General features: G+C 72.5%; 38 protein-coding genes. 27 read left to right on the top strand and 11 right to left on the bottom strand.

Features of this window, described 5'->3' with window-relative positions; translation table 11 throughout:
• The coding region (locus tag ADY01_RS04405) for a hypothetical protein (RefSeq protein ID WP_234320055.1) at positions 1-963 on the top strand (963 nt) is incomplete at its 5' end.
• 78 nt (positions 964-1,041) lie between these two features.
• Here the strand turns inward: ADY01_RS04405 and ADY01_RS04400 are convergent.
• On the bottom strand, positions 1,042-1,887 hold the full coding sequence (locus ADY01_RS04400; protein ID WP_049565668.1) for a spermidine synthase: 846 nt from the start codon (positions 1,885-1,887) through the stop codon (positions 1,042-1,044).
• Positions 1,888-1,953: 66 nt separating this feature from the next.
• Complete coding sequence (tuf, locus tag ADY01_RS04395; RefSeq protein ID WP_049565666.1) at positions 1,954-3,129, bottom strand: elongation factor Tu; 1,176 nt, start codon at positions 3,127-3,129, stop codon at positions 1,954-1,956.
• Between the two features lie 368 nt (positions 3,130-3,497).
• Here tuf and ADY01_RS04390 point away from each other — a divergent pair, with 368 nt between their 5' ends.
• Positions 3,498-4,403: an undecaprenyl-diphosphate phosphatase gene (locus ADY01_RS04390; RefSeq protein ID WP_049565663.1), complete on the top strand. Its 906-nt coding sequence runs from the start codon at positions 3,498-3,500 to the stop codon at positions 4,401-4,403.
• Here the strand turns inward: ADY01_RS04390 and ADY01_RS04385 are convergent.
• Positions 4,387-5,334, bottom strand: a complete 948-nt coding sequence (locus tag ADY01_RS04385; protein ID WP_049565659.1) for a Gfo/Idh/MocA family protein — start codon at positions 5,332-5,334, stop codon at positions 4,387-4,389. The genes ADY01_RS04390 and ADY01_RS04385 overlap by 17 nt on opposite strands.
• 493 nt (positions 5,335-5,827) lie before the next feature.
• On the opposite strand from ADY01_RS04385, the gene ADY01_RS04380 reads away from it, so the two are divergent.
• Entirely contained in the window at positions 5,828-7,159 is a 1,332-nt protein-coding gene (locus ADY01_RS04380) for an APC family permease (protein WP_049565656.1), read from the top strand.
• A gap of 45 nt (positions 7,160-7,204) precedes the next feature.
• Here ADY01_RS04380 and ADY01_RS04375 read toward each other — a convergent pair whose 3' ends face one another.
• The 3 genes from ADY01_RS04375 to abc-f all read right to left on the bottom strand — a co-directional run bounded on the left by ADY01_RS04375 (position 7,205) and on the right by abc-f (position 10,385).
• The gene (locus tag ADY01_RS04375; protein ID WP_049565653.1) at positions 7,205-7,642 is read right to left on the bottom strand and encodes a VOC family protein; all 438 of its coding nucleotides are present in this window, start codon (positions 7,640-7,642) and stop codon (positions 7,205-7,207) included.
• 70 nt (positions 7,643-7,712) lie between these two features.
• On the bottom strand, positions 7,713-8,666 hold the full coding sequence (locus ADY01_RS04370; protein WP_049565651.1) for a phosphotransferase: 954 nt from the start codon (positions 8,664-8,666) through the stop codon (positions 7,713-7,715).
• A 66-nt stretch (positions 8,667-8,732) separates the two neighbouring features.
• Positions 8,733-10,385: a ribosomal protection-like ABC-F family protein gene (gene abc-f, locus ADY01_RS04365; RefSeq protein WP_049565648.1), complete on the bottom strand. Its 1,653-nt coding sequence runs from the start codon at positions 10,383-10,385 to the stop codon at positions 8,733-8,735.
• A 292-nt stretch (positions 10,386-10,677) separates the two neighbouring features.
• Between abc-f and ADY01_RS04360 the strand changes: the two genes are divergently transcribed.
• The 14 genes from ADY01_RS04360 to ADY01_RS04295 all read left to right on the top strand — a co-directional run bounded on the left by ADY01_RS04360 (position 10,678) and on the right by ADY01_RS04295 (position 28,302).
• Complete coding sequence (locus tag ADY01_RS04360) at positions 10,678-11,319, top strand: hypothetical protein (RefSeq protein ID WP_049565644.1); 642 nt, start codon at positions 10,678-10,680, stop codon at positions 11,317-11,319.
• 73 nt (positions 11,320-11,392) lie between these two features.
• Positions 11,393-11,899 (top strand): MarR family winged helix-turn-helix transcriptional regulator, encoded by a 507-nt coding sequence (locus tag ADY01_RS04355; protein WP_049565641.1) that lies wholly within the window; start codon positions 11,393-11,395, stop codon positions 11,897-11,899.
• Positions 11,896-13,239 (top strand): MFS transporter, encoded by a 1,344-nt coding sequence (locus tag ADY01_RS04350; RefSeq protein ID WP_049565638.1) that lies wholly within the window; start codon positions 11,896-11,898, stop codon positions 13,237-13,239. Before ADY01_RS04355 ends, ADY01_RS04350 begins: the two co-directional genes overlap by 4 nt.
• Positions 13,240-13,272: 33 nt before the next feature.
• Positions 13,273-13,875 (top strand): TetR/AcrR family transcriptional regulator, encoded by a 603-nt coding sequence (locus ADY01_RS04345; protein WP_063784110.1) that lies wholly within the window; start codon positions 13,273-13,275, stop codon positions 13,873-13,875.
• Positions 13,876-13,901: 26 nt separating this feature from the next.
• Positions 13,902-17,441 carry a DNA polymerase III subunit alpha gene (gene dnaE / locus ADY01_RS04340; RefSeq protein ID WP_049565631.1) on the top strand — a complete coding sequence of 1,180 codons (3,540 nt, stop codon included), beginning with the start codon at positions 13,902-13,904 and terminating at the stop codon, positions 17,439-17,441.
• 264 nt (positions 17,442-17,705) lie between these two features.
• Entirely contained in the window at positions 17,706-18,866 is a 1,161-nt protein-coding gene (locus tag ADY01_RS04335) for a hypothetical protein (protein ID WP_049565629.1), read from the top strand.
• A 267-nt stretch (positions 18,867-19,133) separates the two neighbouring features.
• Entirely contained in the window at positions 19,134-19,874 is a 741-nt protein-coding gene (locus ADY01_RS04330; RefSeq protein WP_234320054.1) for a GntR family transcriptional regulator, read from the top strand.
• A complete protein-coding gene (locus ADY01_RS04325) occupies positions 19,871-20,779 on the top strand; it encodes a dihydrodipicolinate synthase family protein (protein WP_049565626.1) in 909 nt (302 codons plus the stop codon). Before ADY01_RS04330 ends, ADY01_RS04325 begins: the two co-directional genes overlap by 4 nt.
• Positions 20,776-22,584 carry an L-arabinonate dehydratase gene (gene araD / locus ADY01_RS04320; RefSeq protein ID WP_078899982.1) on the top strand — a complete coding sequence of 603 codons (1,809 nt, stop codon included), beginning with the start codon at positions 20,776-20,778 and terminating at the stop codon, positions 22,582-22,584. Before ADY01_RS04325 ends, araD begins: the two co-directional genes overlap by 4 nt.
• 18 nt (positions 22,585-22,602) lie before the next feature.
• Positions 22,603-23,532 carry a carbohydrate ABC transporter permease gene (locus ADY01_RS04315; protein WP_049565623.1) on the top strand — a complete coding sequence of 310 codons (930 nt, stop codon included), beginning with the start codon at positions 22,603-22,605 and terminating at the stop codon, positions 23,530-23,532.
• On the top strand, positions 23,529-24,386 hold the full coding sequence (locus ADY01_RS04310) for a carbohydrate ABC transporter permease (protein ID WP_049565619.1): 858 nt from the start codon (positions 23,529-23,531) through the stop codon (positions 24,384-24,386). Before ADY01_RS04315 ends, ADY01_RS04310 begins: the two co-directional genes overlap by 4 nt.
• Entirely contained in the window at positions 24,383-25,549 is a 1,167-nt protein-coding gene (locus tag ADY01_RS04305; RefSeq protein ID WP_049565616.1) for a Gfo/Idh/MocA family protein, read from the top strand. The genes ADY01_RS04310 and ADY01_RS04305 overlap by 4 nt, the downstream gene beginning before the upstream one ends.
• Positions 25,550-25,612: 63 nt before the next feature.
• Positions 25,613-26,941, top strand: coding sequence for an ABC transporter substrate-binding protein (locus ADY01_RS04300; protein ID WP_049565613.1), 1,329 nt, complete (start codon positions 25,613-25,615; stop codon positions 26,939-26,941).
• On the top strand, positions 26,938-28,302 hold the full coding sequence (locus ADY01_RS04295; RefSeq protein WP_199826156.1) for a pectate lyase family protein: 1,365 nt from the start codon (positions 26,938-26,940) through the stop codon (positions 28,300-28,302). The genes ADY01_RS04300 and ADY01_RS04295 overlap by 4 nt, the downstream gene beginning before the upstream one ends.
• Before the next feature lie 29 nt (positions 28,303-28,331).
• Here ADY01_RS04295 and ADY01_RS04290 read toward each other — a convergent pair whose 3' ends face one another.
• Complete coding sequence (locus ADY01_RS04290) at positions 28,332-29,165, bottom strand: NAD-dependent epimerase/dehydratase family protein (RefSeq protein WP_049565607.1); 834 nt, start codon at positions 29,163-29,165, stop codon at positions 28,332-28,334.
• A 114-nt stretch (positions 29,166-29,279) separates the two neighbouring features.
• On the opposite strand from ADY01_RS04290, the gene ADY01_RS04285 reads away from it, so the two are divergent.
• Positions 29,280-30,218 (top strand): 5-dehydro-4-deoxyglucarate dehydratase, encoded by a 939-nt coding sequence (locus ADY01_RS04285; protein ID WP_049565604.1) that lies wholly within the window; start codon positions 29,280-29,282, stop codon positions 30,216-30,218.
• Positions 30,218-31,435 carry a hypothetical protein gene (locus ADY01_RS04280; RefSeq protein WP_049565602.1) on the top strand — a complete coding sequence of 406 codons (1,218 nt, stop codon included), beginning with the start codon at positions 30,218-30,220 and terminating at the stop codon, positions 31,433-31,435. The genes ADY01_RS04285 and ADY01_RS04280 overlap by 1 nt, the downstream gene beginning before the upstream one ends.
• Here the strand turns inward: ADY01_RS04280 and ADY01_RS04275 are convergent.
• Entirely contained in the window at positions 31,422-32,102 is a 681-nt protein-coding gene (locus ADY01_RS04275; RefSeq protein ID WP_049565599.1) for a response regulator transcription factor, read from the bottom strand. The two genes, ADY01_RS04280 and ADY01_RS04275, sit on opposite strands and share 14 nt — an antisense overlap.
• 181 nt (positions 32,103-32,283) lie before the next feature.
• Here ADY01_RS04275 and hemC point away from each other — a divergent pair, with 181 nt between their 5' ends.
• The gene (gene hemC / locus ADY01_RS04270) at positions 32,284-33,219 is read left to right on the top strand and encodes a hydroxymethylbilane synthase (RefSeq protein WP_049565596.1); all 936 of its coding nucleotides are present in this window, start codon (positions 32,284-32,286) and stop codon (positions 33,217-33,219) included.
• Here hemC and ADY01_RS04260 read toward each other — a convergent pair.
• Together ADY01_RS04260 and ADY01_RS04255 are read right to left on the bottom strand one after the other, a co-directional pair.
• A complete protein-coding gene (locus ADY01_RS04260) occupies positions 33,216-34,196 on the bottom strand; it encodes a hypothetical protein (protein WP_107081628.1) in 981 nt (326 codons plus the stop codon). The genes hemC and ADY01_RS04260 overlap by 4 nt on opposite strands.
• 569 nt (positions 34,197-34,765) lie before the next feature.
• Positions 34,766-35,536, bottom strand: a complete 771-nt coding sequence (locus tag ADY01_RS04255; protein ID WP_049565577.1) for an IclR family transcriptional regulator — start codon at positions 35,534-35,536, stop codon at positions 34,766-34,768.
• A 157-nt stretch (positions 35,537-35,693) separates the two neighbouring features.
• Between ADY01_RS04255 and ADY01_RS04250 the strand changes: the two genes are divergently transcribed.
• A complete protein-coding gene (locus ADY01_RS04250; protein WP_049565574.1) occupies positions 35,694-37,211 on the top strand; it encodes an aldehyde dehydrogenase (NADP(+)) in 1,518 nt (505 codons plus the stop codon).
• A gap of 154 nt (positions 37,212-37,365) precedes the next feature.
• Positions 37,366-39,327, top strand: coding sequence for a PhoX family protein (locus ADY01_RS04245; protein WP_049565570.1), 1,962 nt, complete (start codon positions 37,366-37,368; stop codon positions 39,325-39,327).
• 90 nt (positions 39,328-39,417) lie between these two features.
• On the opposite strand, the gene ADY01_RS04240 is transcribed toward ADY01_RS04245, so the two are convergent.
• The gene (locus tag ADY01_RS04240) at positions 39,418-40,575 is read right to left on the bottom strand and encodes a PP2C family protein-serine/threonine phosphatase (RefSeq protein WP_049565568.1); all 1,158 of its coding nucleotides are present in this window, start codon (positions 40,573-40,575) and stop codon (positions 39,418-39,420) included.
• A gap of 78 nt (positions 40,576-40,653) precedes the next feature.
• On the opposite strand from ADY01_RS04240, the gene ADY01_RS04235 reads away from it, so the two are divergent.
• The 5 genes from ADY01_RS04235 to ADY01_RS04215 all read left to right on the top strand — a co-directional run.
• Positions 40,654-41,190 carry a MarR family transcriptional regulator gene (locus ADY01_RS04235; protein WP_049565564.1) on the top strand — a complete coding sequence of 179 codons (537 nt, stop codon included), beginning with the start codon at positions 40,654-40,656 and terminating at the stop codon, positions 41,188-41,190.
• A gap of 150 nt (positions 41,191-41,340) precedes the next feature.
• Complete coding sequence (locus tag ADY01_RS04230) at positions 41,341-42,237, top strand: STAS domain-containing protein (protein WP_049565561.1); 897 nt, start codon at positions 41,341-41,343, stop codon at positions 42,235-42,237.
• A gap of 20 nt (positions 42,238-42,257) precedes the next feature.
• The gene (locus ADY01_RS04225) at positions 42,258-42,644 is read left to right on the top strand and encodes an STAS domain-containing protein (protein WP_420715575.1); all 387 of its coding nucleotides are present in this window, start codon (positions 42,258-42,260) and stop codon (positions 42,642-42,644) included.
• Positions 42,631-43,104: an ATP-binding protein gene (locus tag ADY01_RS04220; RefSeq protein WP_078899979.1), complete on the top strand. Its 474-nt coding sequence runs from the start codon at positions 42,631-42,633 to the stop codon at positions 43,102-43,104. The genes ADY01_RS04225 and ADY01_RS04220 overlap by 14 nt, the downstream gene beginning before the upstream one ends.
• Before the next feature lie 5 nt (positions 43,105-43,109).
• Positions 43,110-43,889: ATP-binding protein (locus tag ADY01_RS04215; protein WP_049565556.1), on the top strand; the 780-nt coding region annotated here is incomplete at its 3' end.

Genomic DNA, 43,889 nt, shown 5'->3' with positions numbered 1-43,889 from the left:
CCTCCCGGGCAGTGGCAGCAGCCGGGTCCCGTGGGACCCGCGACGGCCGGCGGCGGCGTCCCGGGCCCCGGCGCCCCCGTGCCGGGCGGCGCCCCCTCCCCCGGCGGCGGCAGGGGCAGGAAGATGGCGATCGCCATCGTCTCCGCCACCGCGGTGCTGGCCGCGGCCGTCATCGTGGGCGTCGTCGTGCTGAGCGGTGACGACGAGAAGGGCGGGCCGAGCGCGGGGGGCGACCCCTCGGCCAGCCCCTCCGAGGAGCCCACCGAGGAGCCCTCGGGCGGCGACCTCGGCCCCGACGACCCGCGCCAGGGCGTCCTCCAGGTCCCCGACCCGGTCGTGGCCGACGACTGGCAGGTCCAGACGATCGAGAACCGGCACAACGCCTTCGACGTTCCCCCCGAGGACTGGACCGTGGGCGACGAGGGCACCTTCGTCGGCTACGAGGACCCCGAGGCCGAGGAGCCCGCGGAGGGCGAGGAGGAGCCCCTCTTCCCCGAGCCGTGGGTGACCATGGCGGGCGCCGCGACGTACATGGAAGGCTGGTGCCCCGACTCCGAGACCGGCGTGAGCTGGCGGGCGACGGCCGGGACCAAGGGCGCCCAGGGCGCGAGCACCACCGAGGAGGCCGCGCACAACGAGGCGGGCGCCTGGGCCTGGGCCGCCTACGACCCGGACCGCGAGGGCACCATCGAGGTCACCGACTCCGAGCCGTTCGAGAGCGAGCACGGCATCGTCGGGCACACCGCGACCGCGACCGTCACCGGTGTCCCGCACGACCCGGAGAACGAGTGCGGCACGCCCGAGGGCAAGGTGGTCACCGTCTCGTACCTCGACCTCAACAACGACATGGCGACCTGGGTGCTCGTCGCGGACATCAACTTCGAGGGCGAGCTGACCGACGAAACGATCCAGCAGATGATGAACAGCCTGCGCCCCTACCCCGAGGGCGGCTCCGCCGAGTGACCCGAGGGGGCCACGGCCCGTGGCCCCCTCACCGTCCCCGTTCCAGCCGATGTTCCAGCCGAAGTTCCAGCGGAAGTTCTAGCCGATGGTGAACGCGCCCGCGGGCGGGCGGGGCGAGGGGACGGCCGCGGCGTCGGGAACGGCGGCGGCGTCGCCCACCAGACGCGTCAGCGCCTCGCCGCTCATCAGCCGTGCCGGGAACGGGTCGGCCGCGGCGCGGCGGGCGAGTTCGGCGGTGTCGAGCGGCGCGCCCGAGGCCGCCACCACCACGTTCCCGAAGCGGCGACCCCGGAGCACGGCGGGCTCGGCGACCAGGCACAGATGGTCGAAGACCGAGGCGAGCGTGGCGAGTTGCGAGCGGAGGAAGCCGAAGGGCGCGGCGTCGGCGAGGTTGGCCGCGTAGACGCCGCCCGGCCGCAGGACGCGGGCGACGGCCTCCACGTACCCCAGGGTCGTCACGTGCGCGGGGATCCGGGTGCCGCCGAAGACGTCCGCCACCACGACGTCCACCGAGTCCGGCCGGGTCGCCGCCACGGCGGCCAGGGCGTCCCCCGTCTCCACGACGACGCCGGAGGCCGCGGCCAGCGGGAGCCGCTCCGCGACGAGCGCGGTCAGGGCGGCATCGGCCTCGACGACGCGCTGCCGGGACCCGGGCCGCACGGCCGCGGCCCAGCGCGGCAGGGTGAGCGCGCCGCCGCCCAGGTGCAGCAGGTCCAGCGGGGCACCGGGCGGCGCGGCCGTCTCCAGCACGTGCGCGAGCCGGCGCGCGTACTCGAACTCCAGGTGCGTGGGGTCGGCCAGATCCAGATAGGACTGGGGGGCGTCGTCGACCGTGAGCAGCCAGGCGCTCTCCCGGTCCAGGTCGGGCAGGAGCCGCGCCACCCCCAGGTCGGTGGTCCTGGTCACCGGAAGCCGCTCGTTCACCGTTCCATTGTGTCCCCGGGCGCCGGCCCGGCCCGCGCGGGGTGCGCGGGCCGGGCGGCGGGGGGCTCAGTCCTCGGCGACCGCGGTGACGGTGCCGGCGCCGACGGTGCGCCCGCCCTCGCGGATGGCGAAGCCGAGCCCCGGCTCCAGCGGCACCGCGTGCCCGAGCTCGACCGTCATGGTCACGGTCTCGCCCGGCAGCGCGATCCCGGCCTCGCCCAGCGCGATGTCGCCGACCACGTCCGCGGTCCTGATGTAGAACTGCGGCCGGTAGCCGGTCGCCACGGCGGTGCGCCGGCCGCCCTCCGCCGTGCCCAGGAGGTAGACCTCCGCGGTGAAGACGCGGCGCGGCACCACGCTGCCCGGCCTGGCCACGACATGGCCCCGCCGGACCGCGTCGCGCGCCACGCCCCGCAGCAGCAGGGCCACGTTGTCGCCCGCCTGCGCCTCCTCCATCGGCTTGCCGAACGTCTCCAGGCCGGTGACCACGGTCTCCGTGTCCGCGCCCAGCACCTCGACGCGGTCGCCGAGCCGCACCGTGCCGCGCTCGACGGCTCCCGTGACGACCGTGCCGCGACCGGTGATGGTCAGCACGTTCTCCACCGGGAGCAGGAACGGCGCGTCCAGGTAGCGCTCGGGCACCGGGACATAGGCGTCCACGGCGTCGAGCAGCGCCTCGACGGCCGCCGTCCAGCGCGGCTCGCCCGCGAGGGCGCCGAGTCCCGAGACCCGGACCACGGGCAGGATCTCGCCCGGGTAGCCGTGCGCGGTGAGCAGTTCGCGGACCTCCAGCTCGACCAGGTCGGTCAGCTCGGGGTCGCCCGCGTCCGCCTTGTTGAGCGCCACCACGATGTGGGCCACGCCCACCTGACGGGCCAGCAGGACGTGTTCGGCGGTCTGCGGCATCACGCCGTCGACGGCCGAGACGACGAGGATCGCGCCGTCCAGCTGGGCCGCGCCGGTCACCATGTTCTTGATGTAGTCGGCGTGGCCGGGCATGTCGACGTGGGCGTAGTGCCGGGTCTCCGTCTCGTACTCGACGTGCGAGATGGTGATGGTGATGCCGCGCGCCGCCTCCTCGGGAGCCTTGTCGATGCGGTCGAACGGGACGAACGCGCCGCTGCCGCGGTCGGCGAGGACCTTGGTGATGGCGGCGGTCAGCGTGGTCTTGCCGTGGTCGACGTGACCCATGGTGCCGATGTTGAGATGGGGCTTGGTGCGCGCGTATGCCTGCTTGGGCATGACTGCCTCTTTCGCGTCTTCCTCGAAGCTGCGACAGCATCCCGGCACGTGGCCGGGACACGGACCCCGGGTCTGTCGCCGACCCTCCCCCTGCGGGGTCCGCGGAGCGTTCCGGGAAGGGTCAGCGTCGGGCGCCGTCGGCTGCGCCGCTGAGGAAGGGGGCAGCCTTCGGCGCGTCCGCTGCTGCGGACGGCGCTGCGAGGAAGAGCTGCCGGTTCACAGGGACGATGATGGCGCCGGGAACCGGAAGCTGTCGAACGATTTTCGGGTGCCCTCGGTACGAGGCACTCGCTCGCCTGGCTTAGAGTGATCCCGATCAACCCCCCTCACTTCTCACGACGACTCCTCCCTGGGATGCCGCAGAGTCCATGTCTTGGTTCGAATCGCTGATTCTCGGTCTTGTCCAGGGTCTGACGGAGTTCCTGCCGATCTCCTCCAGCGCGCATCTGCGGCTCACCGCCGTGGCGTTCGACTGGGAGGACCCGGGCCCCGCGTTCACCGCGGTCACCCAGATCGGCACCGAGACCGCCATCATCATCTACTTCCGCAAGGACATCGCCCGGATCGTCGGCGCGTGGTTCCGCTCGCTGCGGGACAAGGCGGCCCGCTCGCATCCGGACGCGCGGATGGGCTGGCTGGTCATCGTGGGCTCGATCCCCATCGGGGTGCTGGGGCTCACGCTCCAGGACGCCATCGACGGGCCGTTCCGCGACCTGCGGCTGATCGCGGTGAACCTCATCGTCCTGGGCATCATCCTCGGCGTCGCCGACCGGCTGGCGCTGCGGGACGCGACCGGCGGGAAACACCGGGCGGTGAAGCCGCGCAAGACGCTGGAGCAGCTCTCCGTCAAAGACGGCCTGATCTTCGGGTTCTGCCAGGCGATGGCGCTGGTCCCCGGCGTCTCGCGGTCGGGTGCCACGATCACCGGCGGCCTGTTCCTCGGCTACACGCGGGAGGCGGCGGCGCGGTACTCGTTCCTGCTCGCCATCCCCGCGGTGCTGGCCTCGGGCGGGTACGAGCTGACCTCCATCGGCGAGGAGGGCTCGCACGTCTCGTGGGGTCCGACGATCCTGGCGACGGTGGTCTCCTTCCTCGTCGGCTTCGCGGTCATCGCCTGGTTCATGAAGTGGGTCTCCACCCGGACGTTCATGCCGTTCGTCTGGTACCGGATCGTCGTCGGCGTGGCGCTGCTGGTGCTGATCTGGTTCGGCGCGGTGGAGCCCCACGCGGGCGAGGACGTCGGCACCGGGGACGAGATCACCTCCGAGGAGTGACCGGCGCCCCGCCCGTCCCCTGCTGCCCTCCGTGGTCCTCGATCGCGACCATGACGATCCGTTCGCACAGCTCATGGGTGCTCAACGCGTCCAGCGCGCTCGGCGTGCGCCCCGCGCGGACGGCGTCGAGGAAGGCCACGGCCGCCTGCTCGATGCCGCGCTGACGGGCCACCGGTACCCAGTCGCCGCGGCGGCGGACGCTGGGCTGGCCGCGGTGGTCGACGATCTCCGCGAGGTTGCGGACCTCGCGCTTGGCGTCCTGCCCCGAGACCTCCACGCTCTCCTCGGCCGATCCGGAGCGGTGGTTCATCGCGCCGACCGCGGTGAACCCGTCGCCCGCGAGCTGGAGCACCACGTGGTGCAGCAGGCCGGCGCTGACGCGGGCGGAGACCGTGACGCGGTCGACGGCGCCGGGGACGAGGAACCGCAGCGTGTCCACGACGTGGATGAAGTCGTCGAACACCATCCGCCGGGGGGCCTCCGGGAGGCCCTTGCGGTGCTTCTGCATGACGATCAGGTCGCGCGGGTGCTCGACCAGGTGCGCGTAGGCGGGCGCGAACCTGCGGTTGAAGCCGACGGTGAGACCCACCCCGCGGGACTCGGCGAGCTCGACGACCCGCCGGGCCTCGTCGAGGCCGTAGGCGAGCGGCTTGTCGACATAGGTGGGTATCCCCGCTGTCAGCAGGCGGGTCACGATGTCCGGGTGGTCCCGGGTGGGGGCGTGCACGAAGGCCGCGTCGGGGCGGGCCGCGATCAGGGAGTCCAGGTCGTCGTGGCGCCGGTCGGCGGGGATCCGGTGGGCGTCCCCGGTCCTGTCCAGGGTGGCGCGGGTGCGGGTGTGCAGGTGGGGCTCGACACCGGGCTGGGTGGTGAGCACGGGCAGATACGCCTTGTGGGCGATGTCCCCGAGCCCGATCACGCCGACCTTCACGTGGCTGCTCCTTCGTGATCGCGGATGCGTGGACCGGCAGCATACGCGGGGGCGCGGAGCGCGCTCGGGCCGCCCGGTCAGCCGTAGCGGCGGGGCCGGTCGGCGACGGGGGGGGCGCCGGGGGCGTGACCGGGCCCTCCCACTGGCCGTCGCTCTCCTTGCGCGACTGCTGCTGGTCGCCTTCCTCGCCGCCCTTGCCGTCACCGTGCTTGCCACTCATGAACGCCTCCCCGGCCGCGCCGACCTCCGACACCAGGGACCGTACTGGCGCACCTCGGCGCGCCGGTAGGGCGTCAGGCCGCCCGCCCCGGCGGTGTCGTGGGTGTGAATCAGCGACCGCCGGGGCGGGCCTGGGGGAGCGCACGCCCCCCAGGGGTAGTTGTAGCGCTCGTCGCGCGCCGTGCCCAGCCACCGCACAACCCCAACGCACTGCGTGCATCGAGTGGTTGGTGGCGGGCCGTCTACTCCGTGCCCGCCGGGGCAGAAGCGTGCCGTGACCACTGCCGAGACACCCACCAGCGCCCCGGGTGCGGGCGAGAGCGCGAGCCCGCTGCGGAAGGCGCTGACCACCCGGCTGCTGTTCCTCTTCATCCTCGGCGACGTCCTGGGGGCGGGCGTCTACGTCCTGGTGGGGCAGGTGGGGGGCGAGGCGGGGGGTGCGGTGTGGGTGCCCATGCTGGTCGCGCTCGTGCTCGCGCTGCTCACGGCGGGCTCCTACGCCGAGCTGGCGACCAAGTACCCGCGCGCCGGGGGCGCCGCGCACTACACGAAGCGCGCCTTCGGGCCGTTCCCCGGCTTCGTGGTCGGCTTCTGCATGCTCGCGGCCGGGGTGGTGTCGGTCGCCGCGCTGACCCGCGCGTTCGGCGGCGAGTACCTGACGGCGTTCGTGGAGCTGCCGGTGCTCGCCGTGACCGTGCTCTTCCTGGGCGCGCTGGCCCTGCTGAACGCCCGGGGCATCCGCGAGTCGATGGGCGCCAACGCCGTGGCCACGCTGATCGAGGTCGGCGGCCTGGGCCTGATCGTGGGACTCGGCGCGTGGGTGGTGCTGCGCGGGGACGGGGAGTTCACCGCGCTGACGGAGCTGGGCACCGGCGAGAAGGGCCCGGCGGCAGCCGTGCTGAGCGGGGCGGTGCTCGCCTACTACGCGTTCCTCGGCTTCGAGGCCTCGGCGAACCTGGCGGAGGAGACCCGCGATCCGCGCCGCTCCTATCCGCGGGCGCTGTTCGCGGCGCTGGGCGCGGCCGGGCTGGTGTACCTGCTGGTCGGCGTCGCCGCCACCGTGTCCGTGCCGACCGAGCGGCTCGTGGAGTCGAGCGGCCCGCTGCTGGAGGTCGTCAGGGCGGCGGGCGGCGTCCCCGAGCGGCTGTTCAGCGCGATCGCCCTGGTCGCCGTGGCCAATGGCGCGCTGCTCACCGGCATCATGTCCTCGCGCCTGGCCTTCGGCATGGCGCGCGACGGACTCCTGCCCTCGTTCCTGGCGCGGGTCCTTCCGGTCCGCCGCACGCCCTGGGCGGCGATCGCCGTCACCACGGGTCTGTCGACGGGGCTGGCCCTCACCGGCGACCTCTCCACCCTGGCCGCGACGCAGGTCCTGCTGCTCCTCATCGTCTTCGCGGCGGTCAACGCGGCCGTGCTGGTGCTGCGCCGGGACCGGGTCGCCGTCCACCACTTCAGGGTCCCCGGCGCGGTGCCGGTCCTCGGCGTCGCGTCCTGCGCGGTGCTGGCCACCCAGATCGAGGGCGGGGTCTGGCTGCGCGGCCTGCTGCTGATGGCCGTCGGGGTCGTATGCGGGCTGGTGGCCCGCCTCCGCCGCCGACGCGACTGACCCGAGGGGACCCGGCGTTACCGGCGTGGGCCGCCCGGTCCGGGATCAGACGAGGCAGAACTCGTTCCCCTCGGGGTCGGCCATCACCACATGGTCCGGCCTGCCCTGCATCGTGTGCTCCTCGACCACGGTCGCGCCCGCGGCGGTCAGGCGGGTGACCGCCTCCCGCACGCGCGGCCACCGCACCTCCCAGGGCGTCCGGCGACCGCCGCCGACCTGGAGGTCCAGGTGCACGCGGTTCTTGGCGACCTTCGGCTCCGGCACTTTCAGGAGCGATAGGGCGGGGCCCGCCCCCTCGGGGTCGGAGAGGTAGGCGCCGTCGTCCCACTCCTCCTCCGGCAGCTCGACGTGGCGGAACCAGTCCTCCCAGCTCGCGAACCCCTCCGGTGGCGGCTTCTCGACATAGCCCAGGGCCAGCGCCCAGAACCGGGCGAGCCGCCCCGGCTCCGCGCAGTCGATCGTCAGGTTCCACCGTGTCGTCATGGCGGCAGCCTAGAACCCGGGTCCGACAACGGGCCGCCGACCGCCGTGCTCAGCTGTCCGCCGGTCCCTGTCAGCCGTGCATGCCGCCGGCGAAGGGCGTCGTCTGCCACTGGTCCACGGCGGGCTTGAGGTACTCCATCAGCGCGGGCAGCCGCGGGACCAGCGCGAGGGCGGCGATGGCCCGCAGCATGCCCAGGGCGTTGACGAAGACGAGGACCTCCTCGTCGAGCGGCCTCGTGCCGTTGCGCCGTGCGCCGCGGTCGTAGGCGGCCGTGAGCTCGGGTCCGAGAGCGGCCAGGTCCCACTCGACGGGCCCCAGCGTGATCAGTTCGAAGTCGGCGTAGAGGTCGCCGTCCACCCCGGAGAAGATGTTCGCGGGCGGGGAGTCGCCGTGGATGGGCTGGAGGTCGATGCCGGGGAACCGGGCCTCGAAGGCCCCGCGTGAGCGCACGAGGGGTTCCAGGATCCGCCATTCGCGGCGGGCGCGGTCCAGCTCGGCGGCTCCGATCAGGGCGGGGTGCCGGTCGAGCCGGGCGAGGCTGTCCGCGATGAACCGCGGATCGGCCGCGGACAGGAACTCCAGGCGGCCCGGGTAGGCGCGCAGTGCCGCGTGCAGGTCGGCGACGCTCTCGGCGTTCGCCACGTAGTCGGGTTCCCTGTCCCGGTCCTCCTCGACGAACGGCCAGAACGTCATCGAGAACCCGTCGCGTTGCACGGGTTCCCGCGGCACGAGCGGGCTGGGCGCGATCACGGGGATTCCCCGGTCGTCGAGCCAACGTGTCACGTCCAGCTCATCCCGCTGGCGGCGCGCGAGGGCGGCCAGGTCCTCGGACTGGGGCAGGACGGTGGGAATCCGGGCCACGACCGGCGAGGGCGCGAGATGGACGACGACGGAGAAGACGTCGTGGAGCACCGTGGGGTCGGTGACGGTCAGGCCGAGCTCGCGCCCGGCCGCGACGGCCGCCTCGACGGCGGCGGAGGTGCGGTCGGCGAGCTGTCGTGGTGTCAGGAAGGTGGTGGTCATGGCTCCATCGCTCTCAGCGGATCGTGCCGGTCGTGCGGATCGTGCGGATGTGGGGCAGGTCCGGGGTCAGCGCCTGCGGCCGGCACTCAGCTCCAGCCGCTCCCCGGCGAAGCGTGCGCGGAAGCCGCGGTCGTGCGAGACCGCGACCACCGCCCCCGGGTACGCCGCGAGCGCGGCCTGAAGGTCCTCGACCAGGTCGAGTGCGATGTGGTTGGTCGGCTCGTCCAGGACGAGGAGGTCCGCGGGCCGGGTCACCAGGTTCGCGATCTGGAGCCGCCGCTGCTGCCCCGCGGACAGGGCGGCGACCGGGACGTGCAGATCCTCCTCGCGGAACAGGCCCAGGGCCAGGAGCTGTTCGGCGTACTCGTCCGGCAGCCCTGGCCGCCCGGCGGCGAACGCGGCGAGCAGCGGGAGCCGCGTGGAGTGCGCGGGCAGTTCCTGCGCGAGGTAGCCGATCCGGGCGGGGCGGCGTGCCGTGCCCGCGTCCGGCTCCAGGTCCCCCGCGAGGACGCGCAGCAGCGTCGTCTTGCCCGCGCCGTTCTCGCCCGTGACCAGCAGCCGCTGTCCGGGCGCGATCGCGAGGAGTCCGTCCAGACGCAGCCGCTCGCCGACCCGTACCTCGTCGAGCGCGGCGAGGGGGCCCCGGGCCGGGCCGTCCGCCGCCGACAGGACCGTCGTGAAGCGGAGCGGTGCCGGCGGCTTCGCCACCGGGGCGCGCCGCAGCTGGGCCAGGCGCTCCCGGGCGGAGCGCACCTGCCCGCCGAGCTTCGCCTCGCTGGACCGGCGGTGCTTTCCGAACCCCTGCCTCGGGTCGCGGCCGGTGGTGGCGAGCCGCCTCCCCGCGGCCTCGATCAGCTCCTCCATGCGGGCCACCTCGTCGAGCCAGTCCGCGTACCGCTGCTCCGCGCCGCGCCGGGCGGCGGCCTTCGCGGCGCGGTAGCCGGTCCAGCCGTCGCCGTACCGGCGCACGGCGCGCTCATCCCGGTCGACCTCCAGGATCGTGGTGGCGATGCGCTCCAGGAAGCCGCGGTCGTGGGTGATCGCGACGACGGTGCCGCGGTGCGCGCGCAGGTGCTCCTCCAGCCAGTGCACGGCCGCCGCGTCGAGGTGGTTCGTCGGTTCGTCCAGGAGCAGCAGCTCGGGGGCGGCGGCCAGGACGCAGGCGAGCGCGAGCCGCGACTGCTCGCCGCCGGAGAGCGAGCCGAGCGGGCGGTCACGGCTGATCCCGGCGAGCCCGAGACCGTGCATCGCGGCGTCCACGCGGGCGTCCGCCTCGTATCCGCCGCGTTCCTCGTAGGCGATCAGCAGATCGCCGTACGCGGCGAGCTGCTCGTCCGACGCGTCCGCGAGGGACCCCTCCGCCGCGCGGAGCCTTCGCTCCATGTCCCGCAGTTCGGTCAGGGCGAGGTCGACGGCGTCCTGCACGGTGCGGGCCGCGTCGAGGTCGAGGGTCTGGGCGAGGTGGCCGATGCCGCCGGGGAAGCGGACGGTGATCTCCCCGGTGTCCGGCGTCTCGGCCGCGGCGAGCAGCCGCAACAGGGTGGACTTGCCGGAACCGTTCTCACCGACGACGGCGGCCTTCTCGCCCGGCCGGACGGTGAAGGAGACCTGGTCGAGGACGGTCCGGGTGCCGTAGGACATGGTGACGTCCTTGACGGACAGCTGTGCCACGGCAGTGGGGGCGAGGCTGGGCAGGGTGGTAGGGGCGCGGTCGCGCATATGACGTTCCCTGGGCAAACGAAGGGTCCACGGGCAGCAGAAACGGCGGCATCGGCCGTGCCCGGACTCAGACGAAGAAGAGGAAAGCCATGCCCCCACCCTAACAAGACGGGTCGTGTCGCCTCAACGCGTCGGTGACGCCCGGCAGTTCCCGCCCCGCGCCCCCCGGGTGGTGGGATGGAGCCGGGGACCATGCGCATGACCGGCCGCGAGTGGGTAGGGACCCGCCAGGGCACGATCGGACATACGCCGGGCCGGGAGCGGTCCCGGGCAGGGGCGGTAGCACGCGGGCATGCGGTTCTTCAGGCGGGCAACGGATCAGGGGGCGCGGCGCGTCGATCTCGCGCCCCGTACATGCGACTACTGCGGGCAGGCCGGGGAACCGGCGGGGTTCACCGAGTTCCGCACCGCGTGGGACGGCTCGACCGGTGTCGCGTGCGAGGCGTGCGAGAAGCGTTACGCCGCCTTCGCGTCGCGCCTCACGCACGCGAGCAGGCCGGGTCTCTCGCCCTGGCTGGAGCCCGACCCCGGCACGGCGCACCTGGTCATGGCGGGACCCGACCCCTTCAACGGGGTGCACGCCGTGGTCGAGGGCTTCAGGCACCGGGTCCAGGACGTGTCCCGGGCGACCGCCAGGGTCGTGACCGCGCGGCTGCGCGTGCGCCGGGGCGGGAGCCCGGTGCCCCGCGACTCCCGCGAGGAGGCGCTCACCACGGTCAGCGGCATGATCGCGGCGGAGCTCGGGCGGCACCACGCGTCCGTCGAGGAGTTCATGGACGGGCGGGAGTGGGTGGTGTACAGCGTCTCGCTGTTCGGCGAGGGGCACGGAGTGCTGCTCTCCCGGACCAGTTCCGACGGTGAATGGCTGGCCCAGTACTGCTTTCTGATCGAGTTCGACCACTCCGTCCACCCCTACATCGCCTGGCACGCCTGACGGCGCGCGTCACCGCGGGCCGACCGCTCCCTCGCGGTCCCGGGCATTGTATGAGGGCTGTTATATTAGGGCGGTGACATCACGCGATCCCACGGCCGAACCCGGCCGGTGGGTGCCCCTGCACGACCTCCTCGCGGCGGTCGACGCCGACATCGAGGCGGTCTACGAGTCCCGCGGCATCCAGGGCCTCCGTCCGCGATTCGCCTATCCCCTCATCCGCCTCGCGCACACCGGCCCACTGTCCATCGGCGAGCTGGCCGCCTCGCTCAACCGCTCCCACTCGGCGACGAGCCAGACGCTCTCCGCCCTGCGCCGCCAGGGGCTGGGCGAGCTGGAGCCGGGGGCCGACGCCCGCACCCGCCGCATCACGCTCACCGAACGCGGCCGGGCGCTGGTCCCGTTCCTCGAAGCGGAGTGGCGGGCCACCGAAGAGGCGGTGGCCGAGCTGGACGACGAGGTTCCCTACGCGATGAGCGCCGTCGTCGAGCACCTGAGGCGCGCGCTCGCGCGCAAGCCGATGCGCGAACGGATCCTTGAGCGCCTCGCCGACGAGGACGCTCCCGCCGAGTCCCCGCGATGAGCTGGAGCGCACGGCTCCTCGACACCCGCCCGCTCCGTTCCAGCCACGCGTTCCGCGACCTGTGGATGGCCTCCACGCTCGGCTCGCTGGGCCAGCAGATCGCGGGCGTCGCCGTCCTGGCGCAGGTGTGGGACCTCACCGGCAGCCCCGGCTGGACCGGGGCGATCGGGATCGCCACGGCCGTTCCGATCCTGCTGTTCGGGCTCCTCGGCGGAACGCTCGCCGACGCGGCCGACCGCCGCTCCGTCCTCCGCGTGACGACGGCCGGGCACCTGCTCGCCGGGGCCGCCCTCTTCGCGCAGGCGTGGGCGGGCAACGAGCACGTCGTGGCGCTGCTGTCGCTGCTCGCCGTGCAGGCGGCGTTCGGCGCGCTCGGCGCACCGGCCAGGCGCACGATCCCCGTCAGGCTCCTCCCCGGTGACCAGGTGGCCGCCGGTCTCGCGCTCCAGAACGTCGCGTTCCAGGCGTCCATGCTCGTCGGGCCCGCGCTCGCCGGGCTCGTCCTCGCGCAGTGGGGCTTCTCCGCCGCCTACGCGATCCAGGCCGTCGCCGGGACGGCGTCACTCGCCGCCGTCGTCCGCCTGCCCCCGATGCCTCCGATACCTCTGATGCCTCCGGGGACGCGGCCGGACGCCGCCGCCACCGAGGGGGCCGAGGGCGCGTCCCGGCCGCGTCTGCGCCGTCCCGCCCGCGGCGGCTGGCGCGTCATCCTGCGGCGCCCCACGCTCTGGGGCGCGTTCGCCACCGACGTCTCCGCGACCGTGCTGGCGATGCCGATCGCGCTGTTCCCCCTGGTCAACGAGATCCGCTTCGACGGCGACCCCCGCACCCTCGGGCTCTTCCTGTCGGCCGTCGCCGTGGGGGGGATCACGGCGGGGATGTTCTCCGGCGCCGTCACCCGCTGGCGCCGCGGCGGCGCGGTGCAGCTGACCGCGGCCTCCGTCTGGGGCCTGGCGCTGGCCGGGTTCGGCCTGGCCTCACCCGTGTGGCTCGCCCTCGGCTGCCTCGCCGTCGCCGGGGCCGCCGACACGATATCCGTGGTCACGCGGGGGGCGCTCGTGCAGCTGGAGACGCCGGACGCGTACCGGGGCCGGGTCTCCTCCGTCGAACATGTCGTCGGCGTCGCGGGCCCCGAACTCGGCAACTTCCGCGGCGGCCTGCTCGCCTCGTTCACCTCGGCGCCGTTCGCCCTGGTCAGCGGCGGCCTCATGGCGGCGTTCGGCGTGGCGGCCGTGGCCGCCACCAACCGCCCGCTGCGCACCTACCGCACCCCTGCTCCCGAGCTGCCCGAACTTCCCGAGCTCCCCGAGCTGAACGTTCGTTCTGAACGCACGTCCTGAACGCTCGTTCAATCGTGGGGTAGGCTCCCCGGCATGGGACATCGCGAAGAGCTGATGGCCGGGGCTAAGCGGTGCCTGGAGGAGCGGGGTTACGCCCGCACCACCTCCCGCGACATCGCCGCCGCCGCCAACGCGCCGCTCGGCACGATCAATTACCACTACGGCTCGAAGGAGGCGCTGCTCAACGCCGCGCTTCTGGAGATGCTCGACGAGTGGGACGACAAGGTCCGCGCCCGCCCGGCCGGGTCGGCTCACCGGGATCGGGCGGGGGCGGGCGCCGGATCGGGAAGCCGGCTGGAGTCGATGTGGGCGCTGGTCGTCGAGTCCCAGGTCACGGACCGGCCGCTGCTGGTGGCCGGGTTGGAGGCGCTGGCCCAGGCCGAACGCTTCCCCGAGATCCGGCAGCAGCTCGCCGACGCCTTCGAACGGGCCCGCCCGGAACTGGCGGCCGACCTGCACGGCCTCGACGGCGCGGAGGAGGGCGGGGTGGCCCGCGCGGTCGGCTCGGTGCACATGGCCCTGATCGCGGGTCTGACCCAGCAGTGGCTGGTCGACCCCGACCGCGCGCCCTCGGCGCGGGAGGTGGCCGCGGGCCTGAGGGCGATCGCCCGGGCCCTCGACGAGTCCGACGCCTGACCCGGAGACCGAGACCGGAGACCGGAGTGCCACAGCCTTTCACGCATCTGCACGTCCACACGCAGTACTCGCTCCTCGACGGGGCGGCGCGGCTGAAGGACCTGTTCGCGGCCTGCCGGGAGATGGGCATGTCGCACCTCGCCATGACGGACCACGGGAACCTGCACGGCGCCTACGACTTCTTCCAGCAGGCCACGGCCGCGGGCGTGACGCCGGTCATCGGGATCGAGGCGTATGTCGCGCCGGGGTCGCGGCGCGACAAGCGCAAGGTCCGGTGGGGGCAGCCGCACCAGAAGCGGGACGACGTCTCGGGCTCCGGCGGCTATACCCACAAGACGATCTGGGCGGCGGACCGGACGGGCCTGCACAACCTCTTCCGGCTGTCCTCGGACGCCTATGCCGAGGGCTGGCTCCAGAAGTGGCCCCGCATGGACAAGGAGACCCTGGCCCAGTGGTCCCGGGGGCTGATCGCGTCCACCGGCTGCCCCTCGGGCGAGGTGCAGACCCGGCTGCGCCTGGGCCAGTACGAGGAGGCGCGCAGGGCCGCGGGGGAGTACCGGGACATCTTCGGCAGGGACCGGTACTTCCTGGAGCTGATGGACCACGGCATCGAGATCGAACGCCGGGTCCGCGAGGACCTGCTGAGGATCGGCGAGGAGGTGGGCATCCCGCCGCTGGTCACCAACGACGCGCACTACACCCACGCGCACGAGGCCGCGGCGCACGACGCGTTGCTGTGCATCCAGACCGGCAGGAGCCTCACCGACGTCAACCGCTTCCGCTTCGACGGCACCGGCTACCACCTCAGGCCCCCGGCGGAGATGTACGCGCTCGACTCCTCCGACGCGTGGCAGGAGGGCTGCCGCAACACCCTGCTGGTCGCCGAACAGGTAGACACCGCCGGGATGTTCGCGAAGCACGACCTGATGCCGAGGTTCGACGTGCCCCAGGGCCGCACCGAGGTCACCTGGTTCCGGGAGGAGGTCGACCGGGGCATGCGGCGCCGTTTCCCCGAGGGCTGGGGCGCCGACTACCAGCGGCTGGCCGAGTACGAGATGGACATCATCATCCAGATGGGGTTCCCCGGGTACTTCCTGGTCGTCGCCGACTTCATCATGTGGGCCAAGGACAACGGCATCGCCGTCGGCCCCGGACGGGGGTCCGCGGCCGGCTCCCTGGTCTCGTACGCGATGGGCATCACCGACCTGGATCCGATCGAGCACGGGCTGATCTTCGAGCGGTTCCTGAACCCCGAGCGCGTCTCCATGCCGGACGTCGACATCGACTTCGACGAGCGCAGGCGCGGCGAGGTCATCCGCTACGTCACGGAGAAGTACGGCGCCGACAAGGTCGCCATGATCGGCACCTACGGCACCATCAAGGCCAAGAACGCGATCAAGGACTCGGCCCGCGTCCTCGGCTACCCCTACGCCGTGGGCGACCGCATCACCAAGGCGATGCCCGCCGACGTCGGCGGCAAGGGCATCCCGCTCTCCGGCATCACCGACCCCGGCCACCCGCGCCACGCCGAGGCCGCCGAGGTCCGGGAGATGTACGAGAACGAGCCCGACGTGAAGAAGGTCATCGACACCGCCAGGGGCGTCGAGGGCCTGGTGCGGCAGATGGGCGTGCACGCCGCCGGCGTGATCATGTCCAGCGAACCCCTCACCGACCACGTCCCGGTCTGGGTCCGGCACACCGACGGCGTGACCATCACCCAGTGGGACTACCCCAGTTGCGAGGCCCTCGGCCTGCTGAAGATGGACTTCCTGGGGCTGCGGAATCTCACGATCATGGATGACGCGGTCAAGCTGATCAAGAAGAACAAGGGCGTCGAGATCGAGCTGCTCGACCTCCCGCTCGGCGACGCCAGGACGTTCGAGCTGCTGGGACGGGGTGACACCCTCGGCGTCTTCCAGTTCGACGGGAACGCCATGCGGTCGCTGTTCCGCCTGATGAGGCCCGACCACTTCGAAGACATCACGGCGGTGACCGCGCTCTACCGGCCGGGGCCGATGGCCATGAACTCGCACATCAACTACGCGCTGCGCAAGAACGGCCAGCAGGAGATCACCCCGATCCACCCGGAGGTGGAGAAGCCCCTCGAAGAGGTCCTCGGCCCCACCTACGGCCTGGTGGTCTACCAGGAGCAGGTGCAGAAGGCCGCCCAGATCCTCGCCGGGTACTCCCTCGGCCAGGCCGACCTCCTGCGCCGCGCCATGGGCAAGAAGAAGCCCGAGGTCCTGGAGAAGGAGTTCGTCACCTTCCGCGAGGGCGCCCGCGCCAAGGGCCACTCGCCCGAGGCCGTCCAGGCCGTGTGGGACGTGCTGGTGCCGTTCGCGGGCTACGCCTACAACAAGGCCCACGCCGCCGCCTACGCCCTGGTGTCGTACTGGACCGCCTACCTCAAGGCGAACCACCCGGCCGAGTACATGGCCGCGGTGCTCACCTCGGTCCGCGACGACAAGGACAAGTCCGCGGTCTACCTCAACGAGTGCCGCAGGATGGGCATCACGGTGCTGCCGCCCGACGTCAACGCGTCCGAGGCCGACTTCGCCGCCCAGGGCGACGACGTGATCCTCTTCGGCCTCTCCGCGGTCAGGAACGTCGGCACGAACGTCGTCGAGTCGATCATCCGCAGCCGAAAGGCGAAGGGAACGTTCTCCTCGTTCCCCGACTACCTCCACAAGGTCGAGGCGCCGGCCTGCACCAAGCGCGCCACCGAGTCGCTGATCAAGGCCGGGGCGTTCGACGAGCTGGGCCACACCCGCAAGGGCCTCGCCGCGCGGTTCGAGCCCATGGTCGACGCCGTGGTCGCGCTGAAGCGGAAGGAGGCCGAGGGGCAGTTCGACCTCTTCGGCGACCTGGGCGACGGGGGCGAGGCGGGCGACCGCGCTCCCGGGTTCGGCCTCGACGCGGAGTTCACCGACGAGGAGTGGGACACGACGTATCTGCTCGCCCAGGAGCGGGAGATGCTCGGCCTGTACGTCTCCGGCCACCCCCTCCTCGGGCTCGAACACCTGCTCGCCGAGACGGCGGACGCCGCGATCGGCCACCTCGCCGGCGGCGCCCACCAGGACGGCTCCGTCCTCACCATCGGCGGCATCGTCTCCGGCCTCCAGCGCAAGGTGACCAAGCGGGGCAACGCCTGGGCCGTCGCCACCGTCGAGGACCTCGCGGGCTCCGTCGACTGCCTGTTCTTCCCGGCCACCTACCAGCTGGTGGCCACCCACCTGGTCGAGGACGCCGTCGTCTTCGTCAAGGGCCGCCTCGACAAGCGCGAGGACGTCCCCCGGCTCGTCGCCATGGAACTCACCGTGGCCGACCCGGCGACCGCGGGCGAGGGGGCGCCCGTCCGCCTCGCCATGCGGGAGTCCCACGTCACGCCGCGGTCCGTCCGGCAGTTGAGGGAGGTCGTCGAGGCCCACCCCGGACCGTGCGAGGTGCATCTGCGGGTCCGTGGCCGCGCGAGGACGACGGTGTACCGGCTGGGGTACCGGGTCGCGCCGGGACCCGCGTTCTGGGCCGACCTCAAGGCGGCGGTCGCCGTGACCCGGGTGACCTGAGCGGCGGCGGCCACGCGGGTCCGTGGCCGCCGACCTGCGGCCCGACCGCCGCCGGCGGCAGGACCCTTGACGCGCCCCGGAGGCGTTGCGATACTCCGGGTGATCGCAAGCGCTTTCCCCACGACGCGTCGCCACCGCGCCCGCGCGCGATCCCCATGGATCCTCTCACCCCGGGCAAACGGGCGGTCCGGGAATGAATCGATTCATGCAGGGAGCGGGCGTCGCGTCACCCCTCCGATTCCCCACCCACTCAAGGAGTGAACGATGGGACGCAGAGCCGCACTTCTCTCCGGGATCCTCACGCTGGTCACCGCCGCGACGCTGACCGCCTCCGCCGGCGCCGCCTCCGCGGGTGCCGCCTCCGCACCCTCGGACGTCGGCGCCCTCGCCTGCGGCGACGGCTCGTACCAGGCCGAGGCCGTGCGGAACGGCAACACCTGGACGGGCCCCGGCTACTCGGGCGGCGACATGCTCTCCGCCATCAGGGCCGCCGTCGACAGCCTGCCCGCCGGCCGCACGTCCAAGGCCCGGGTCGTCGTCCGCGGCAGCGGCGAGATGCCCGCCAACAGGTCGCTGGACATCCCGAGTTACACCGTTCTCGACATCTGCGGCACGGTCAATGTCGCGGGCTCGGTCGGCGCCAACCACGCGCCGTTCCGCACCCAGAACACCACCGCGGTCGAGATCCAGAACCTCACCATGACGGGCGCCCCCTACTTCGGGATCTTCGTCCGCAACGCCACCGACGTCCGCCTCGGCCAGATCGACCTGCGGCTCTCCGGCGGCCTCGGCATCCGCATCGACAACCACGCCAACCGCAACGTCCGCACCCGCGACGTGCGGATCGACAACGTCTATGTCTCCGGCACCAACAACCACGGCGTCGAGACCTACGGCGTGGACGGCCTGACCATCGGCACCGTCACCGCCCGGAACACGGCCTACTCGGGCCTGCTCCTCAACGACACGATCAACGCCACCGTCCAGCGCGTGGACGGCGAGGGAACGGGCGCGGGCACCGGCTACGCCGCGTTCCGGATGGCGAATCGCAACGGCCGGATCGGCGACAGCTACCCGACCAACATCCGCGTCGGCGAGGTCATCGCGCGAGGCGGCGGGCGCGGCATCTTCTGCGTCTCGGAGAGTGGCGGCGCGGTCATCGACCGCATCACCCTCTCCAACACCGGCAACAACGCCATCCTCATCGAGAACTGCTACAACGTGAACCTCGCCGCCCAGAGCGGCACGGTCTCCGGCGGCGGCGAGGTCAGGCTCGCCGCCAGGACGGAGTTCCCCAACAACCGGGACATCACGCTCCAGAACCTCACGCTCACCAACTCGGCACTCCGCGAGAGCCCTTGCGGGCAGAACGTTGTCTACCGCAACCTCACGCTGAACAACACCAGCCGCGACACCTGTAGCTGACGGCCGGGCGCCGCCCTTTCCCGGCGGACACCTCCGCCGGGAAATGGGCGCGCTCCCACGATTTCTGTCCGAGGCGTTGACGCGGCTCTCCGTCCGGCCTACGTTCGTCGGCACCGCGTCTCGTACGCCATACGCCATATGTCATATACGAGATGCGATACGCGATGTCCGCGCAGCCCCCCCCCACCGCCCGACCGCACGACGAGCCACCGCACGACGAATCACCGCACGACGCACGACGCGAGAAGTGAGACCTGAGGGCAACCTGTGAAGAACGCACCCCTGTCCGGCTCCCCGCCGGTGCCCATCCCCTCCAGGACGCAGTTCGTCCTGGAGCATCTGACGCACGCCATCCTCACCGCCCAGCTGGCGCCCGGAACGCCGCTGGTGGAAACGGAGTTGGCGGCGCGCTTCGGCGTCTCCAAGACGCCCGTCCGGGAGGCGCTGAAGACGCTGGCCGGGCGCGGCCTGGTGGTGATGAGCGAGTACAAGGGCGCTGCCGTGCGCACGGTGGACGCGGCCATGGCCCGCTCGGTCTACGACGTGAGGCTTCTGCTCGAACCCGAGGCGATGCGCCGCACGGTCGCCGGCCGCGCCGGTCTGGCCGCCGCGCACGCCGCGCTGGAACGGGCCGACTCCGCCGGGGACAGCGCCGAACGCTCCCTGGCCAACCGGGACTTCCACCGCGCGCTCTACCTCCCCTGCGGCAACCCGCTCCTGGCGAGGATGCTCGACGACCTGCGCGACCAGGCGGCGCTGGTGTCCTCGGTGGCGTGGCAGGCGCGCCCGACGTGGGAGCGAGAGGCCGCCGAACACCGGGCGATCCTCGCCCGCGCCGAGGAGGGCGACGCGGACGCGGCGGCGGGGCTGCTGCGGGAGCACATCGAGGGGTTCGTGCGCCGCGCGTTCCCGACCGACGGGAGCGGGCCCGGGACCGGAACGGCGGACGTGGCCGTGGACGAGGCCGTGGACGTGGCCGCGACCGTGGACGAGGAGGGTGCCGCGTGAACGGCTTCGACGAGCAGCGCGCCGCGCTCGCCGACGTGGTGGCCATCCCGGTCTCGCCGTTCGACGCGCGGGACCGGCTGGACCGCGACGTCTACCGTGCGCTGATCCGGCGGCTGCTGGACGGCGGCGTCCGGGCGGTCACGCCGAACGGCAACACCGGCGAGTTCTACTCCCTCACGCCCGAGGAGCGGCGCGTCGAGGTCGAGTTGACCGTCGAGGAGACGGGAGGGGCGGCGCAGGTCATCGCGGGTGTCGGCCTGGAGGTGCCGACGGCCGTGGCCGCGGCCCGGCACGCGGCCGAGGCGGGCGCGGGGCTGGTGATGGTGCACCAGCCGGTGCACCCCTACGTCTCGCTCGACGGGTGGCTCGCCTACCACCGGGCCATCGCCGAGGCCGTGCCCGAGCTGGGCGTGGTGCCCTATGTCCGCAGCGCGTCGATCGACGGCGCGACCATCGCCCGGCTGGGCGACGCCTGCCCGAACGTGATCGGCGTCAAGTACGCGGTGCCCGACCCGGTGCGCTTCGCGACGGTGGCGCGCGCGGCGGGACGTGAGCGGTTCGTGTGGGTGGCGGGCCTGGCGGAGCTGTCGGCGCCGCCGTACTTCGCCTGCGGGGCCACGGGGTTCACCTCGGGCCTGGTCAACGTGGCGCCGCAGGTCTCCCTCGACATGCTGCGCGCCCTGCGGGCCGCCGACTACCCGGCGGCGATGAGGGTCTGGGACCTGATCCGCCCCTTCGAGGAGCTGCGCGCGGAGAACCAGTCGGCGAACAACGTGACCGTGGTCAAGGAGGCGCTGTCCGCGCTCGGCCTGTGCGGCCGGGCGATCCGCCCCCCGAGCAGCGTCCTGCCGGAGGCGCAGCGCGCCGCGATCGCCACGATCGTCGAGGGGTGGGGGTCCCGATGAGGAACGCCACCGACGCCGAGCCGGGCCCCGAGTCGGGCGCCGAGTCGGGCGCCGAGTCGGGCGCCGAGCCCGGCGGCCCTCCGGCCGGGGGCCGTGCCCTGCGCAGTCACCAGTGGTACGGGACCGACGGCCTGCGCTCGTTCAGCCACCGGGCGCGGACCCGGCAGCTCGGCTATCTGCCGGAGGAGCACCTCGGCAAGCCGGTCATCGCGATCCTCAACACCTGGTCCGACATCAACCCCTGCCACCAGCACCTGCGCGAGCGCGCCGAGGCCGTCAAGCGCGGGGTGTGGCAGGCGGGCGGCTTCCCGCTGGAGTTCCCGGTGGCCACCCTGTCGGAGACGTTCCAGAAGCCGACGCCCATGCTCTACCGGAACCTCCTCGCCATGGAGACCGAGGAGCTGCTGCGCTCCTACCCCGTGGACGGCGCGGTGCTGCTGGGCGGCTGCGACAAGACCACTCCGGCGCTGCTCATGGGCGCGGCGAGCGTGGACCTGCCCACGGTGTTCGTGCCCGCCGGGCCCATGCTGCGCGGGCACTGGCGGGGCGAGACGCTCGGGTCCGGCACCGACATGTGGAAGTACTGGGACGAGAAGCGCGCCGGGCGCATCGGGGACCGCGAACTCGCCGAGCTGGAAGGCGGGTTGGCGCGTTCACCAGGGACCTGCATGACGATGGGCACCGCCTCCACCATGGCCTCGGCCGCCGAGGCGCTCGGCGTCACCATGCCGGGTGCGGCGGCCGTCCCCGCGGTGGACTCGGGCCACAGCAGGCTGGCCGCCGCCGCCGGGCTGCGGATCGTGGAACTCGTCCACGACGACGCCCGCCTCTCCCGCTTCCTCACCCGCGCCTCCTACGAGGACGCGATCGCCACCGTGCTGGCGCTCGGCGGCTCGACCAATGCCGTCATCCACCTGACGGCGATGGCCGGGCGCTCCCAGATCGCGGTCGGCCTGGACGACTTCGACCGCATCGCGCGCCGCGTTCCCGTGCTGGCCGACATCCGGCCCGGCGGGCGGTACCTGATGGAGGACTTCCACTACGCCGGGGGCCTCTCGGGGCTGCTGGCCAGGCTCGCCGAGGCGGGCCACCTGCACCTGGAGCGGCCCACCGTCGCCCATGCCACGCTCGCCGAACAGCTCGCCGGGGCGCTGGTGCACGACGACGAGGTGATCCGGCCGCTGGAGAACCCGGTGGCCGAGCAGGGCGGGCTCGCCGTGCTCCGCGGCAACCTGGCCCCCGACGGCGCGGTGATCAAGCACATCTCCGCCGAACCGCACCTCCTCACCCACACCGGCCCCGCCGTCGTCTTCGACGACTACCGGACCATGCAGGCCACGATCAACGACCCCGCGCTCGGCATCACCGAGGACAGCGTCCTGGTGCTGCGCGGCTCGGGGCCGCTCGGGGGTCCCGGCATGCCCGAGTACGGCATGCTCCCGATCCCCGACTACCTGCTCAAGCAGGGGGTCACCGACATGGTCCGCCTCTCCGACGCACGGATGAGCGGGACCAGTTATGGCGCCTGCGTCCTGCACATCGCGCCCGAGTCGCACGTCGGCGGGCCGCTGGCCCTGGTCGAGACCGGTGACCTGATCACGCTCGACGTGCCGACGCGCACCCTGCGCCTCGACGTGGACGAGGAGGAGCTGGAACGCCGCCGCTCCACCTGGCGCCCGCCGCCCCGCCGGTACGGACGAGGCTTCGGCGCCCTGTACGAGGAGCACATCACGCAGGCCGACACCGGCTGCGACTTCGCCTTCCTCTCCCGAGAGGGAGACGTCCCCGAGCCCTACGCGGGCTGACCAGAACGGAGAAGCGGAATGGCCGACGCCGTCAAGGAACGGACCCGGCCCCCGCGGCGCCGCCGTGGCGGAGGCACCCCACGCTCCCTGCCGTATCTGCTGCTGGCACCCGCGGGGCTCCTCATGCTGGGCTTCATCGCCTACCCGATGCTCAGCGTGCTGTATTACAGCCTCCAGGACTACAACGTCACCAAGCCGTGGCGGAACGGATTCGCCGGACTCGACAACTTCCGGCGCATCTTCACCGACGACCCGTTCTTCTGGGACACCCTCCTCTTCAGCACCCGCTGGGTCGTGGTCGAGGTCGGGCTCCAGCTGATCTTCGGGCTCGTCCTGGCGCTGCTGATCAACCAGACGTTCGTCGGCCGGGGGGTGGCCCGCGCGCTCGTCTTCTCGCCCTGGGCCGTCTCGGGGGTGCTGACCAGCACCATCTGGCTGCTGATCTACAACCCGTCGACCGGCATCAGCCGTTACCTGGCCGACGCGGGGATCGGCGAGTACGGGACCTCCGTGCTCGCCGACACCGGCACCGTCTTCTGGGGCACGGTCCTGGCCGAACTCTGGCGCGGGGTCCCGTTCTTCGCGATCCTCATCCTCGCCGACCTCCAGTCCGTCTCCAAGGATCTCTACGAGGCCGCCTCCGTCGACGGCGCGAGCAGGCTCCGGCAGTTCTGGCACATCACGCTGCCGCACCTGAAGGACGCCATCGTGCTCTCCACGCTGCTGCGCGCGGTCTGGGAGTTCAACAACGTGGACCTGCTCTACACGCTGACCAACGGGGGCCCGGCCGGCGTGACGACCACGCTGCCGCTGTATGTCGCCCAGACCGGGATCGACGGCAACGAGTTCGGGTACGCCGCCGCGCTCACCACCGTCGCCTTCGTCATCCTCCTCTTCTTCTCGATCCTCTATCTGCGCCTGAGCAAGTTCGGAGGCGACGACAAGTGACCGCCATCGCGGCAGCGCAGCTGCCCCTCCGCCGGCGCAGGCCGATCGACCAGCCGCCCCGCTGGCAGGTCTTCCTGCCGCTGGGCCTCTACCTGCTCTTCACGCTCATCCCCTTCTACTGGATGCTGCTCTTCGCCCTGCGCGAGCCGGGATCCGACTCGCTGGTGCCCTGGCCCATGACCGGGCAACACTTCGAGAAGGTGTGGACCGAGCGCAGCTTCGACACCTACTTCGTCAACAGCATGTACGTGGGCATCGCCTCGATGCTGATGACCATGCTGGTGGCGCTCTGCGGCGGCTACGCGCTGGCCCGCTTCCGCTTCCGGCTGCGCATGCCGTTCATGCTGGCGCTGCTGTGCTCGCAGTTCATACCCGGCGCCCTGATGCTCGTGCCGCTCTTCGAGATCTTCCGCGAGCTCCAGATGCTCAACTCCCTGTGGAGCGTGATCCTCGCCGAGACGGTCTTCCAGCTGCCGCTGTCGATGATCCTCATCAGCGGCTTCATCAGGAACGTCCCCGTCTCGCTCGAAGAGGCCGCCTGGGTGGACGGCTGCTCGCGGCTGCGCGGCTTCCTCGCGATCGTGCTGCCCCTGCTGCGCCCGGGGCTGATCGCGGTCGGCTCGTTCGCCTTCGTCCACAGCTGGAACCACTTCCTGTTCGCGCTGATGTTCCTCAACGCGCAGGACAAGCAGACGATCCCGGTCGGCCTCAACACCCTCATCGGCTCCGACAGCGTCGACCTGGGGGCCCTGGCCGCGGGCGGTGTGGTGGCGGCGGTGCCGGTGGTCATCGTGTTCGCGTTCATCCAGAAGTGGCTGATCACCGGCTTCAGCGCGGGGGCGGTGAAGGGGTGAACGCGCCTCCTGTGCCCGTGGTGCTGGCCGGGGCGCGCGGCCACGGCCGCTGGCACCTGGCCAACATCCGCCGCCTCGTCGCCGAGGGCGTGGTCCGGCTGGCCGGGGTCTGCGAACTCGCCCCGCTCGGCGACGAGGAGCTGGCCGGTCTCGGCGAGCCCGAGCAGTCGGACGACCTGCCCGCGCTGCTGGCCCGCACCGGCGCCGAGATCGCCGTGGTCTGCACGCCGATCCACACCCACGCCGACCTCGGCCTGGCCGCGGCACGCCTGGGCGTCCACCTGCTGCTGGAGAAGCCGCCGACGCCCTCGGCCGCCGCGTTCCGCTGCCTGGCCGAGGCCGTCGGTGAGGCCGGGACCGCCTGCCAGATCGGGTTCCAGTCGCTCGGCTCGCACGCGATCGACGCCATCAGGGAGCAGATCGCGGCCGGCGCCATCGGCGCCGTGCGCGGCATCGGCGCCGCCGGCGCGTGGGTGCGCGACGAGGCGTACTGGCGGCGCGCGCCCTGGGGCGGGCACCGCAGCCTCGACGGCCGCGACGTCGTCGACGGCGTGCTCACCAACCCCCTCGCGCACGCCGTCGCCACCGCGCTGCGCATCGAGGGCTCCGACCGCGCCGGGCAGATCGCGTCGGTCGAACTGGAGCTGTACCGGGCCAACGACATCGCCGCCGACGACACCTCCTGCGCCCGCATCCGCACCACGGGTGGCGGCCTGATCGGCGCCGCCGTGACGCTGTGCGCCGAGGCGCCAGGCGAGCCCTATGTGGTGGTGCACGGCGACGGCGGCCGGATCACCCTCTGGTACAAGGAGGACCGCGCCGTGCTCGAACGCCCGGGGAAGGAGCCGGTGACCTCGCGCCACGGGCGGACCGACCTGCTGGCCAACCTCGTCGCCCACCTGCGCGAGGGCGCCGAGCTGCTGGTGCCGCTGGAGCGCACGGGCGCGTTCACGCGGCTGGTGGAGGCGGTCCGCACCGCGGCGGAACCGGCCGAACTGCCGCCGGGCGCCTGGGTCACCGAGCCGGGACAGGGCGGCCCGCGCCGCGTCATCCCCGGCATCGACCGGCTCACCGACGAGGGCGCGCGGCGCCTCGCGCTCTACTCCGAACTCGGCGCGGACTGGGCGCGTTACCCCGCGCGTGCGCCGGGGAGCGAGGGCTGACCCGCGCACTCCGTTCCCTGCTCGTCCTTTCCCCGTTCATCCTCTTCCTCAGGGAGCCGCACGATGAGACAGCACCTTCCTCGCAGTACCTCCGCGCTCGTCACCGTTCTCGCCCTCGCCGCGACCGCCACCGCCTGCGGTGACGACGGCTCGGCGTCGGGCGGCGAGGGCGACGGCACCGGCACGATCACCTTCTGGGACAACAACGGCGGGCCGCGCACCGAGATCTGGGAGCGGATCATCGAGGACTTCGAGGCCGAGTACCCGGACATCGACGTGGAGTACGTCGGCGTGCCGATCGCCGAGGTGCAGTCCAAGTACGACGCCGCGATCCAGGGCGGTGACGGCCTGCCCGACGTCGGCGGCGTCTCCACGGCCTACCTGGCCAACCTCGTCGCCCAGGAGGCCCTCGACCCCCTCGGCGACCGCCTCGCCGAGAGCGGCCTGGAGGAGCAGCTGATGCCCGCCATGCTGGAGGGCGTCCGCGCCACCGTCGGCGAGAACGACGAGGTGTACCAGGTGCCCACCTCCGCCAACCAGGGCGTGCTCTGGTACCGCACCGACCTGTTCGACGAGGCCGGGCTCCAGCCGCCCGAGACCTGGGACGCCTTCTTCACCGCCGCTGAGGAGCTGACCGCCCGGGGCGACAACCGCTTCGGCTTCACGCTGCGCGGCGGCGAGGGCTCCATCCACCACGTGCTGGAGATGATGTACGCGCAGTCCGGCATCGACTCGTTCTGGAACGGCGAGACCACCACCGTCAACGACCCGGCCAACGTCGAGGCGTTGGAGCGCTACGCCGCGCTGTACAACACGGCCACCCCCGAGGCCGACCTGAACAACGACTTCACCAACATGGTCGCCACCTTCACCGGCGGCGACGTCGGCATGCTCCAGCACAACCTGGGCTCCTACGCCGACCACGTCGCCGCGTTCGGCGAGGACGCGGTGGCCGGACTGCCGATGCCCGCGGGCGAGGAGGGCGGGCCGCGCACGTTCATCTCCAACCCGGTCGACGGGCTCGGCCTGTTCCGCTCCAGCGACAACAAGGACGCGGCCTGGACGTTCATCGAGTTCGCCGCCTCGCACGAGATGAACAGCCTCTGGAACGAGTCGGCCGGTCAGATACCCGCCAACACCGCGGCCGTCGAGGACCCGTGGATCGCCGAGGCGCCGCCCACCCTGGCCGCCGTCGAGGCGCTGAGCGACGAGAACACCACCGTCGTCCAGCTCCCCTACTACCTGCCCGACTGGAACAACATCACCAAGGCCGACACCGAGCCCAACTTCCAGCGCCTGCTGCTCGGCGAGATGTCCGCCCAGGAGTTCGCCGACGACCTGGCCGAGCGGCTCAACGAGGCCCAGGCCGAGTGGCAGGAGCAGCGCCGGTGAGGCGCGCCGCCGGGAGACGGGCGGCGGTCGCCGGCTGCGCGGCCCTCGCCCTGGGCGTGAGTCTCGCCCTCCCCTCCGCGGGTGCCGCCACGGGTGCCGCCACGGGCACCGCCACGCCCGGCGGCCACGGCGATCCGGCCAGGGCCGTGCTCCCCGAGGGCGACGGCTGGGGCGCGGCCTCGGGCGGCGTCACCGGCGGCTCGGCCGCCGACCGGGACCACGTCTTCACGGTCAGCGACCGCGCGGGGCTGGCCGCCGCCCTGGCGGCCGACCCGGGCGAGCCGCGGATCATCAGGGTGCGCGGCACCGTCGACGCCAACACCGCACCCGACGGCACCCCGTTGACCTGCGAGGACTACGCGACCGACGGCTACACCCGCGACGGCTACCTGGCCGCCTACGACCCCGCGGTCTGGGGCGAGGAGACCGAGCCCTCGGGCCCGCTGGAGGACGCGCGCCTGGCCTCCGCCGCGCGCCAGGCGGAACGGGTCAGGCTGGCCGTCGGCTCGAACACCACGCTCATCGGCGTGGGCGACGACGCCCGCCTGCTGGGCGCCACCCTCGACGTGCGGGCCGCCGAGAACGTCATCGTCCGCAACCTCACCTTCGAGGACACCTTCGACTGCTTCCCGCAGTGGGACCCCACCGACGGCGACCTCGGCAACTGGAACTCCGAGTACGACAGCCTGGTGCTCCACGGCTCGCGGCGCGTGTGGGTGGACCACAACACGTTCACCGACGGGCGCCGCCCGGACGCCGGGGCGCCCGAGCACTTCGGCCGCCTCTTCCAGCAGCACGACGGCCAGTTGGACATCGTGCGCGGCACGGACCTCGTCACCGTCAGCTGGAACGAGTTCACCGAGCACGACAAGACGATCCTCCTCGGCAACAGCGACGGCGCGAGCGCGGAGGACCGCGGCAGGCTGCGGACCACGTTCCACCACAACCTGTTCCACAACGTCAACGAGCGTGCGCCGCGCGTCCGTTACGGCCAGGTCGACGTCTACAACAACCACTTCGCGCAGGACGCGGGCGCCCGTTACGGCTACAGCTGGGGCATCGGCGTCGAATCGGCGCTGGTGGCCGAGCACAACGCGTTCACCCTGCCCCGCGGTCCCGAGGGCACGCCGCCCGACCGGGTGCTGCACCGCTGGACCGCCGGGACCTCGGTGACCGAGAACGGCAACTGGGTCAACGGCCGCCCCGTCGACCTGCTCGGCGCCTACCTGGCGGCCAACCCGGACGCCCCGCTCGGCGACGACGCGGGCTGGACCCCGCGGCTGCGCCCGCGCGTGGACCACCCGGTGGCGGTGCCCCGGCTGGTGGACGCCTGGGCGGGCGCCGGGGAGCTGCGCCGGTGACGTGACGCCCCACCCGCCCACCAGCCGCCTCAGTGCGGCCAGATGGGCGGGTCGGTGGTGAACGCGCCGCCGAGGACCTGGTGTTCGGGCAGGGCGGGGTCGCGCTCGCCCTGCTCGGCGATCAGCTTCCCGGCGAACGCCTCCGAGTCGTCCCGCGGCTCGTAGCCGAGCGCCCGCGCCGTGGAGAGGTCGAACACCCCGCGGGTGTTGGCCGAGGCGCCGAAGACCACGGTGTGGCCGACGTCCGCGGCGGAGAGCGCCGCGTCGAACAGGCGGGCGCCGTCCGCCGGGCTGAGCCACAGCGACAGCATCCGCACCGTCGTGGGCTCGGGGAAACAGGACCCGATCCTGACCGAGACGGTCTCGATGCCGTGCTTGTCCCAGTACAGCTGGGCCAGGTCCTCGCCGAAGCACTTGGACAGGCCGTAGAAGGTGTCGGGCCGGTGCCGCGTCTCCGCGGGGACGCGCGGCTCGTCCCCTTCCGGCCAGGGCGTGTAGCCGACGGCGTGGTTGCTCGACGCGAACACGATCCGCCGCACGCCCTCCGCCCGCGCCGCCTCGTAGAGGTGGTAGGTGCCCTCGATGTTGGCGCGCAGGACCTTCTCGAACGTGGACTCCAGCGAGATGCCCGCGAGGTGGAGAATCGCGTCGGTGCCGCGGACCGCCGCCCGCAGCGCCTCCGGGTCCCCCAGGTCCGCGGTGATCGCGCCGGGCTCGCCCTCGACGGGCACCATGTCCAGCGACCGCACCGCGTACCCGTGCGCGGGCAGCAGCGCGCGCATCAGCGTGCCCACGCCGCCCGCCGCGCCGGTGAGCAGCACGGTCCGTCGTCCAGCGGGCTGATCGGGCTGACCTGCGGCCATCGGGGGCTCCATCCGTCAACGCGGCAACTTGACCGCCTCTTCTGCGCTGAACTAGCGTATCCGTTCAGCTATATGGACGACAATCATACTCGTGTACGGTCGAGAGAGGGACGCATGACCCACGCCGCACTCGCCGGGCGCCTGGACGGCCTGCTGTTCTTTCCCGTGACCGCCTGCGGGCCCGGCGGCGCGGTGGATCTCGACGCCTACCGCGCCCACGTCAGGGCGGGCGTGGACGCTGGCGCGGGCGCCGTCTTCGCCTGCTGCGGCACCGGGGAGTTCCACGCCCTGACGCCCGCCGAGTTCCGCGCCTGCGTCACGGTCGCCGTCGAGGAGGCGGCCGGGGCCGTTCCCGTCGTCGCCGCCACCGGATACGGCACCGCGCTCGCCGTCGAGTACGCCTGCCTCGCCGAACAGGCGGGCGCCGACGGCCTGCTGGCCATGCCGCCCTACCTGGTCAACGCGGGCCAGCGCGGCCTGCTGCGCCACTACACCGAGCTGGCCGCCGCCACGCGCCTGGAGGTGATCGTCTACCAGCGCGACAACGCCGTCCTCACCCCCGAGACCGCCGTCCAGCTGGCCAGGACCCCCGGCATCGCCGGACTCAAGGACGGCCTGGGCGACCTCGCCCTCCTCCAGCGCATCATCTCCGCCGTCCGCGCCGAGGTGACGGACCGGCCGGGGGAGCCGTTCTCCTACTTCAACGGCATGCCCACCGCCGAGCTCAGCGCCCCCGCCTACCGGGGCCTGGGCGTGCGCCTCTACTCCTCGGCCGTCTTCTGCTTCGCCCCCGAGATCGCCCTCGCCTTCCACGCGGCCCTGGGCGGCGGCGACGAGGCCACGGTCCGCCGCCTCCTCGACGGCTTCTACCGCCCCCTGGTCGAACTCCGGGACCGCGGCGCCGGATACGCCGTCTCCCTCGTCAAGGCGGGCGTGCGGCTGCGGGGCCTGGACGTGGGCCCCGTGCGCTCCCCGCTCGCCGAGCCGGAGCCCGAGCACATCGCCGAGCTCTCCGCCCTGATCGACCGCGGCCTGAAACTGGTGAACGCCTGATGCGTGCCGGCACCTTCCTCTACCCCTGGGACCTCGTCGGCGACCCGGCCGCCGCCGACCGCGTCGCCGCGCTCGGCGTCCGGCAGGCCACCCTCGCCTCCGCGTACCACTCCACCCGCGCCCTCACCCCGCGCCATCCCGCCCACCGCATCGTCACCGCCCGGCACGCGGCGGTCTACTACCCGCCGGACCGGGCCCGTTGGGAGGGGCGGGCGCTGCGCCCGTTCCCGCAGGACTGGGTCGCGGGCGAGGACCCCTACGGCGAGGCGGCCACCGCCCTGGCCGCGGCGGGGATCGAGGTCCACTCCTGGGTGATCCTCGCCCACAGCTCCCGCCTCGGCGACGAGCACCCGGAGTCCGCCGTCACCAACGCGTACGGCGACCGCTACCCCTGGGCCCCCTGCGTCGCCCGCCCCGAGGTCCGCTCCTACGCCCTCGCGCTCGCCGCCGAGGCGGCGGTGCGGCCCGGCGCCGCCGGGACCGAGCTGGAGTCCTGCGGCTGGTACGGACTCGACCACCTGCACGCGCACGACAAGATCGGCGGCGCCCCGCTCGGCGGCGTCGGCGCCTACCTGGCCTCACTGTGCTTCTGCGAGGTCTGCCGGGCCGGTTACGCCGCGCACGGCGCCGACCCCGACGAGCTGCGCGCCATGGTCGAGCGGGCGCTGCGGCCCTTCTGGGAGGGGCGCCCACCGTCGGCCGTGGCCGGGCGCGAGGCCGAGTGGCGGGCGATCGCGGCGCTGCTCGGGGAGGAACGGGCCGCCTCCGTCGCCGCCTGGCGCGACGCGGTGGCCGACGCGTTCCAGCGCGAGGCGGTCGCCGCGGTGCGCGCCGCCGCGCCCCCCGGGTTCCGCGTGCTGCTCCACGCCGACCCGGCCCCGCACCGCTGCGGCGCCAACGTGGGCGTCCGCCCGGCCGGCGTCCTGGCCCACGCGGACGGCGTCGTCGTGCCCTGCGCGGGCGGCGCGGAGGCCCGCGCCGCGGCGCTCGGCCCGTTCACCGCGCAGGCCGCAGGCACCGGGGCGCCGGTGATCGCCGCCAACTTCCCCGTGGTCTCCGGCATGGGCGGCAGCCCCGGCACCCTGGCCGCCGACGCCGCGCACGCCGCCTCCCTCGGCGCCACCGAACTGCGGCTCTACCACGCCGGACTCGCCACCGACGCCGACCTCGCGACGGTCACGGCGGCCCTCGCCGAACTGGACGCTACCCCGGGGTGACGAAGCCGTTCTCGTAGGCGGCGATCACGGCCTGGGTGCGGTCGCGGGCGCCGAGGGCGGACAGGACCGCGGCGACATGGGACTTGACCGTCTGGTTGCCCACGCCGAGGCGCGCGGCGATCTCCGCGTTGTTCAGCCCCTCGGCCATCAGCCGCAGCACCTCCGCCTCGCGGGGCGTGAGCCGCGCGCGCAGCGCTCCCGAGCGCCGCTCCCGCGCGTGGGCGGCGGCCAGGGCGCGGACCGCTTCGGGGAACAGCAGCGAGTCGCCGCGCGCCACCAGCCGCACCGCGCCCACCAGTTCCCCGGCCGCCGCCCGCTTCAGCAGGAAGCCGGCGGCGCCCGCCCGCAGGGCGTCGTAGACGTACGAGTCGTTCTCGAAGGTCGTCACCACGATGACCTTGGGCGGCTCCTCCAGGGTGGCCAGCAGCCGTTCGGTGGCGCGGATGCCGTCCACGTCCGGCATCCGCACATCCATGAGCACCACGTCCGGCCGTTCCCGCCACGCCACGGACACCGCCTCGGCCCCGGTCGCGGCCTCCCCGACGACCTCCATGTCCGGCTCGGCCCCCAGGATGACCCGCAACGCGGTCCGCACCAACCGCTCGTCGTCGACGAGGACGACTCGTACCCGTCCCACGCCAAAGTCCCCGGAACGCTGCGCAGCCATGGGCACCAGGGTAGGCCGGACCGGGGCCGGAAGCTCGTGACCTGGGCGGACGACGGGGGACGGTGCAGACTCCGGCAGGAGGAATCCGGGGGCGGACTTATGCCGACGGATAGTCGGGAAATCCGGAACGTCGATGACGAGTAGCATGAGATGACGCCTCATCATCGCCGGAGTTGATCACATGACTACGTTCGTCGTCGGCTCGCGAGCGAGCAATCTCGCCAAGGTCCAGGTGCGGGAATACCTTGCACCCCTGCGTGAACGGTTTCCTGATATCACCTTCACACACCGGGTCATTCTTGAAGGTGGTGACCGGGACAGGAAGTCTCCGCTGTCCAATGTGTCTGCCACGAGTGGCGGCAGTGCATTCAGCACGGAGCAGGAGGCCGCGCTTTCCCGAGGCGAGGTGGACGTGGTCATCCACTCGCTCAAGGACTTGCCGACCGAGAACCCCTCTGGATTGATTCTGCTACCTCCGCCCGGGCGGGAGGATGTGAGGGACGCGCTGTGCGGGTCAACCTTGGCCGAACTCCCGGAGCGTGCGCGGATCGGCACCGGTGCGCCCCGACGCATTGCGCAACTCAAGGCCATCCGCCCAGATGTCGAGGTGGTCCCCATCCGGGGAAATGTTCCCCCTCGATTGCAGAAGATCAAGACCATGCGGCTCAACGGTGTCGTCCTCGCGGTTGCGGGTCTGCGCCGCCTTGGTCTCGATGACGCAATTGGCGAGATTCTGCCGTTGAATCTGTTCCCACCGTCACCTGGTCAGGGCGCGCTCGGTATTCAGGTGCGAGAGGACAACGACGCGATTCGAGAAGTGCTGTCGGCGGTGGGAAACGCGACCACTGACATTGAAGTCCGAGCGGAGCGCGCTCTCCTCGCAGAATTGCATGGAGGTTGCAGCGTTCCCGTTGGCGCTTACGCTTCGGCTCAGCCAGACGGAACCCTGCGCCTGCACGCCCAGGTGACGTCCCTTGACGGCGCCAAGCGAGTCACCGGGGTCCTGTCGGGTCCGTCTGGCGAGCCGGAGGAACTCGGGGCCACTCTGGCGGAACAGCTGTTGAGCCAGGGAGCCGGAGCAATCCTCGATGAGATCAGGCCGGGGCTTCTCCGTTAGCCCCTGTCCTGCAACGCACGGGCTATTTCGAGCGCCGCGTAGGTGATGCTTGCGTCGGCCCCAGCCCGCTTGAGCATGGTGAACAGCCCGGCGAGAGTTCCTGTCTCCCTTTTTCCCGTCTCGGTGTCTGTACGAGACAGCATGGTGTATTCGCCGGACACGGAGAACGGCAAGACGGGAACAAGCGTGCGCGACTTCAAAGCGACCAACACGTCGGCACAGAACAGCGCGGGCTCGAGAAGCAACATGTCCGCGCCGTATTCAACGAGCTCAAGGGCTGCCTCGATGAACTGATTCGGCTTGCTCGCGCTGATCTGGAATTCCCGATCGACACCCATCCTGGGCGTGGCGCCCATCGTCAGCCGGTATCCGTCGTACAGCGACGAATGGAAGATGACGTGAGGCATCACGCTTACGCTGCCATGTCCGTTCTCGTTCAGAGCGATACGTGTACCCCTGGTCGTCGCGAGCATCATGGAGGCCGGACCGACGATGTCCGCTCCAGCGTTCGCATGGGCTACAGCCTGCATAGCCGTGACATTGACTGTGGCGGCGACGTCCGGGCGGCCGTGCCGATCGGTCAGGTAGCACGCTCCCGTCTCGGTGTACGCGCACAGGCACGTCTCTGTCATGATTGCGAGCGTGGATTCCGCGCCCTTTGCCGCACTCACTGCCCGGGCCATCAGGCTGTCCGGGGCAAGTGAGATCTCGCCCGTGGAGTCGCGTACTTCTGACTCCGCGAATAGTTTGACCGAGCGGATACCGAGCGCCGCAGCATCGTGCATGACGGCGGGGATCCGCTCGACAGTCACCGTAGGCATGCGGCAGTCGGTCGGCTCCTCTGTAACGAGGAGAACCATGGAAAGGTCACCCGGTGTGAGCGGCGGAGCTTCCAGGAAGTTCCGAACCGCTGGACGACTCCGGAGCGGGCTTAACGCTCCCAGAGGCACAAGGGGTGGATTCACTCCAGTGGGCATGTGCGCCTCGTCTCTCTCCTCGTGGGGGAGTCGAATTCTTTTCACCCGTAGGCAGGCGGGGGGTTCAGCGGCCGAAGAATCCTTAGCAGTGTGGGCACCATATTCGGCGGTGCCCGATGCAGCAGCCGCAGTATTCCAGCTGTTTGTCATCAGCGTCCGGCTTCACAGGCTGCCTCGGCTTGATCGGCTGCCTCGTGACTCCGGTCATGACACCTGGTCAGTGGCCACGGCCAAGCTGAGCCTTTGCCCTATGTCGCACTGTTGACCGTTGGCGCATGCCGCGCACTCGGACACGTGGAGTCGCTGAGCGGACCGGAGTTGATTCATGTCCGCCGGCCGAGGGCAAGCCAGGCGGCCTTGAGCGCGAGATACGGCAGGCAGGAGGCGATGGTGAGAGCGCGGAGCGCCGAGGGCAGGCGGGTGGTCGAGGCCATGCCTCCACGCTCCGCCCCGCGCGGGCCGAACGCGCCCTGCCCGGTGGTGATCCGCCTCCCCCGCGCGGGGGAGCAGCGGATCCGCCCCGGCCACCCCCGAGGGCGGCGCCACCTCTCCCCGGGCGCCCCGGCCGGTCAGAGGTGGCGGGCCGCCAGGGCGAGGCGGTCGCGGGCGTCGAACAGCGCCTCCTTGATGAGCTGTTCGTGCGCCGGGGTCAGCCGGGCCACCGGAACCGAGCAGCTGATCGCGTCCCTCGCCGGCGTGCGGTAGGGGATGGCGATGCCGAAGCAGCTCAGCCCGAGCGTGTTCTCCTCGCGGTCCATCGCGTAGCCGCGCTCGCGGACCAGCGCCAGCTCCTCGATCAGCCGCTCGCGGTCGGTGATGGTGTGCTCGGTCAGCTGGTCCAGCGTCTCCGGCAGCATCTTCCGCACCCGCTCGTCGCTGTAGGTGGCCAGCAGCGCCTTGCCGAGCGAGGTCGAGTGCGCCGGGAGGCGGCGGCCGACCCGCGTGAACGGCCGCAGGTAGTGCTCGGACTGGCGGGTGGCGAGGTAGACCACGTTGGTGCCGTCCAGCCGGGCCAGGTGGATGGTCTCCGTGGTGTCGTCGGAGAGCCGGTCCAGCGTGGGCCTCGCGGCGGCCACCACCTCGTCGCCGTCGATATAGGAGGTGCCGACCAGCAGCGCCCGCACGCCGATCCCGTACCGGGTGCCGGTGGCGTCCGTCTCGACCCAGTCCAGGTCCACGAGGGTGCGCAGAAGCATGTACAGGCTGGACTTGGGGTACCCGACCGCCGCCTGGACGTCCGCGAGCGAGTGCATGCCCGGCCGTCCGGCGAAGAACTCCAGAAGCTCCACGGTGCGGACCGCGGATTTGACCTGGGAACCGCCCGTCTCACCGGCTGACATCGCCTTGACCCCTTTGTTCGAGCCGCTATAGAGTCCCAGACATTCACATACAGGGACGACGTTCAATATATCGAACATCGAACTCCGGCGAACGCCGCCCCCGTTGAGATCCGCAGGAAGACGATCGGCAGGAGGATCGATCCCGGTGGCAGTACCAGTGTGGAGTGTGGACCCGCGGACCGGAAAGCAGCGGGAAGCGGTGGCCTCCGAGGCGACGGCGCAGGACGTCGACGCGGCGGTGCGCGCCGCCCACGCCGCCCGCGGCGCCCTGGCCGGCCGCGACACCAGGATCGCGCTGCTGCGCGCCGCGGCCGAGGAGTTGGAGGCCGACGGCGAGCGTATCGTGGCCACCGCCGACGCGGAGACCGCGCTCGGCGAGGCCCGGCTCACGGGTGAACTGGCCCGCTCGACCGGCCAGTTGCGCGCCTTCGCGGACGAGGTCGCGGACGGCGGGTACCTGGGCGTCATCATCGACCACGCCGATCCGGCCCTCGCCCCGCCCCGACCCGACCTGCGGCGTTACAAGATCCCGCTGGGCGTCGTCGCCGTCTACGCGGCCTCGAACTTCCCGCTGGCCTTCTCCGTTCCCGGCGGCGACACCGCCAGCGCCCTGGCCGCCGGCTGCCCGGTCGTCGTCAAGGCCCACCCCGACCACCCCGCCACCTCCGAGCTGTGCGGCGCCGCGCTGCGCCGGGCCGCGGCGCGGACCGGGCTGCCCGAGGACGTCGTCACCGTCGTCCACGGCTTCGACGCGGGCGTCGAGCTGGTCACGCACCCGCTGGTGACCGCCGCCGGGTTCACCGGCTCGGTCCGCGGCGGGCGCGCGCTGTTCGACGCCGCCGCGGCCAGGCCCGTTCCCATCCCCTTCTACGGCGAGCTCGGCAGCCTCAACCCGGTGGTGATCACCGAGGCGGCGGCCCAGGAGCGCGGCGAGGAGATCGGCACCGGCCTCGCCGGGTCCATGACCCTGGGCAGCGGCCAGTTCTGCACCAAGCCCGGCCTCGTCCTCGCCCCGGCGGGGCAGGCGGGCGACGCGCTGCTCGGCGCCCTGGCGGGCGAGGTCGCCGAGGCCGTCCCCGGCGTGCTGCTCGACTCCCGGATGCGGCAGGCGTTCCTCGCGGGGGTGGGCGAACGCGCCGACCTCGACGGCGTGCGCGCCCCGGTCGCGGCGGGCGGCGGCGCGGAGGGCGACACGGTCGCGGCCGGGTTCCTCACCGTGGACGCCGACCGGCTGACCACCGAGGGGCCGCACGACCTGCTGCTGGAGGAGTGCTTCGGCCCCCTCACCGTCGTGGTCCGCTACGCCGACGCCGACCAGGCCGCCGCCGTGCTCTCCCGCCTCCCGGGGAACCTGACGGCCACCGTCCACCTCGCCGAGGCCGAGGCGAACGGGGAGGGCGAGGGCGCCCGGCTGCTGGCCGAGCTCACCCCGCTCGCCGGACGCGTCCTCGTCAACGGCTGGCCCACCGGCGTCGCCGTCACCCACGCACAGCACCACGGCGGCCCCTACCCGGCGACCACCTCCACCTCCACCTCGGTCGGCGTCACCGCCATCGACCGGTGGCTGCGCCCGGTCACCTACCAGAACGCGCCGGACGCGCTCCTGCCGCCGGAGCTGCGCGAGGACAACCCCCTCGGGCTGCCCCGCCGGGTGAACGGTCGACGCGAGGGCTGACGTTCCGTGTCCGCCACCAAGTGAACTGTTACGGTGAATCGTCCGTATGTACGGAGGTGGCCGTCTGTTCACCTTGGTGGCTACTCGGCGCCACTGACGCTCCATAGCCTCACGGGAACTCCACTGCCGTCACACCCGCAAGTGAGGACCCGCGATGTCTGCTCAACGCCCGGTTTTCCCCGAGTTCGATCCGGACGAGGTCAGCTCCAACCCGTCCGGCAACCGGTCGTTCGGTGAGGTCGTCCAGCACCGGATGTCCCGCCGCACCGCCCTCCTGGGCGGCACCGCGGCGGCGGCGGGCTTCCTCGCCGCCGTGGCGGGCGGCGGCGCCGCCGCCGCCAGGACGCCCGTGAGCGGGGACCCGGACGGCGGCTGGCAGGGGGGCGTGCGCCCGACCCGGCTGCTGGGCTTCTCCGCCGTTCCGACCAGCACCGACGACACGTTCACCGTGCCCGACGGCTACCAGATCCAGGTCCTCATCCCCTGGGGCACCCCGATCAGGCCCGGCGGCCCGCGCTGGCGCAAGGACGGCTCCAACAGCGCCGCGGAGCAGGCCGAGCAGATCGGCATGAACCACGACGGCATGCACTTCTTCCCGCTGGGCGACGGCCGCGAGAGCAGCCGCCGCGGCCTGCTGGTCCTCAACCACGAGTATGTCGACCAGTCGATGCTCTTCCCCGACGGCGCCGAGGAGATGACCGCCGACAAGGTGGCGAAGGCGCTGGCCGCGCACGGCGTCAGCGTGGTCGAGATCGAGAGGCGGGGCAACGGCGAGTGGCGGGTCGTGGACTCCCGCCGCGCCCGCCGGGTCACCGGCAGCACGCCCGTCGAGTTCTCCGGGCCCGTCTCCCTGGACCACCCCGCCCTCCGGTCGAACAACGAGGCGCTGGGCACGCTCAACAACTGCTCCAGCGGCGCCACCCCGTGGGGCACCTACCTCACCTGCGAGGAGAACTGGAACAACTACTTCGGCACCGAGGACGAGTCCTGGGAGCCGACCCCCTCGCAGGATCGTTACGGCGTCTCGGCCGCCGGCGGCGGCTACCGCTGGCACGAGGCCGACCCGCGCTTCGACCTGGCGGCCAACCCCAACGAGATCAACCGCTTCGGCTGGATCGTCGAGATCGACCCCCGCGAGCCGGGCGCCAAGCCGGTCAAGCGCACCGCGCTCGGCCGCTTCAAGCACGAGGGCTGCACCGTCACCGAGTCCCGCGGGCGCGTGGTCGCCTACTCCGGTGACGACCAGGACGGCGACTACATCTACAAGTTCGTCGGCGAGGGCAGCTGGCACGCGCACCGCGCGCGGGGCCGCAGCCCCCTGGACCACGGCACGCTCTACGTGGCGCGCTTCGAGGACGACGGCACCGGCTCCTGGCTGCCGCTGACCCACGGCACCGGCGCCCTGACGGTGGCGAACGGCTGGGCGGACCAGGCGGACGTGCTGCTGCGCACCCGCGAGGCCGCCGACGCGGTCGGCGCCACCACGATGGACCGGCCCGAGTGGATCGCGATCAACCCCAAGAACAACGACGTGTACTGCACGCTGACCAACGGCAGCGGCTGGGACTCCGCGGTCAGCCCGCGCAAGCCCAACCCCTACGGCCACATCGTCCGCTGGACCGAGGCGGACGGCGACAACGCGGCCCTGACCTTCGCGTGGGACATCTTCCTGCTCGCGGGCGACCAGGCGTACGACGACCAGGTCGACCTGGGCGAGAACATCTTCGGCTCCCCCGACGGCCTGGGCTTCGACTCCGACGGCCGCCTGTGGATCCAGACCGACGTCTCCAACTCCGTGCAGAACTCGGCGGAGGCGGGCTACGACAACATCGGCAACAACCAGATGCTGGCCGCCGACCCGCGCACCGGCGAGGTCCGCCGCTTCCTGACCGGACCCCGCGGCGCCGAGATCAGCGGCGTCACCTTCACCCCGGACCAGAAGGCGATGTTCGTCAACGTCCAGCACCCCGGCGAGACCACCAAGGCGTGGGGCACCCCCACCCCCGAGGACCCGCGCGTGGTCAGCAACTGGCCCGACTTCGACCCCACCGGGCGCCCGCGCTCGGCCACGGTCGTCGTCCGCCGCACCGACGGCGGCGTGATCGGCGCGTCCTGATCACCGCCTGACGCCCCCCGCGGGCCCGGCCGGGGCCGCCCCGGCCGGGCCCGCGCCGCCGTCCCCGGCGGCGCCCCCGAGCCGCGCCCCTCAGCCGCGCCAGTCCAGGCACACCACCATCGCGTCGTCCTCGGGCCCGGGGCCGCCGCGGTACCCGGCCAGCTCCGAGAGCACCGCCCGCGGCACCTGCGCGGGGGGCAGCAGCCGCGTGTGGGCCGCGGCCCTGGCCAGCGCCTTCTCCCCGTACAGCTCGCCGCCGGGCGAGGCCACGTCGTACACCCCGTCGCTGACGAAGAACAGCCGGTCGCCCGGCTCCACCCGGAACTCCTGCGCCGTGTACACCGTGTCCTCGAACATGCCGAGCGGAAGCTGCGCCTCGAACTCCTGCGGATCGGCCGTGCCCCGCCGCAGCCGCCACATCCGCGGCGACCCCGCGTCGATCACCGTCGCCAGGCCGGTGGCCAGCTCGAAGCGCAGCAGCAACGCCGCGACATGGGCCCCGCCCCGGTGCTGCCCGTAGAGCGCCTGGTCGGCCAGCGACGCCTGTTCGGCCAGGCCGAGGCCCGAGCGGCGGGCGTTGCGCAGCGCGTTGATCGCGAGGCTGCTGAGCAACGCCGCCTGTATGCCCTCGCCCATCCCGTTGATCACCGCAAGCGTCAGGTGCGTCGGCGAGGTGGACCAGTCGAAGCTGTCGCCGTGGATCGCGTAGGCTGGCTCCAGCTGCCCGCCGAGCTCGAACTCGGGGCGCGAGCAGGAGCGTCCCGGCAGCAGCTCCCACTGCATCTCGGCGGCGAGCGTGAGCCGCTCCGCCCGGCGGGCCTGGACATAGAGGTCGGTGTCGCGCTCGGCGACCATGATCTCGTGCCCGAGGAGCGCGGCGATCTCCTCCAGTTCGGACAGGACCTCCGCCGAGCAGCGGTTCCTCGGCATACGCAGCGAGAGCACGCCCACCCCCTCGCCCCGCACGCTCACCGGAAGGTGCGCGGTGAGCATGGGGGAGTCGTCCGCGGGCTCCACATAGGTCCGCTGGGAGCCGAACGCGCGCCCCGGAGGCCCCATGTGCGCGGGGACCACGCCGGGCCCGGAGCCGGGGGCGACCGGGCGCAGCGCGGTCATCGCGTAGTCCGCGACCCGCAGTTCGGCGTCGCTGACGGCGTAGTGCCGCCGCAGGACCGCCCGGAGGCCGCCGAGCAGGTCGTGGGGGGCCGCGGTACGCAGGGCGCGGTAAGCGGCCACGAGTCTGTCCACCGTGTGGATCTGCTTTCTCTCAAGGAGCGGCCGGTCCCGGCGACCACCTGGGAATGGTCGCGGAAACGGACATCAAGGATGACAAGCCCGAGCGTGAGTGCGACAGTGAGATGCGTGACTCCGCCCGCCCCGCGCCGCCGTTCTGCGGATGCCGCTCGGGCGGCCTCCGACGTCATAGAGCTGCTGGAGGTGTTGTGGGAGAGGGGCCGCGACGCCGCCTCCCCGGTACCCGTCTCCTCGTCCCAACTCCGCGTCCTGTACATCCTGGAGCGCGACGAGGGCATCAACCTGCGCGGCCTCGGCGACCTCCTCGGCGCCGCGCCCTCCTCCGTGAGCCGGCTGTGCGACCGGCTCCAGGCCGTCGGCTTCGTCGAGCGGGCCACCAGCCAGACCAGCCGCAGGGAGCTGGAGTTGCGCCTCACCGCCGGCGGGCGCCGTTTCCTGGCCGAGCTGCGGGAAAGGCGCGAGGAGGCCCTGACCGCCGCCATCGCCACCATGACTCCGGCCGCCCGCAGCGCCCTTGTGGAGGGTCTGGCCGGATTCCGGACGGCGGTGGGAAACAGCGAGCGGCTCGGCGATGATCGTTCGGACGGACGGTCGGCCCGCTCGGCATAGCCTCCGGCCGTATGTCATGCGGGTTCCTTCCTGCTTCGGACGGATGAACGCTAACATTTGCCGGACAGCAACAATGAGGCTCGCGGTAACCGCTGCGGCGGCAGAGGACGTTGGTGCGCCCGCGTGCGGTCAGCGACGAGAGGGTTTGATGTGAGTGCCATCGAGTCGGCGGTGAGGGACCGGTTGATCGGGACCCTCCGTGACCATACGGAGGAGATCGGTGAGAACTGGGTGCGCCTCCAGATAGACCAAGAGGTCCTGGTCACCGGCATCAACGAGGGCGAACTGCGCGGCGAGGCGGCCCAGTTGGTGTCGGCCCTGCTCAGCGGCCTGGAGAGCTCGCTGCCCGCGGGCCGGGTCGCCACCGCGCACGCCGAGCTGCGCACCACCATCACCGAGCTCTCCCTGCGCCGCGCCCGCGCCGGGGCGACCCCGACGGCGACCTCGCTCGCGGTGCTCTCGCTCAAGGAGGTGCTGCTGGAGATCCTCCAGCGCTCCACGCAGAACGCGAGGGAGCTCTTCGAGTCGGCCGTGGTGATCAACCGGCTGCTCGACGCGGCGGGCGTGCTGTCGTTCGACACCTATGTCGCCAGCCGCGAGGAGATCATCAGCAGGCAGAGCAGGCAGCTGATGGAGCTCTCCACGCCCGTGGTGCGCCTGTGGCGCCACGTGCTGGCGGTCCCGCTGATCGGCACCCTGGACACGGCCAGGACCCAGGTGGTGCTGGAGTCGCTGCTCCAGGCCATCCAGTCCGACGAGGCCAGGGTCGCCATCATCGACATCACCGGCGTCGCCACCGTGGACACCGCGGTCGCCCAGCACCTGATGCAGACCGTGGCCGCGGTCCGCCTCATGGGCGCCGACTGCGTCATCTCCGGCATCAGGCCGCCCATCGCCCAGACCATCGCCCAGCTCGGCCTGGACCTGTCCACCATCCTCACGCGCGCCACCCTCGCCGACGCCCTCGCCGAGGCCATCAAGATCACCGACCAGCGCATGCCCCACGCGCCCGGCGCGCCCGGCCTGTCCGAGCTGGCCGGCCGGTGAGCGGGAGGCAGTCGGCCGGTGTGCCGATCCTGCGGCTCGGCGACGTCCTCGTCACCGGCCTCCTCGACGAGCTCGACGACCAGTCCGCCATGGCCTTCCTCGACGAACTCACGGAGCGGATCGCGGGCGAGGCGGCGAACGGCGTCCTCATCGACATCTCGCGCCTGGAGATCATCGACTCCTTCGTGGCGCGTACTTTGAGTGAACTCACCACCACCGCCCGCCTGTTGGGTGCCCGGGTGATCGTGGCCGGCATGCGCCCGACGGTGGCCATCACCCTCGTGGAGCTGGGTTTGAAACTCCACGGTGTGGAAACGGCCTTGAACGCGGAGCAGGGCATGGTGGCCCTGGGCTGGTACCGCACTACGCCGTCACGGGAGGCTGCTCGTCGTGATGACGCCCGATGAACCGGCCCTGGGAGCCTCGATCGGGGTCCCCGCCGGCGGTCTGGCCACCGGTGGGGAGGATGACCGCGCGGAGTACCCGGTGCGCAGCGAGGAGGACCTCCTGGAGGCACGGCACGCCGTCCGCGCCGCCTGCCTGGCGATCGGTTTCGGCCTCGTCGACCAGACACGCGTCGTCACCGCCGCGAGCGAGCTCGTGCGGAACGCGTACATCCACGGCGGGGGAGGCACGTTGACCATCGCGCGGCTCGACCGCCCCGGCGGCGGGGGCGTGCGGCTCACCGTCGCCGACGCCGGGCCCGGCATCCCCAACGTCGAGGCCGCGCTCGCCGACGGCTACAGCACCGGCGCGGGACTGGGCCACGGACTCGGCGGCGCGCGGCGGCTGATGCACGAGTTCTGGATCGACACCCGGCCGGGCGGTGGCACCACCGTGTGCGTCACCCGCTGGATCGCCGGGTAGCGGCCGTGCCCGAGCCCGGCCGGCCCCCGGTCACCCGGCAGATCCGCATCGACCACCACAGCGCCGTCCACCTGGCGCTGGCGGCGGCCCGCTCCCTCGCCCGGCGCTGGGGGCTGACCGGCGCGCTGCCGGAGAAGGCCGCGGTCGTCGCCAGCGAGCTGGCGACCAACCTCGACAAGCACGCCAGGGACGGCGTCCTGTACATCCAGCCCCTTCCGCTGGGGCCCGGCGTGGAGATCGTCGCCGCCGACCGGGGACCCGGCATCGGCAGCCTCGCCGACGCCATGGCCGACGGGTACACCACCAGCGGCACCCTCGGCACCGGGCTGGGCGCCGTGCGCAGGATCGCCTCCGACGTCCAGATCCGCTCGGGCCCCGAGGGCACCATGGTCCGCGCCCGGGTGGTCACCGCGGGCGACGCGGAGGACGCCAGGGAACGCGTGGGCGCCGTGTGCGTCGCCGCCGAGGGCGAGGAGGCGTGCGGCGACGCCTGGGCCGTCGCCGACACCCCGGCGGGCCGCACCCTGCTGCTGGTGGACGCCCTCGGCCACGGCCCCGCCGCCGCCGAGGCCGCCGCCGCGGCGCTGGTCCCGTTCCACCTCGATCCCGGCCGCCCGCTGCCCGACCTGCTGACCGCGCAGCACGCGGCGCTGCGCCGCACCCGGGGCGCCGCGATCGCCCTGCTCCGACTCGTGGGCCGCCAGGTGGAGCTCAGTGCCACCGGCAATGTGCGGCTGGTGCTGGTCGGGCCCGACCAGCACCAGCCGCACATTGCCGGTGGCACT

The sequence above is a fragment of the Streptomyces sp. SBT349 genome (genome assembly GCF_001083795.1).
In the GTDB taxonomy this organism is placed as follows: Bacteria; Actinomycetota; Actinomycetes; order Streptomycetales; family Streptomycetaceae; genus Streptomyces.
This window is presented reverse-complemented; position numbering and strand designations above follow the sequence as displayed.

Coding starts and splice junctions, on each gene's coding strand:
- ADY01_RS04360 (WP_049565644.1), top strand. CDS start 10,678: ATGCGGTTCTTCAGGCGGGCAACGGATCAGGGGGCGCGGCGCGTCGAT.
- abc-f (WP_049565648.1), bottom strand. CDS start 10,385: ATGCGCGACCGCGCCCCTACCACCCTGCCCAGCCTCGCCCCCACTGCC.
- ADY01_RS04275 (WP_049565599.1), bottom strand. CDS start 32,102: ATGGCTGCGCAGCGTTCCGGGGACTTTGGCGTGGGACGGGTACGAGTC.
- araD (WP_078899982.1), top strand. CDS start 20,776: ATGAGGAACGCCACCGACGCCGAGCCGGGCCCCGAGTCGGGCGCCGAG.
- ADY01_RS04255 (WP_049565577.1), bottom strand. CDS start 35,536: ATGTCAGCCGGTGAGACGGGCGGTTCCCAGGTCAAATCCGCGGTCCGC.
- ADY01_RS04245 (WP_049565570.1), top strand. CDS start 37,366: ATGTCTGCTCAACGCCCGGTTTTCCCCGAGTTCGATCCGGACGAGGTC.
- ADY01_RS04285 (WP_049565604.1), top strand. CDS start 29,280: ATGACCCACGCCGCACTCGCCGGGCGCCTGGACGGCCTGCTGTTCTTT.
- tuf (WP_049565666.1), bottom strand. CDS start 3,129: ATGCCCAAGCAGGCATACGCGCGCACCAAGCCCCATCTCAACATCGGC.
- hemC (WP_049565596.1), top strand. CDS start 32,284: ATGACTACGTTCGTCGTCGGCTCGCGAGCGAGCAATCTCGCCAAGGTC.
- ADY01_RS04350 (WP_049565638.1), top strand. CDS start 11,896: ATGAGCTGGAGCGCACGGCTCCTCGACACCCGCCCGCTCCGTTCCAGC.
- ADY01_RS04335 (WP_049565629.1), top strand. CDS start 17,706: ATGGGACGCAGAGCCGCACTTCTCTCCGGGATCCTCACGCTGGTCACC.
- ADY01_RS04280 (WP_049565602.1), top strand. CDS start 30,218: ATGCGTGCCGGCACCTTCCTCTACCCCTGGGACCTCGTCGGCGACCCG.
- ADY01_RS04260 (WP_107081628.1), bottom strand. CDS start 34,196: ATGCCCACTGGAGTGAATCCACCCCTTGTGCCTCTGGGAGCGTTAAGC.
- ADY01_RS04390 (WP_049565663.1), top strand. CDS start 3,498: ATGTCTTGGTTCGAATCGCTGATTCTCGGTCTTGTCCAGGGTCTGACG.
- ADY01_RS04375 (WP_049565653.1), bottom strand. CDS start 7,642: ATGACGACACGGTGGAACCTGACGATCGACTGCGCGGAGCCGGGGCGG.
- ADY01_RS04300 (WP_049565613.1), top strand. CDS start 25,613: ATGAGACAGCACCTTCCTCGCAGTACCTCCGCGCTCGTCACCGTTCTC.
- ADY01_RS04220 (WP_078899979.1), top strand. CDS start 42,631: ATGACGCCCGATGAACCGGCCCTGGGAGCCTCGATCGGGGTCCCCGCC.
- ADY01_RS04315 (WP_049565623.1), top strand. CDS start 22,603: ATGGCCGACGCCGTCAAGGAACGGACCCGGCCCCCGCGGCGCCGCCGT.
- ADY01_RS04370 (WP_049565651.1), bottom strand. CDS start 8,666: ATGACCACCACCTTCCTGACACCACGACAGCTCGCCGACCGCACCTCC.
- ADY01_RS04345 (WP_063784110.1), top strand. CDS start 13,273: ATGGGACATCGCGAAGAGCTGATGGCCGGGGCTAAGCGGTGCCTGGAG.
- ADY01_RS04290 (WP_049565607.1), bottom strand. CDS start 29,165: ATGGCCGCAGGTCAGCCCGATCAGCCCGCTGGACGACGGACCGTGCTG.
- ADY01_RS04235 (WP_049565564.1), top strand. CDS start 40,654: ATGACAAGCCCGAGCGTGAGTGCGACAGTGAGATGCGTGACTCCGCCC.